The organism is Dechloromonas denitrificans, from assembly GCF_020510665.1.
GTDB lineage: Bacteria > Pseudomonadota > Gammaproteobacteria > Burkholderiales > Rhodocyclaceae > Azonexus > Azonexus denitrificans_B.
Genome location: NZ_CP075187.1, coordinates 3,189,724 through 3,245,724, shown reverse-complemented (window position 1 = coordinate 3,245,724; position 56,001 = coordinate 3,189,724). Strand labels below are relative to the sequence as shown.

Sequence of the window (56,001 nt, the reverse complement as noted above, 5' to 3'; positions counted from 1 at the left end):
TTGCCGCGACCAACCGGGATCTTGAAGAAGATGTCCGGACCGGGCGCTTCCGCGAGGATCTTTACTACCGTCTGGCAACGATTGCCCTGCATGTGCCGCCCTTGCGCGACCGACCGATGGACCTGCCGTTGCTCGCCCAGCATCTGCTCGATAGCAGCAATCGTCACCTTGGCTGTGCGGTGCAGGGTTTCATGCCCGAGGTGCTTGAACGCATGGCCGCCTATCGCTGGCCGGGTAATGTGCGCGAATTGCAGAATGAAATTCTGCGCATGGTGGCGTTGAGCGAATCGCCCAGCCTGTCTGCGGCGCTGCTTTCGCCGCGGGTCCTGCGCGAACCGGCGCTTGAGCGCGGCCGGGAGCGGCAGGAAGACCTGACTGACGGATTGAGCGGCGGGTTGAAGGAACGCATGGCGCAGCTTGAAGTACGGGTCTTGCGCCAGGCCATGTTGCGTCATCACGGCAATAAATCGCGTGCCGCGCGGGAGCTGGGCCTATCGCGCGTCGGCTTGCGCGCCAAGCTGGTGCGCTATGGGCTGGAGCAGGGCGAATGAAGCTGCTCTGGTTGCAAAGCGGCGGCTGTGGCGGTTGTACGCAGTCGCTGCTGTGCGCCGAGCCGCGACCGTTGTTCGATGAGTTGCGTGACGCCGGTATCGAGTTTGTCTGGCATCCGGCTTTGTCGCTGGAGAGCGGCGATGCGGCCTTGCAGATTCTTGAAGACTGCGCAGAAGGGCGCTTGTCCTTCGATGTCCTGTGCATTGAAGGGGCGATGTTGCGCGGCCCGAACGGGAGTGGAAAGTTTCATCTGATGGCCGGGAGCGGCCGGCCGATGACCGAGTGGGTCGAGCGCCTGGCGCGCCACGCCCGCTGGGTTTTCGCCATTGGTTCGTGCACGGCCTACGGCGGGTTTTCGGCCAGTACGCCGGGGAATCCGCTTGAGGCCTGCGGCCTGCAGTTCGATACCGATGAGCCGGGCGGCTTGCTCGGCAAGGGTTTTCAGTCAAATGGCGGCTTGCCGGTGGTCAATATTGCCGGTTGTCCGGTGCACCCCGGTTGGGTCGTCGATACGCTGGAAAAGCTGGCGTTTGAAGGGCTGGCCGCGAGCGATCTCGATGCTTACGGGCGTCCGCTGCTCTATGCCGATCAACTGGTTCATCACGGTTGTTCGCGCAATGAATTCTACGAATTCAAGGCGAGTGCCGAAAAGCAGTCCGACCTGGGCTGTTTGATGGAGAACCTGGGGTGCAAGGGGACGCAGGCGCATGCCGATTGCAATATCCGCCCCTGGAACGGCAGCGGCTCCTGTCTGCGCGGTGGTTTTGCCTGCATTGCCTGTACCGAACCGGGGTTTGAAGCGCCGGGCCATCCTTTCCAGGAAACGCCCAAGCTGGCCGGGATTCCGATCGGTTTGCCGACCGACATGCCGAAAGCCTGGTTTGTCGCGCTGGCCGCATTGTCCAAATCGGCGACACCGAAACGGGTGCGGGAGAATGCCGTGGTCGATCATCCGGTGATTCGTCCGGCCGTCAAGAAGGCAGGGAAATGAAGCGCGTTCTGGTCGGGCCGTTCAATCGCGTCGAGGGCGATCTTGAGGTCAGTCTCGATGTCGACGCCGGCCAGGTTGTTGCGGCGCGCGTCAATTCGCCGCTGTTTCGCGGTTTCGAACAATTGCTGGTCGGCCGGGTTGCCCAGGATGCATTGGCCATCGTGCCGCGTATCTGCGGAATCTGCTCGATTGCCCAGTCGGCTGCCGCAGCGGCCGCGCTAGCCAGTGCCAGTGGCGTTCAGATGCCGGCCAACGGAAAACTGGCGCAAAGCCTGATCCTGGCGACCGAGAATCTGGCCGATCATCTGACCCATTTTTATCTTTTTTTCATGCCGGATTTTGCCCGTGCGAGCTATGTCGACCGCAGTTGGTACCCCGATGTAGCCAGCCGTTTTGCCGCCATCAAGGGGAGTGCGGCGCCGGCTGCACTGGGTGCGCGCGCCGGGTTCTTCAAACTGATCGGTTTTCTTGCCGGGCGCTGGCCGCATTCGCTGGCATTGCAGCCTGGCGGCAGCACCAAGGCGATGACCGCCGCAGAGCGCATCCGCGTGCTGGCGCTATTGCGCGAGTTTCGGGGTTTTCTTGAAACGACCTTGCTGGGCGGCAGCCTTGAGCAATTCAGTGCATTGGCTTCCGAGTCGGCATTGCGCGACTGGGCTGCCGGCAGGGCGGGCGATTTTCCCGCTTTCCTGAATGCGGCTTACGATCTTCGGCTGGAAAGCGTGGGGCGGGCGAAGGACCTGTTTTTGTCCTACGGGGCCTACGACTTGTTTGCCGGCGGCGTCTGGTCACCGGAATACGGCGAGACTGCTGCGGTCGACCGCCTTGATCCGGCCAAAATTGCGGAAGATGTCAGCCATGCGTGGCTGGCTCAGGGCGAGCCCTTGCCGCCGGCCTTGGGTGAAACCGTGGTCGATGCCAACAAGGCCGCGGCATATACCTGGTGCAAGGCGCCGCGCTATGCCGGCCAGGTCGCCGAAACAGGCGCATTGGCTCGCCAGGTTGTGGCCGGGCAGCCATTGGCCCGCGATCTGGTCTGCCGGCATGGCGCCAGCGTCACCGCACGAGTCGTTGCGCGGATGATCGAGCTGGCGACGGTCGTTCCGGCAATGGAGCATTGGGTGAAAGCCATCGTGCCGGGTGATCCGTTTTGCAATCAACTTGTCTTGCCGGATTCCGGCGAGGGTGTCGGGCTGGTTGAGGCCGCCCGTGGCAGCCTCGGGCACTGGTTGTCGTTCAGGCGCGGCCGAATAGATCGCTACCAGATCATCGCGCCGACCACCTGGAATTTCTCGCCGCACGACGGCAGCGGCCAGCCCGGCCCGCTCGAACAGGCGCTGATCGGCCTGCCCGCCGGGGAAGAGGCCGCGCCTACAATCCAGCACGTTGTACGTTCGTTTGATCCGTGCATGGTGTGTACTGTGCATTAGGCACGCCAGCGGCACAGGCTTGTCCGATTGTTGCTGGACGGGTGGCAATAATCAGTGGCAAAGTGCGTTCGAATCAAATTCTGGCGGCCGTGAGGAAGGGAATGATGGATATTCAAGCAATGCTGGATGCCGCTGTGGCAGATGCCGAACGTGGCGATATGGTTTTTCCGACGCATGCCGAGGTTGCCCTGCGCGTCCAGCAGGCGCTCGACGACCCCGATTGTTCGGTTGAGCAACTCGCCAAGTTGATTTCGGCCGAACCGATGCTCGCCGCAAGGGTGGTCGGCATGGCCAATTCAGTCAGCCATAACCCGTCCGGCCGGGCTATTGGCGATGTTAATAGCGCCATTTCCCGATTGGGTTTCAAGACTCTGTACACGCTTGTAACCGCGTTGATTGTGCGCCAGATGCAGGAAATGTCACCCTTGCCCGAGCATCGCGCACTTGCCGCCCGCCTGTGGGAGCATTCAGCCCATGTCGCCGCATTGGCCCGTGTGATTGCTAAGCGGGTGACGAAACAGGACCCGGAAGCAGCTTTTTTCGCCGGTATTGTCCATGAACTGGGGGCGTTCTATCTGCTCGCCCGGGCCAGCCATTATCCCGGGCTGCTTGAAAATCATCTCGAAAACTGGTTCGAGCAAGGCGAGGCCCGATTGGGGCGCGCGGTCAGCAAGGCACTGGGCGTACCAGCCAATCTCAATCCGGCTCTTGAAACCCTGTGGGCCGGCTACCTGACCATGCCGCCCGAATCCCTGGGGGACACCTTGCTACTCGCCGATCAGCTGTCTCCCGTCGAGTCGCCTCTCGCCGAGTTGCTCGGGATGAGCCATCAAGACATCGCGGTTGATCTCGATTTGCTGATCGACGACGCAACACTCAGTAGCGTCCTGGCGGCGTCGGCAGAAGAAGTCGCCTCCCTGGCGGCAGCCTTGCGCGTCTGAGTTCATCGAATGGCGCGGTCGACGTCCCTTCCGTGCCCGAAATACTGCCGCTCGTCGCTCCGTTGTTTTCCTTGCGCCAGCTGTGGACTAAATTAAGCATCAAAATACCGCCCAGGCAATTTGTCCGTCTGTGGTTGTCATTCCGGCGTCTCGGCCGGCAAAACCAGTCTTACAGGGGTGTCATCATGGAAACAGGCTTCAGACTCAAGACCATCAGCCAGGCGTTGTGCATTGCCTTCCCGATGTTCGCCCTGCCGGCCATCGCCGCCGAACCTTACCCGGCATTACCGCCAACGCTATCGACCTCTGTAGCACCAAACGTGATGCTGTACATCGATACGTCGGGGAGCATGTTGCAGGATGAAAATAATCAGTGGATGCGCCTGGATTTGTGTAACTCAAATGCAAACTGGTCAAATTGTGTAAATAACAATACCAATTATCGCAATACGATTGATAGCGAAACCCTGTCGCCGAATACAAAAATGAATATTGCGAAGGGAATTGCCAAAGAATTGGTTGATAACCCTAATAACTATGGGTTGCGTATGGGTTTGTTTACCTTCCATGATAATAAAGCTGATGTGGGCAATGGTGAGCGGGCCGAAGGTGCAAAATTAAGGTACGAAATCAATGATATGAATGTCAGTGCTAATCGTCTCGATTTGAAAAATGCGATCAGTAATGTTTGGGGGCGCACGGCTACTCCGTTAGGTGAAGGTTTGCTGGAAATTACCCGATACTTTGAGGGGAAAAGCTCGATGTACGGCAAACTGTCGAATGGTGCTGTGTATAAGAGCCCTATTCAGTACCGTTGTCAGAAAAATTTTGTAGTTGTTTTGACCGATGGTGATGCAACGGGTGAGGATAATTTGCCAGGTAGTGGCAAAAATGCATTGACCTACACAGCCAGAGGTGAAAATGGTGGAGCGATTCCCAATCAGTCATTTTCTGTTTGCACAGCGGCTAACACGACTGCAGCCAATAATATTTCAGTAAATTGCCCTGCTCGCCTTGAAGGGGCTGCTGCTGATGCGGGATTCGGCGATGGAACAAATCGGTTTAGAGCGCTACGTGATGTTGCCAAATATGCCCGAATTGCCGATTTGAAGATTGGTGGATTGGATGGCGATCAAGAATCATATGATGATCCCAAGTTTGCACTACAGAATCTTACGACCTACACAATTGCTTTTGGTGTCGTCAATGATGTTTTGCCGGCAGCAGCGACTGTCGGCGGCGGAAAAAACTATACGACACAGACAAAACAGCAGTTAAGTGATGCCTTGGCTAATGCTTTTGCCAGTATTGCCGCATCGACATCCAATGCTGGCGGTGTGGCGGCGCTCAGTGAGTTTAGCGTTGCAGGTAACAAAATATTCCAGCCAGTTTTTAACCCGAATGGCTGGTACGGTGAATTGCGTTGCTACACGCTGAACACCGCTGCGACGAACGGGATTGGCGATGCCTGTACGCCCAATGCAAAGGCGGTTATTCCTGCTTATGGAGAGCGTAAGATTTGGTCAAATCGCGTTGGCAATTTGGCCACCCCTCCCTATGTGACGACGACAACCTCGTTCGAGTTTGATACTGCCCACATCAATGAAATGACGACATCACAAAAAGTTGCTCTGGGCTCAACGCTCACTGAGCAAAAGAATGTGATTAATTTCTTACGTGGCGATGAAACAATCGATGGTTTCAGGCGCCGTCCCAACGGATTGCTCGGCGATATCATCGATGGGCAGCCAACGGTTATCAGTGCGCCATCCGGTGAGACGCCTGATAAAGCCTACCAGACATTCAAAACCGATAATTCAACACGCAGTATTGCATTGATCGGAGCAAATGACGGGATGTTGCATGCCTTCGACATTGCGAATATGACGGAAGTGATGGCTTATATTCCTTCCGCTGTATATCCCCGCCTGAAAGCATTGAAAGAGACAAATTATGGTGAGCCAACAGGTACGCCGCATGCCTATCATGTCAATGGTGCTGCGCGCCAAGCTGACGTCAAGCTCGGGGTGGTCAACGGTGCTGGCGGGACATGGAAGACTGTATTTGCTGGGGCCTTGGGGCAGGGGGGGCAGGGCTACCATGTGATCAATGCAACGAATAAGAACTCACTGGCTGATTCGTCACCGGTCATGTGGGAATGGACGGATATCAGTGACAGCGAGATGGGCTACAGTGTCCCGACACCGCTGATATATAACGTTCGGATGTCTTCAACGACCGTCGTGCCTGCAGTCATCCTGGCCAATGGTTACGAAAATAGCTGGGATGATACGGGGGCTGGAAGCGGCGGCCAGAAAACCACGGCCAACTCATCGGCTTTGTATGTTGTGAATGCCAATACCGGTGCATTGATCAAGAAAATCAGTGTTACGGGCGGTGTTGGGTTGTCATCACCGGCCGGTGTGGATTTCGGTCAGGATGGCATTCTCGATTATGTTTATGCGGGCGACATGAACGGCAAGCTCTGGCGTTTCGATCTGACCAATGATGATCCGGCTCAGTTCTCGGTGGCGACCAATCCGATTTTCGATGCAGGGGTGAATCAACCGATCACGATTCGTCCGGCAATCAAGCCGGTAACCCGCTATGACGGTACATCGATTGGTAATCTGGTGTTGTTCGGAACAGGCAAGTTGCTGACGGATACTGATCGCTCAAGTACGACAACGCAAAGCTTCTATGCCGTGCTGGATACCATGGCACCTTCCCCGACTACCGTACTGAAAACAAAATTGAAACAACGTACGGTCGTTGATGAAAAGACAGTCATTGCCACGACCGAATATCGCGGTGGTGATTATCGAAAAATTTCGGTCACGCCAGACACCGATACTGAAATCGATCTGACTTCTTCTGCAGTGGATAACTGGAAAGGCTGGTATCTCGACTTCCCGGCCTCGTCAGAGCGTCTTGTGACCTCTCCGCTGCTGGTCGATGACAAGTTGCTGTTTGGCACGGGTATTCCGCTGGCCAGTGAAAAATGTCTGCCTGGTGGCAAGGGCTGGGTCATGGGGCTTAATCCGATGACGGGTTCCGTTACCAAAAGTTCGCGTGGGAAGGAGTTCAGCTTTGTTGATGTCAAGATGGACGGTAAATCCAATGACGCAGACAAGGTTACTTTTGCGACCGGGACAGCGTTTGTCAGTGGTTTCTCGAAGGACGGCATTCCTACCGAGCTGACCTATGTGGCGAATGGAAGTCGCATTGTCACGACGGGAACTGCCGATAGCGGCTTTGGTGATGCCGGTGCCGTTATCGCCATGAAAGAGGCCAATTCGATGGCGGTTTATACCGGGAACGCTGCTGATGGCGTCAAGACAGGTAATCCGATTGGTCGTCCCGCGCCATATGGTGGGGGCAAGATCATTAGCGGAAAGGTTGGTAGCGATGAGGTCAAGTCCGATGAGGGGCCTCCTCCATCCTCAGGGATCAAGGTTGAAACCTCGACTTGGCGGGAAATCAAGTGAGACCTGAGAAGCGTTGCACCATGTTTGGACTAAAGGCCGCAGGTTTCACGATGATAGAGTTGCTGGTCACTGTCGTGATCGTCGGTGCATTGACGATGATTGCAGTGCCCGGCATGACGGATCTGGTTCGTGATGCACGGCTTTCGACCCAGACGGATCTTCTGGTCAGTACCTTGAATACCGCCCGGCTCGAAGCCATCAAGCGTCGAACCAATATCACCGTTTGCCCGGTGGCAACGGATGCCAACACTGCGGCAGCTTGTTCTGCGAATGCGAGTGACTGGGCCAAAGGGATTGTCATTTGGGATGGTGCCGCCGTGACCCAGCGGCTTCAGTCAAAGACGGGCTTGACGGTGACTACGGCAGCCACATCGGTCGTTTTCAGCGGGACGCTGGGGAGTGCTTCTGCCGCCAGTAGTTTTACCTTGTGTACAACGGGACGTAAGCAGCAGCAGGTGGATGTTTCATTGTCAGGTCATGTCAGTAAACGAACCAATGCAACGGTGTGCGGTTGATTGCAGCTAGCTCTGCCATGAAAGGCGTTGTGATGAAACAACAACAAGGGATGTCACTGATAGAGGTCATGGTTTCGGTGGCTATTCTGGCTTCCGGCCTGCTCGGTCTGGCTGCCCTGCAGTCACGCTCTATCGTCATGAATCAAAGTGCGCATTACCGGAGTGTTGCGGCTGATCTGGCGGCTGATCTGGCCGACCGAATCAGGGCAAATCGTTCCCCGTATTTCGCCATGGACGGCAATATTTTGCAGGCTGACCTGCCTTTGCCACCCAATTTCGCCAATTGCCCCCAAAACACTTCGACGCCGGATAGCGCACCGACCTGCACTGCAGTCAATGGCCATCAAAGCTATCTGGTGGCGACTGAAATGTCCGAGTGGAATACCAGTTTGCGTGGCCAGTTGCCAAATGCCAGGTATAACCTCGCCCAGGTAGCGGCCAGTTCAGCTGCTTTTTATCGTTATACCCTGACAATTACTTGGGCCGATGATCGTGGCAATGCCAATCCCGATACTTCATATGTGACGGTCATCGAATGATGAAAGCCAATAAAGCGCAGCAGGGTTTTTCCCTGATCGAACTCATGATTGCCGTCACGCTGGCGTTGGTCGCCATGCTTGCTGCCACCCAACTCTATGCCAGCACCCGGCAGACCTATCGTTTGCAAGGCATGCAGACGCGGCTTTCGGAGGATGGGCGCTTTGCCTTGTCGATGCTGCAGCGAGTGATCGCTCAGGCGGGTTATCGTCCCAGTCCTGTGACGCCGATGATCCCGACTGCCGGATTCATGTCCGTAGCAAATGGTACGTATCTGACTCCGACCTCAAACGAGTCGGTAACTGTCCGTTTTATCGCGGATGGAACCAACATGATGGTCTGTGATGGCTCGCTGGCTGCAGCCAATTCACAGCAAACGCTGACGATTGCAAAAAGTGGCAGCAAGCTGCAGTGCGGTACGGTGGACTGGATTGCTCCTGCTTCAGCAGGAAGTGGCACAGGAACGGAACTGGTTGATTTCAAGATTTTGTACGGCACCGATACCGGTCCGGCAACTTTGAAGGAATTTGGCTGTGGTGCTGACAGCAATGCAACCCAGAAGTCGCGTGACTGTGTGGCCGATACCTATGCACAAGCCAGTGCAACTGCTGCCCCGACTGCGATTGTCTCCGTCAAGGTATGCCTTGTCCTGAGGACGGAGTCTACCGATGGCAGCATCAGTAAAAATGCGGCAGTCAGTGATTGCGGAGGAACTGCTATCGCTAACTCGCAGACGGACAAGAAGCTTTATCGCACCTTCCGCTCGACCGTCATGTTGCGGAACCAGTAAGGGAGTCGAAAATGTCTGCAAGAAATGAACGTGGTTTTGTGCTGGTCACCTCAATGTTGATCTTGCTTGTCCTGACGATCCTGGTGGTCAATGCGGTACGCAATACGACGTTGAACGAAAAGATGGCCGGCAATTACATGGATCGTACCAACGCCCTTTTGGCCGCAGAGCAAGCGCTTCGACAAGGAGAGGCCCTGTTGGTCGCCAATGGGGATTTGTGCCTTTCAGGGTGTGCCGTAACAAATGGGGCGGTTGCTGCTTCAACGACAACGCTCAATGCAGTACCGACTGCCTGGGTGGATACGAATGCGGCGACAGCAGCAACAGCCTCCGGGCAGAAAACGTCTGGCAAATACCAGGTTTCCCGGCTGGCCGATACTTTTGTTCCGTCGACTACGACGGGGTGTACCGGAACCACTTATTGTCGTGATGGTTGCAGGGCTTACAGTATCATGGGGCGCGGCCAGGGTTTCGACTCCCGTTCGGTGGTGGTTTTGCAGACCGTTGCATTCGTGTGCTCGATTTGAAGGATAGGAAAATGTGCATGTCAGTAAAAAAGCGCCGGGAGGCTGGTTTTACCTTGATCGAGGTGATGATTACCGTCGTTATCATTGCTTTGCTGGCAGGCGTAGCCCTGCCTGCGTATCAAGGGCAGATTGTCAAATCCCGGCGAACTGATACGCAGCGGGTGCTGGTTTCTCATGCCCAAAGCCTGGAGCGCTGGTTTTCGACAAATGGCACTTACCTTAATGCGGCAGGGACTGCTTGCGGGGTGGCTGATCCTGCGACAACAACGGGTTATACGGTGGGGACGCGTTGTACCGCGACTACTTTTATCGTGACGTCCACTGTCGTTTCCGGAAGCTCGCAAGCATCCGACGGCAATCAGGTTTTAACCAATGCAGGTGTGCGTACAGGCAAGTGGGCCGAGTGATTTTTCAGCATGGAACGCTTCACCATCTCCCTGGATGAGTCGCTGGCCAGCCAGTTTGACCAGTTGATTTCCGCGCGCGGCTATAAAAACCGTTCCGAGGCGGTGCGCGACCTGATTCGCGGGGCGATCGAAGGGGACAGGCAGCGCGATGTGCCAGCCGGGCATTGCGTGGCCAATCTGTCCTACGTCTACAACCACCATGAGCGTGAGCTGGCCGAGCGGTTGATGGGTTTGCAGCATGATCATCATGACCTGACAGTGGCGGCGATGCATAGTCATCTGGATCACGATCACTGCCTGGAATCGGTCATTCTCAAAGGGTTGACCGTGGAAGTGCGGCATTTTGCCGATGCCCTGATGGCCGAGCGTGGTGTGCGGCACGGCAAGCTGAACGTGATTGCGCTGGAAGCGGAGCATCACCATGCCCACGACGAGCAGGGTGATGCCCATGTCCATTACCGTCCCGTCCGCTGATCCGGCTGCCGGCGAAGGGCTGGGCGAACAGGCCTGGATCGAGGTCATCCAGAAGATGGACGAGGTCTACAACGACCTGCTCCAGTACGAAGTTGCCCTTGAAGAAAAAAATGCTGCGCTGGAGGAGTCTCACCAGTTCATCGAAAGTGTACTGACGTCGATATCCGACATTTTGATTGTCTGCGACCGTCAGGGCAGCATCATCGAGGTCAATTCCTCGTTGCTGCACTTCTCCGGGAAAAGTGCGCAGGAACTTGAAAAAACGCCGGTATTCGATCTTTTTGCCGATGAAATCGAACGTGCCAGGGCGCGCGAAGTATTTGCCCGTTTTGGGCGCGAAGGCGTGCATGACTGCGAATTCTTTTTGCGGGCCGGCGATGGGTCGACCGTGCCGGTCTCGATGAATTGCACGCCGCGCGTTTCGCAGACGGGCAAACTGATGGGGATGGTGGTGACCGGTCGGCCGGTCGGTGAATTGCGCCGGGCTTATCAGGCTTTGCGACAAGCGCATGACGACCTGAAGCGAACCCAGGGCCAGTTGTTGCACGCCGAGAAAATGGTGTCGCTGGGTCGCCTGGTGGCCGGGGTGGCGCACGAATTGAATAATCCGATCAGCTTTGTCCTGGGCAACGTGCTGTCATTGCAGCGTTACGCCAGCCGTCTTGAAAGCTACCTGGGCGCGGTGCATGCCACCAGTGTGGCAGACGATGCCGCACTGATCGAGTTGCGCCAGTCCCTGCGCATCGATCGCATTCTGGCCGACATGCCGTTGTTGATCGACGGGATGATTGAAGGCGCGGAACGGACACGCGATATTGTCGATGCCCTGAAGCGTTTTTCTGCAGTCGACAAGACGCTCCCGGAGCAGGTTTGTCTCAATGACGTGATCGAGCGCTCGGTGCGCTGGGTGGTGCAAAGTGCTTCAGCCCGTTTCGCGGTCGACGTTGATTTACCGCCTGATTTGCGCTGTTCCGGCTCCTCTGGCCAGTTGCAGCAGGTAGTGATGAATTTGATACAGAATGCCTGCGACGCAACGCTCCATGTCGGCGATGCCCGTCTGCTCATTCGCGGCTCGGTTGCTTCGGGCCAGCTCTGCTTGATATTCAGTGACAACGGACCGGGTATCCCGGCCGAGAATCTGGGGCGCCTGTTCGAACCGTTTTTTACGACCAAGCCGGTCGGCCAGGGAACCGGGCTGGGTTTGTCGATCAGCTACGGCATCGTCGAGCGGCATGGCGGCAAACTGAGTGCGGCCAACCGGCCTGAAGGCGGAGCGGAATTTATTCTTGCACTGCCGGTGGAAAGTATCTGATCACTTGACGCTTTGGTTCTGCCGGCCCGGCGTGAATAAAACAATGCGAACAACGAGTTACTGAATTGGCATGGTATTTGTATGAGGATTTTAAAATCCTTCATACCTTGTGCCATGGAAAACCTCCCCTCCGACTGGCTGTCCCTGCTGATCCTCACCTTTGTGCTGGGCATGAAGCATGGCTTCGATGCCGATCATCTGGCGACGATCGATGGCTTGACCCGCTACAACCTGCGTTGCCAGCCAGCCATGGCGCGTTACTGCGGCACTTTGTTTTCACTCGGGCACGGGGCAGTGGTCATTGCGATTGCGCTCGGTGTTTCGGCGGTTGCCGGGCAGTGGGATGTGCCGGACTGGTTCGGTACGCTGGGTTCGCTCATCTCGATCGCATTTCTTGTGGCGCTTGGCAGCCTCAACCTGGCTGCAGTGCTGCGCGCGGGGCCGGACGAAATCGTCCAGCCTGTCGGGCTTAAAGGGCGTTTGCTTGGTAATTTGCGACATGCATCGCACCCCGTTCTGGTGGCGCTGGTCGGTGCGCTCTTTGCCTTGTCGTTCGACACCTTGTCCCAGGCCGCTTTTTTTGCCTTGACGGCAACCCGCTTCGGCGGCTGGGAACATGCCTTGTTGCTCGCGGTGCTGTTCATGCTCGGCATGCTGCTCACAGACGGGATCAATGGTTTGTGGATCGCCCGCTTGATCGCCCGGGCCGATCAGGTGGCGCTGGTTGCGTCGCGCGTGATGGGATTGGTCGTTTCGGGGATCAGCTTGCTGGTGGCTGCCTTCGGGGCGGCAAAGATGCTGTCGCCGGCGATCGACGCCTGGAGCGAGGGGAAGGAACTGGTTTTCGGGTTCTCGCTGGTTGCCCTCATTGTCCTCAGCTTCATTGCTGCGTTGCGGCTGACGCGGCGTCCGGCAGCGACCTGATGGCGCTGCCGAAAGGAGGCTGGCCGGTGCGCCGGCTTTTTTAATCGATGAAAATAAGACAAAAAATAATTTATTCCTATTTTTTGGGGGCGCTGGGGGCTGCCCACGGGCATGAAGCAACGGAGCTTTCGGTGGTTGAGGTGCGCGCCAATGCCGAAAACCTGCAGGGGCTTGCCCAGGCCGGCAGTGAGGGCGTGGTTTCAAGCCAGCGCCTGACGGCGGTCCCCTTGTTGCGCCCCGGCGAAGTGCTTGAAATGGTGCCCGGCATGATCGTTACCCAGCATGCGGGTGACGGCAAGGCCAATCAGTATTTTTTGCGGGGCTTCAACCTTGATCACGGCACCGATTTTGCGACGACGGTTGCCGGCGTGCCGGTCAATATGCCCGCTCACGCGCACGGCCAAGGCTATACCGACCTCAATTTTCTGATTCCTGAACTGGTCGATCGCATCATTTTCAGGAAAGGCCCGTATTACGCCGACGAAGGGGATTTTTCATCGGCCGGCGCGGCGCATATCGACTATTTTCACCACCTCGACCGTTCTCTGGTCCAGGTCACGGTAGGGCCGAATGGATATGCCCGGACATTGCTGGCTGGATCGCCCGACTTGTGGGCTGGGCGCCTGTTGTATGGCCTCGAAGTTTTCCACAATGACGGCCCATGGCAGGTTGATGAACATTACCGGAAACTCAATGGGGTGTTGCGTTACAGCCAGGGAACGCGTCACGATGGCTGGTCGCTGACCGGCATGGCGTATCAGGGCCAGTGGACCTCGACTGACCAGGTTGCCCAGCGGGCGATTGATCGTGGTGCGGTCGACCGCTTCGGGACGCTCGATTCGACGACGGGTGGGCGGACATTCCGCTACAGCCTGTCCGGTGATTGGGCGGTACGCGGTGAAAACAGCCAGCGCAAGGCCAATCTCTGGTGGCTCAAATCGGGACTCGATTTGTGGTCCAACTTTCAGTATTGCCTGAATGACATCGCCGCCACCGGCGGCTGTGCCAGTGGCGACCAGTTCAAGCAAAGCGAGCGGCGCCAGGCGGGGGGCTTTGCTCTGACGCAGACGGTTTTTGATCGCTGGGGTGATTTTGATGTCAGCAATGCCGTCGGCTGGCAGGGGCGGATCGACCGCTTGAGTCCGGTCGGGCTATATAACACCCGGCAGCGCGAGGTCTGGAATACCGTGCGTGAGGATCGCGTAACCCAGCGCAGCCTGGCGCTCTGGGCTCAAAATGAAGTTCGCTGGACGCCATGGTTTCGTTCGGTCCAGGGATTGCGGGCCGATGCCTACGATTTTGCGGTCGACGCCAATCAGGCCGCCAATTCGGGCAAGGCCGGCGATCAGATGCTGACGCCCAAGCTGGCGCTGGTATTCGGCCCGTGGAAAAAGACCGAGCTGTACGCCAATTATGGCCATGGTTTTCATTCGAACGATGCTCGTGGAACGACGATTTCGCGTGATCCGGCGAGCGGCGATGCCGTCGATAAAGTCAAACCTCTGGTGCGTACCAAGGGTTACGAAGCAGGCGTGCGTTCCGAAATCGTCTCCGGCTGGCAGTCGACCGTGGCACTCTGGCAACTGGAGGCTGCATCTGAATTGGTTTTTGTCGGAGATGCCGGTACGACCGAAGCATCTCGTCCTTCCCGCCGACGTGGCGTGGAGTGGACCAATTTTTACCGACCCGCCGACTGGCTTGCCTTCGATGCCGACTTTTCCTGGTCGCAAGCCCGCTTCATTGACCCCGATGCGCTGGGTAACGACATTCCGGGGGCTGTCTCGCGAACGGCCAATCTGGGTGTGACGCTGGATCACCTTGGGGCCTGGTTCGGTGCGCTACGTTTGCGCTACTTCGGTTCGCGGCCGTTGGTCGAAAACAACTCGGTACGGGCTGCGCCATCCGCCCTGACCAACCTGCGGATCGGATACAAGTACGATCGCCAGACGCAGTTGACGCTCGATGTGTACAACCTCTTCGCGCGCAAGCTGAATGACATCGAGTATTGGTATGAGTCCCGACTGGCTGGTGAAGCCGGTCCGGTATTCGATCGTCACCTGCATCCGGCCGAGCCGCGCAGCTTGCGGGCGAGCATTTTGTATCGATTTTGAGGCGAAATTACGTACTTTTCACCTTTGCCCGGGATGAACCTTTGGAGTAACCTACTGGGTTTTCCCTAATTGCCGAATTCCGAGGAGAGTCCGTGGAAAAGGATTTGCGCGAAGCCGCACTTGAATATCATCGCTGGCCCACGCCGGGCAAGATTTCCGTTCGCCCGACCAAAGGGCTGACCAACCAACGGGATCTCGCCCTGGCTTATTCGCCGGGCGTTGCTGCCGCCTGTGACGCCATTGTTGAAGATCCGGCAACGGCCGCCTGGTACACCTCACGCGCCAACCTGGTCGGCGTGATCACCAACGGTACGGCCGTGCTGGGTCTGGGCGATATCGGCCCGCTCGCCGCCAAGCCGGTGATGGAAGGCAAGGGCTGTCTGTTCAAGAAATTCGCCGGGATCGACGTGTTCGACATCGAGCTGGCCGAGAACGACCCGGACAAGCTGATCGACATGATTGCCGCCATGGAGCCGACGCTCGGCGGGGTCAATCTCGAAGACATCAAGGCCCCTGAGTGCTTCTATATTGAAGAGAAGCTCAAGGAACGGATGAGCATCCCGGTTTTCCACGACGATCAGCACGGTACGGCGATCATTTCTGCCGCTGCAATGCTGAACGGCCTGAAAGTGGTCGGCAAGAAGATCGAAGAGATCAAGGTCGTTTGCTCCGGTGCCGGTGCTGCCGCCATTTCCTGTCTCAACCTGTGGTGCCAGCTTGGCGTCAAGCGCGAGAACATCATGGTTTGCGACTCCAAGGGCGTCATCTACGTTGGCCGTCCGGGTCACATGGATGAAACCAAGGCGCGCTACGCCCAGAATACCGAAGCCCGCACGCTGGCTGATGCGATGGTCGGTGCCGACGTTTTCCTCGGTCTTTCTGCTGCCGGCGTCGTCAAGCAGGACATGGTCAAAGGCATGGCCGACAAGCCGATGGTTTTTGCGCTGGCCAACCCGACCCCGGAAATCATGCCGGAGCTGGTCAAGGAAGTCCGTCCGGATGCAATCATCGCGACCGGCCGTTCCGACTACGTGAACCAGGTCAATAACGTTCTCTGCTTCCCCTTCATCTTCCGTGGCGCACTCGATGTCGGCGCAACGCGCATTACTGAAGAAATGAAGATGGCTTCCGTGCGCGCCATTGCCGAACTGGCCGAAGCTGAAGTGACTGACGAAGTGGCCATGGCCTACCCGGGGCATGAGCTGTCCTTCGGGCCGGAATACCTGATTCCGAAGCCGTTTGACCCGCGCCTGATCGTCAAGATTGCGCCGGCCGTCGCCCAGGCTGCAATCGATTCCGGCGTTGCCACCCGTCCGATCACCGATTGGGATGCCTATCGCGCCAAGTTGTCCGAATTCGTCTACCACACCGGTGTCGGCATGCGGGCCATCTTCCAGGCCGCTCGTCAGGCCCAGGGCAAGCGCATCATTTTTGCCGAAGGTGAAGATGAGCGTGTTCTGCGCGCCGCTCAGGTGGTGATCGAAGAGAAGTTTGCCCGTCCGATTCTGGTCGGTCGTCAGGCTGTCATCGAGCATCGTCTGGAAAAAGCCAAGCTGCGCATCAAGCCGGGTGTCGATTTCGATATTGTCAATCCGGAATCCGACGAGCGTTACCGCGAATGTTGGACCGCCTACCATCAACTGATGGTGCGTCACGGCGTGACCCCGGCCATCGCCAAGGAGTCGCTGCGTCGCAAGCCGACGCTGATCGGCGCCATGCTGCTCAAGCTCGGTTACGCCGATGGCCTGATTTGCGGCATGACCGGCCAGTACAGCCACCATCTCGGCGTGATCAGCCAGGTGATCGGCAAGCGCGAAGGCGTCAATACGCTGGCCGCGATGAACTACCTGATGCTGCCGAGCCGTTCGCTGTTCATCTGCGACACCCACATCAACGAAAATCCGACGGCGGAAGAAGTTGCCGAAATGACGCTGATGGCGGCCGAGCAGGTCAAACGTTTCGGCGTGCAGCCGAAAGCGGCCCTGCTGTCGCATTCGAACTTCGGTTCGGGCAATTCGGAGTCGGCCCGCAAGATGAGCCGCGCCGCTGCGCTGGTCAATCAAATGTCCGGTGGCGATCTTGAAGTTGACGGCGAAATGCATGGCGATTCGGCTCTTTCCGAAGAAATTCGTCGTGCGGCGCATCCGGATTCAACGCTCAAGGGCGAAGCCAACCTGATGGTCATGCCGAATATCGACGCTGCCAACATTACCTACAATCTGCTCAAGATGACCGGTGGTGAAGGTGTGACGATTGGCCCCGTGCTGCTTGGCGCGGCTCGTCCGGTGCATGTGCTGACCGCTACGGCAACGGTTCGTCGCCTGGTTAACATGACAGCCCTGGCGGTTGTCGAGTCGATGGAACGCTGATTCAGCGCAATTAAAAAGGGCGCAGCTGGGGAAACCCAACTGCGCCCTTTTTGTTTTTGGCTTGAGCGGTCGGTTGACCGCAGCAATCACTTTTCGAGTGCGGTGAGCAACTTGCCGTGAATGCCACCGAAGCCGCCATTGCTCATGACCAAAATTTGGTCGCCGGAGCGCGCGGCAGCAACGATTTTGGCGACAAGTTCGTCGATATTGTCTTCGACGATGGCCTTCTCGCCCATCGGGGCGAGTGCTTCGCGGGCATCCCAGCCCAGATTGGCGGCGTAGCAGAATGCTGCATCGACTTCGCCCAGGCTGGCCGGCAACTGGCTTTTCATCGTGCCCAGCTTCATCGTGTTGGAGCGAGGTTCGAGTACGGCCAGAATGCGGGCATTGCCGACCTTGCGGCGCAGACCGGCGACCGTCGTGGCAATGGCTGTGGGATGGTGGGCAAAATCGTCGTAGACCGTGACGCCGCGCACTTCGCCGCGTACTTCCATGCGTCGCTTGACGTTGACGAAGCGCGATAGCGCCTCCAACCCTTTGTCGAGCGGAACGCCGACGTGGTGAGCGGCGAGCAGTGCGGCACAGGCGTTGGCCCGGTTGTGTTCGCCGGACAATGCCCAGTGTGTCCGACCGATTTCGCCTTGCGGGCCATGTAGAACCAGTTCGCCACTGGCATCGTCACCACTGACGCGGTAGCCGGCTGGATCGTTGAAACGCTCGATGTCGCTCCAGCAACCGCGTGCCAGTACACGTTCCAGGCTGGCCTCGGCAGCATTCGAGACAATCAGTCCGGAGGCCGGCAGGGTGCGGACAAGGTGGTGGAATTGCGTTTCAATCGCTGCCAGATCAACGAATATGTCTGCGTGATCGAATTCCAGATTGTTCAGGACGACGGTGCGCGGCTTGTAATGCACGAACTTTGAACGTTTGTCGCAGAAGGCCGTGTCGTATTCGTCGGCTTCGATGACGAAGAAGGGGGTGTCGCCCAGGCGGGCCGATACGCCAAAATTGAGCGGGACGCCGCCAATCAGGAAACCTGGCGCCATGTGGGCATCTTCGAGGATCCAGGCGAGCATCGAACTGGTCGTCGTCTTGCCATGCGTGCCGGCAACGCCGAGCACCCAGCGCCCCTGAAGGACGTTCTCGGCCAGCCATTGAGGGCCGGAAACATAGGGCAGGCCTTTGTCGAGTACCGCTTCCAGCAAGGGATTGCCGCGCGAGATGGCATTGCCGACGACAAAAACATCGGGCACCAGCGCCAGTTGTTCCAATCCGAAGCCTTCGGTCAGTTCGATGCCGGCGCCACGCAATTGGTCGCTCATCGGCGGATAGACGTTGCTGTCGCAGCCCGTTACACGGTGGCCGGCAGCCACTGCAAGTTGGGCGACGCCCCCCATAAAGGTGCCACAAATACCCAGAATATGAATGTGCATGTCACATAGACCCGTTAGAATGAGGGCGATTTTACCCTGATCGAGCTCCCATGCCCCGTCATGAAAGGCCCCGCCCGAGCAGTAGCCATACACGGGCCAGTATTGCCAGTCTTGCTGCCCGTTTGATGGTCGAGGACGGCATTGCCGATTTTTACCTCGCCAAGCGCAAAGCCGCCCGTCAGCTCGGACTGCCGGACCATACGACCTTCCCCGATAATGCCGAAGTCGAGCTTGAGTTGCGCGCTTATCGCAGCCTTTATGGCGATGCGGCCGATGCCGAGTTGCTGCGTGCCCAGCGTCGGGTCGCACTTGAAATTCTCCAGTTATTTGCCGATTTCTGCCCGTATCTGACGGGTTCGGTTCTTGATGGAACGGCTGGTGAGCATTCGACCATCGATATCCTGTTGTTTGCCGACAGCGCCAAGGAGGTCGAGATTTTTCTGCTTAATCGGGGAATTGACTTCGAACATGCCGAACCACACAACGAACGTGTCGAAGCTGTGCTGGTACTCGAAACAGATGTGGCTGACGTAAATTTGATCGTTCTTCCGCCAAAGTACGAGCGAGTCACGCTGAAACACCGCGATGGGCGCTCGCGTGAACGTATCAAGGCCGATGCCTTGCGTGCCTTACTTTCGGAATAGGCTGGACAAAATGCAGCGATTTACGGCAAACTTGCAGCTATGAAGAAGCAAAAAACCGCTTCCAAGTCGGTCGAAAAGGCCCGCATCCTGGTGGTGCACGGCCCGAATCTGAACCTGCTTGGTACTCGTGAGCCCGAGCATTATGGCCGGGTGACCCTGTCTGACATCAATCTCGCCTTGTCGCGCATGGCGGAAGCCGTTGGTGTCGATCTCGAAGCCTTTCAAAGCAACCATGAGGGGGCTTTGATCGAACGCATCCATGCGGCACGTGATCAGGGTGTGCGAGCCATCATCATCAATCCGGCGGCTTACACGCATACCAGTGTGGCCCTGCGCGATGCGCTGGCAGCGGTGGCGATTCCATTTGTCGAAGTGCATCTTTCGAATGTGCATGCCCGGGAGTCTTTCCGGCATCACTCATATTTCTCCGATCTGGCTGTCGGTGTCATTTGCGGCCTGGGTCACCAGGGCTACCAGTTGGCCCTCGAGTATCTGCTTAACAAGATCAACATTGAATAGTCCGGCTTTTTGCCGGCATTTGCGTCGAATACGATGCGAACTAGAAGGGAGTCTCCATGGATCTGCGTAAACTCAAAAAACTCATCGACCTCGTTCAGGAATCCGGTATTTCGGAACTGGAAGTGACCGAAGGCGAAGAAAAAGTACGTATCGCCAAGCATTACGGCGCCGTTGCCGCCGCGCCGCAGCAGTACTACGCCGCACCGGCTCCGGTTGCACCGGGTGCGCCGGCCGCCTCGTCGGTCAACCTCGATGATGAGGATGATCTGCCGGAAGGTCACGTCGTCAAGTCGCCGATGGTCGGTACCTTCTACCGTTCGCCGTCGCCGGGTGCCGATGCATTCGTCCAGATCGGTCAGACGGTCAAGCAGGGCGAGACCCTGTGCATCATCGAAGCCATGAAATTGCTCAACGAGATCGAAGCAGATGCTTCCGGCGTGGTCAAGGCCATCCTGCTCGACAACGGCGAACCGGTTGAATTCGGCGAACCGCTGTTCGTGATTGGCTGATATGGCCATGTTCGAGAAAGTTCTGATCGCCAATCGGGGCGAAATTGCGCTACGTATTCAGCGTGCCTGTCGCGAACTCGGTATCAAGACGGTCGTCGTCTATTCCGAGGCCGACCGTGAAGCCAAGTACGTCAAGCTGGCCGATGAGTCGGTGTGTATCGGTCCGGCCTCGTCTACGCTGAGCTACCTGAATGTGCCGGCGATCATTTCGGCCGCCGAAGTGACCGATGCCCAGGCGATTCACCCGGGTTACGGCTTCCTTTCCGAAAATGCCGATTTTGCCGAGCGCGTCGAAACCTCTGGTTTTGTCTTCATCGGTCCGCGGGCTGAAACCATTCGCCTGATGGGCGACAAGGTGTCGGCCAAGAATGCGATGAAGGAAGCCGGCGTGCCCTGCGTCCCGGGTTCGGACGGCGCGTTGCCGGAAGATCCGAAGGAAATCGTCAAGATTGCCCGCGCTGTCGGTTATCCGGTGATCATCAAGGCGGCTGGCGGTGGCGGTGGTCGCGGCATGCGCGTCGTGCATACCGAAGCTGCGCTGGTCAATGCCGTGGCGATGACCCGTCAGGAAGCCGGCACGTTCTTCGGCAATCCTTCGGTTTACATGGAAAAATACCTGGAAAACCCGCGTCACGTGGAAATCCAGGTGCTGGCCGACGAATACAAGAGTGCCATTTATCTTGGCGAACGCGATTGCTCGATGCAGCGCCGTCACCAGAAGGTGATCGAAGAGGCGCCGGCGCCGCATATTCCGGCACGTCTGATCAGCCGTATCGGCGAGCGCTGTGCCGAAGCCTGCCGCAAGATCGGTTACCGTGGTGCCGGTACGTTCGAGTTCCTCTACGAAAACGGTGAGTTCTACTTCATCGAAATGAACACCCGCGTTCAGGTCGAGCATCCGGTGACCGAAATGATTACCGGTGTCGATATCGTCCAGGAGCAGATTCGGGTTGCTGCCGGCGAGAAGCTGCGTTACAAGCAGAAGGATGTCGTGTTCCGTGGCCATTCGATCGAATGTCGCATTAACGCCGAAGATCCCTTCACGTTCGTACCATCTCCCGGCAAGATCGCCTTTTATCACCCGCCTGGCGGCCCCGGTATCCGTGTCGATTCGCACATTTACCAAGGGTACACCGTGCCGTCGCATTACGACTCCATGGTGGCCAAGGTGATTTCCTATGGCGATACGCGCGAGCAGGCGATTCGTCGCATGCGCATTGCGCTGTCCGAGATGAGCATTCAGGGCATCAAGACCAATATCCCGTTGCACCAGGAGCTGATGCAGGATGCCCGTTTCGTCGAGGGCGGCACCAGTATTCATTACCTCGAACAGAAACTCGCCGACAAGGGCGAAGTGAAGAAGTAGATCATGGCCTGGCAAAGCGTCAGTTTCCTGACCGTTGCATCGCACGCCGAACCGCTGTGCGATGCGCTTCTGGAGGTCGGCGCGTTGTCGGCCTCGATCGAGGACGCGGATGCCGGTACGCCGGATGAAAAGCCGCAATTTGGCGAGCCGGGTTCGGTCAATTCTCCGGGCTGGGATCGCTCCCGCGTTGTTGCCTTGCTTGAGCCGGACACCGATGTGGCCGCCCTGCTCGCCGCAGCCGGTGCGCAAATCGGTCTGACCGAGGTGCCGGCTTTCACGGTCGAGATCATCGAGGAGCAGAACTGGGTCCAGCTGACCCAGGCGCAATTCGATCCGATCCGTGTTTCCGAGCGCTTGTGGATTGTTCCGTCGTGGCACGAGTCACCCGACCCTGCTGCGGTCAACCTCATTCTGGACCCCGGAATGGCGTTTGGCACAGGTTCCCATCCAACTACCCGGCTTTGCCTGGAGTGGCTTGAGCGCGTTGTTACCGACCAGGCTTCCGTGCTGGATTACGGTTGTGGCTCCGGCATTCTGGCGATTGCTGCAGCCCGCCTTGGGGCGGGTCGCGTTGCCGGTGTGGACATTGATCCGCATGCAGTTCTGGCGGCGCGAGCCAATGCCGAGCGTAACGGCGTAACGGCACTTTTCGCTGATTCCACCGCACCGGTTGCCGGGCAATACGATCTCGTTGTCGCCAATATCCTGTCGAATCCCCTGCGTGTTTTGGCGCCGGCAATCTGCGCCCATGTCCGTTCCGGCGGACAACTGGCCCTTTCCGGAATCCTGCGCGAACAGGCCGAGGAAATCATCGACATCTACGCTCAGTGGCTGCCCATGCAAGTGGCCGACACCCGCGAAGATTGGGTTTGCCTGAGCGGAGTCATGCCCTGATGCGGACACGCTGCCCGGTTTGCAGCACGATTTTTCGTGTTACCTCCGAGCAGTTGCGCCTTCGGGCGGGCAAGGTCCGTTGCGGCCATTGCGACTCAATTTTCAATGCCTTCGAGGCTTTGCTCGAAGATGAGCCGCCGGCTGTCGCCGTTGTGCCGGAACCGCCGGCGGTAGTTCCGCCAGCCGTCCGGCCGGACCCGGTCCCGCCGCCCGTCGTTTCAGCCTTCAGTCCGTCCGAGCCGGTCCGTCCGGCGTTCGACGAGCCTCCGGTTCAGCCTGTCGCGCCCGTTCAGCAAATCGAACTCCCGGCGGAGCCGGAAGTTCCGCTTGAGCCGGAGATTCAAGCTGGCGATATCCCGGCACCGGTCGTCGTGCCTGACGAGCCGGCAGAGGTTTTCGAGCCTGAGGCTGCTCCCGCACCACCCGAGTTGCCGTCGCGGGCCGAGCCGTTGAACGAGCCGACAGCGCAGGCGGTCGAGAAAATCGAAACAATGGAAGAGTCGACACTCGCGGCGCGCGAAGCAGGCTTGGTTGCCGCGCGTGAGTTGAGCGATACCCCGGCTTACAATCGCTGGGCTGCCGGGGCGCTGGCCGGCAACGGCATGGGCGGATTCAGTCATGAAGCCGAGCACGCGGCGACCTGGCCCTTCGTGCTTGTTTCCATCGTCCTCGGCGTCGCCTTGTCCTGCCAGTTGCTGTTCTACTTCCGGACCGATCTGGTGCGTCGCATGCCCGATCTGGCGGGCTTGTACGCCCTTGCTGCGGTCGACGTGCCTTTGCCGCAGGATTCCGATCTGGTGGCCATCGAATCCTCCGATTTGCAGTCCGACAATGCGCGCGGCCTGTTCGTCCTGCAGGCAGCACTGCGCAACCGTGCGGCACATGCCCAGGCGTGGCCGGCGCTCGAACTGACGCTGACCGATGTGCATGACATGGTCGTTGCACGTCGCGTTCTGCTGGCGCCCGACTATCTGCCGCCGGGTATCAGTCCGGTTTCTTTCCCGGCCAACGGCGAACTCGCCATTCGTCTGTGGGTCGAAGCCAAGGATATCGGTGCCGCCGGTTATCGTCTTTACGTTTTTTACCCTTGAGAATTCATTCCCCATGAGCACCCTGATCTGCGGTTCGCTGGCTTTCGACAACATCATGGTCTTCCCGGACCGTTTCAAGAATCACATCCTGCCCGAACAGATTCATATTCTGAACGTGGCGTTTCTGGTGCCCGAACTGCGTCGTGAATTTGGCGGTTGCGCCGGCAATATTGCCTACAACCTGATGCTGCTTGGCGGCGAGCCGTTGATCATGGCGACGGTCGGTGACGATGCTGCGGTCTACCTCGATCGCCTCGATAAACTCGGTCTGCCGCGTACGCATGTGCGTCAGGTGCCGGGCAGTTTTACCGCCCAGGCTTTCATCACGACCGATCTTGACGACAACCAGATCACGGCCTTCCACCCGGGCGCGATGAGCTTTTCGCACCTCAATAAAGTTGAGCAGGCCAAGACAGCCACCTTGGGGATTGTCGGGCCGGATGGCCGCGAAGGCATGATGCAGCACGCCCGTGATTTTGCGGCAGCCGGCTTGCCCTTCATCTTCGATCCGGGTCAGGGCATGCCGATGTTCAGCGGTGACGAATTGCTCGATTTCATGCGACTCGCCGAGTATGCCTGTTTCAACGATTACGAAGCCAAACTGCTTTGCGACCGCACCGGGCGTAGCCTCGAACAGCTGGCTGGCGAGGTCAAGGCGCTGATCGTGACGCGTGGTGGTGAAGGTTCCGAAATTTACGCTGCTGGCCAACGCTATGACATTCCTTGTGTCGAGGCCGATCAACTGCTCGACCCGACCGGCTGTGGCGACGCTTATCGTGCCGGTCTGCTTTACGGCATTACCAATGGCTTTGACTGGCTGACAACGGGGCGCCTGGCATCGGTCATGGGGGCCATCAAGATAGCTTCGCGCGGTGGCCAGAATCATCAACCGAGCCGCGAAGAAATTGCGGCGCGTTATCAACGTGCCTTCGGCACCCAGCCCTGGTGAAACCCATGAAAACCCTTCCCCTGCTTTTTATTTCGCTGGCCTTGCTGGCCGGTTGTGCAACCAGCAAGTCCGGCGATGTTTACAGTCGTGACCAGGCGCGCCGCGAAATGAATGTGCGCATGGGAACGGTTGAGTCGGTGCGTACCGTGGCGCTTGAAGGCACCAAGTCCGGCGTGGGTACCGTTGCCGGTGCTGCCGTTGGCGGCGTGGCCGGCAGCGGACTGGGTGGCGGTAAAGGTCAGATCGTCGGAGCCGTGCTTGGCGCGGTCGTCGGTGGTCTGGCGGGGAGCGCCGTCGAGGAAGGCGTGACACGCAAGGATGCGCTGGAGATTACCGTCAAACTGGATAATGACCGGATGATCGTCGTTGTTCAGGAAGCTGCGCCGGGAGCGTTCCGTCCGGGCGAGCGTGTGCGGGTCGTCTCCGGGACTGGCGAGACGCGCATCACCCACTGAAATATCGCTGTCATTTTCGGGCAACGCGCATGTAACACGCATCATCCAGACTGTTCTCCACAGACATACAAGGAGAACAACATGGAAAATATCCAAAAAGATGCGGGACGTGTGCGTCCCAAGCGCCATACGCTCGATGTCGGGCTGGCCCGTAGCCCGAGTGAAATTCTTGATGCCCAGCGCCTGCGCTATCGTGTTTTCGCCGGTGAGATGGGGGCCAATTTGCCCTCCCGGACCCCGGGGGTGGATCACGATATCTACGATCCGTATTGCGACCATCTGGTCGTACGCGACACGCAAAGCGGCGAAGTGGTTGGCACCTATCGCATTCTTTCGCCGGAAAATGCCCGCCAGATCGGCTATTACTCGGAAAACGAGTTCGACCTGACCCGTCTGCAGCACCTGCGCTCGCGGCTGGTAGAAATCGGTCGTTCCTGTGTTCATCCGGATTACCGTACCGGTGCAACGATCACGCTGCTCTGGTCCGGCTTGGCCCAGTACATGACCGAGCGTGGCTACGATTACCTGATGGGCTGCGCATCGATCAGCATGGCTGACGGCGGCCATGCTGCGGCCAGCTTGTATAATCGCCTCTCGGAAGAACATCTGGGGCCGCAGGAATACCGTGTTTTCCCGCGTTGTCCCTTGCCGCTGGCGGCCTTGCAGCAGGATCGTCCGGCTGAAACGCCGCCCTTGATCAAGGGCTATTTGCGGGCCGGGGCATGGATCTGCGGCGAACCGGCATGGGATCCCGATTTCAACACGGCTGACCTGCCCATCCTGATGCCGATGGCCAAGGTGTCTAGCCGCTACGCCAAGCACTATTTGGGATAAATCGTCTGAGCCAGACCAATTTTTTGATTCGCAGCTTCCGTATTTTTCGACTGGCTCTGCTGGTTGTATTCGGCTTGATTGTTACGCTGCTCGTGTTTCCCATATGTAGCGATGCTGCCCGGCTCCGACTCAAGTCGAGTTGGGCGGTTGCCCTGCTTGATGCGCTGGGGGTCGAGGTCGATGCCGACCTGACGCATGCTGCGCCGGGGGTGTTGCTCGTTGCCAACCACATTTCGTGGATCGATATCTACGTAATCAATGCCGCACTGCCCTCGGCCTTCGTTTCCAAGGAAGAGGTACGACACTGGCCGGTGATAGGTTGGCTGGCAGCAAAGAACGATACGATTTTCCTGCGCCGGGGCAGTCGCGGCCACGCCAGGATCATCAATCAGGAAATCGGTGACTTGTTGGCGCGTGGGCGCCATGTCGCGGTTTTTCCGGAGGGCACGACAACCGATGGTCGCAGTTTGCTGCATTTTCATGCCGCATTGCTGCAACCGGCCCTGGTCGGTGGCTACCCGATCTTGCCGGTGGCACTCTCCTACTGGGAAACAGACGGCCAGCGTAGTCTGGCGCCGCGTTACGATGGCGATATTTCTCTTGGCGAATGTACGCGGGCCATTCTCGGCCGCAAGCGTCTGATTGCCCGCCTGGTAACGACGCCCTTGCTTGGCCTGAATGGCGAGGACCGCAAGCAGGTTGCCGCCGAGTCACGCGAGGCGATCAGTCGAGCGGCTGGGCTTCCTCTGCCGAGCAGTTCACCTGAAATACCGAACGATCTTCAAGGCGAACCGCCGTCAGGTGGCCTCCCCACAGACAGCCGGAGTCCAGTGCCAGAAAGTGCGGTAGCACTTTAAGGCCGAGTGCCGACCAGTGGCCGGTAATCAATACCGAGTCGGTATAGCGGGGATTGGGCGCGTCAAACCAGGGAATGTGGCCGGCCGGGGTGTTGCTCAGCTTTCCTTTGGCCTTGAATTCCATGATGCCTTCCGGGGTGCAGAAGCGCATGCGGGTCATGGCGTTGACGATGACGCGCAGGCGCGGCCAGCCGCTTAGTTCATCCGACCAGCCGGCAGGGTCGCTGCCCCATAGGTTTTTGAGGAATTGGCGATAATCCGGGCCCTGCAGGGCAGCCTCGACTTCGCCTGACAGCGCTCTGGCTTGCCTGGCGGTCCATTGGGGCAACAGGCCGGCATGCACCATGCAATAGTTGTCCTCGGTGTAGCACAGCGGTTGCTGGCGAAGCCAGTCGAGTAGCTCGCTGCAGTCCGGGGCATCAAAGATGGCCTGCAAAGTATCGTCCTTGGCGCGAAATTTGGCCCCGCCTTCTGCCACCATCAGCAGGTAAAGATCGTGATTGCCGAGCACGGTCACCGCCGACGGGCCGAGCGATTTGATCAGGCGGAGCGTTTCCAGCGATTTCGGCCCGCGGTTGACCAGGTCGCCGACCAGCCAGATGCGGTCATGCGCTGCGTCGAACTTGCATAACTCGAGCAAGCGGCAAAGGGAGTCGTAGCAGCCCTGAATGTCGCCGATTGCGTAGTTCGCCATTATTCGACGGTGACCGATTTGGCCAGGTTGCGCGGCTTGTCCACGTCGGTGCCTTTGACCAGCGCGACGTGGTAAGACAGCAACTGCAGCGGAATGACGTGCAGGATCGGTGAGAGTTCGCCGTAATGTTCCGGCAGGCGCAGGATGTGCACGCCTTCCGATTCGGGAATTTCCGAGTCGGCATCGGCGAAGACATAAAGCTCGCCACCGCGTGCCTGGACTTCCTTGAGATTGGATTTCAGCTTGTCGAGCAACTGATCATTCGGAGCGACCGAGATGACCGGCATGTTGGCATCGACCAGCGCCAGCGGGCCATGTTTCAATTCGCCGGCCGGATAGGCTTCGGCATGAATGTAGGAAATTTCCTTGAGCTTCAGGGCGCCTTCAAGGGCAATCGGATAGTGCCGGCCGCGACCGAGGAAAAGGGCGTGGTGCTTGTCGGCAAAGCGTTTGGCCCAGGCTTCGATATCCGATTCGAGGCCGAGCACCTTGTTGACCGCGACAGGCAGGTGGCGCAGTTGTTCGATATAGATGGCTTCCTGTTCGGCGCTCAGTTGCTGGCGTACCTTGGCCATGACCAGTACCAGCAGGAAGAGCGCGGCGAGCTGGGTGGTGAAAGCCTTGGTCGAGGCAACGCCGATTTCCGGGCCGGCGCGAGTGATGAAGCGCAGGGCGCATTCGCGGACGATGGCCGATTCCGGCACGTTGCAGATGGCCAGCGTCTTGGTCTGGCCGAGCGACTTGGCATGGCGCAGGGCGGCCAGCGTGTCGGCTGTTTCGCCGGATTGCGAAATGGCGACGATCAGCTGACGCGGGTTTGGCACCGAGGTACGGTAGCGGTATTCGCTGGCAATTTCGACATTGCACGGCACGCCGGCAATGGCTTCGAGCCAGTAACGGGCGGTGAAGCCCGAATGGCTGCTGGTGCCGCAGGCAAGAATTAGAATCGAGTCGATATCGGCCAGCAAGTTGGCAGCTTCTGCGCCGAAAATGCCGGGTTGGATCGATTTGCTGCCGCCGACGATTTCGAGCGTGTTGGCCAACGCCTCCGGCTGCTCGAAAATTTCCTTCTGCATGTAGTGCTGGTAATTGCCCAGCTCGACGGCTGCGGCCGAGAGTTGCGAGACATGCACCGGGCGCTCGACCGGCGTACCGTCGAGGCGGGTGATGCGGACGGATGTCGCGGTCAACTCGGCAATATCGCCATTTTCCAGATAGACCATGTTGCGTGTGACCTGGAGCAGCGCCGAAGCATCGGATGCGGCGTAGTTGCCGGTTTCCGAAACGCCGAGCAGCAGAGGCGACCCTTCGCGGGTGACGACGATCTTGCCCGGTTGGCTGTGGTCGATAACGGCGATGGCGAAGGCGCCGACCAGGCGGCGGCAGGCAATCTGCACGGCCTTGAACAGGTCGGGCTCGCTTTTCAGCGTGGCTTCGATCAAGTGGGCGATGCTTTCGGTGTCGGTGTCCGATGTGAAGACATAACCTTGAGCCGTCAGTTCGCTGCGCAGGCTTTCGTAATTTTCGATGATGCCGTTATGAACGACGGCGATCGTGCCGGAAACATGCGGGTGAGCGTTGCGTTCGCATGGCACGCCGTGCGTTGCCCAGCGGGTGTGGGCAATGCCGGTTGTGGCGCGGGTTGCGGCCGACGCGGCTTCAAGCTCGGCGACCCGGCCGACCGAGCGGACACGTTCGATCTCAGTGCTGCCGATGACGGCAATCCCGGCCGAGTCATAGCCCCGGTATTCGAGTTTCTTCAGCCCTTCAACGAGGACGGGAACGATGTTGTTGCCGGCTGCTGCCGCGACGATGCCACACATGACTGATCCTTAAACCTTGTAGTAATCGCGATACCAGGCGATGAAGCGGCCGACGCCTTCCTGGATGGGCGTGCCCGGGACGAAACCGACCCAGTCGTTGAGCAGCGAAGTGTCGGCATAGGTCGCCGGGACGTCGCCGTCCTGCAGCGGCAGCAGGCGCTTCTCTGCCGTCTTGCCGAGTGCCTGTTCGATGGCGCCGATGAAGTCGAGCAACTGGACCGGATTGTTGTTGCCAATATTGAACACGCGGTAAGGCGCATTGCTCGTCGCCGGATCGGCGGAAATCGCGTCATATTCGGCGTTGACCGCAGCATTCTTGTCGAGCACGCGGATGACGCCTTCGACAATGTCGTCGACGTAGGTGAAGTCGCGCTGCATGTTGCCATGGTTGAAGACGTCGATGGCACGACCTTCAAGAATGGCCTTGGTGAACAGGAAGAGCGCCATGTCCGGGCGACCCCACGGGCCGTAGACCGTGAAGAAGCGCAGCCCGGTCGTCGGCAGGCCGAAGAGGTGGCTGTAGGTATGGGCCATCAGCTCGTTGGCCTTCTTGGACGCGGCGTAGAGGCTGACCGGATGGTCGACGCTGTCGTGTTCCGAGAACGGCATCTTGGTATTGCCGCCGTAGACGCTGGAGCTGGAGGCGTAAACCAGATGCGCCACCTTGTTGTGGCGGCAGCCTTCGAGGATGTTGGTGAAGCCGACCAGATTGCTGTCGATGTAGGCGTGCGGATTCTGCAGCGAATAACGGACACCGGCCTGGGCGGCGAGGTGAATCACCTTGTCGAATTTTTCGCTGGCGAACAGGGCTTCCATGCCGGCCCGGTTACCGACGTCGAGCTTGATGAAGCGGAAATTGGCGTGGCTGGTCAGTCGGGCCAGGCGGTTTTCTTTCAGGCTGACTTCGTAATAATCGTTCAGATTGTCCAGACCGACGACTTCGTCGCCGCGCGCAAGCAGGCGCAGCGAGGTGGTCATGCCGATAAATCCGGCTGCGCCGGTCACAAGAATTTTCATGGGCTTACCCGTGGCAATGGAAGAATGATTTTACCGCAACGTCGCATCGGATTTTTGACGTTCCAGCATTTTGGAATATTTCATGAAGCTGTTGAAACAGCCGATGGCAATGTGGATCAGGCCGGGCAACCCGTCGCGGAAACCCTGGCGGATCAGGTAGAACTTGATGAAGCGGACCAGCGGGCTGAAGGCAATGCGCCCGAAAGTTGCCCGTTTGCCCGCTGCCAGCGCCATGTCGGCGGCCAGCGTGGTGTAGCGGTTTTGCTTGGTCAGGTAGCTGGCCAGCGACTCGGCTGAATCGTGCAGCAGATCGCCCGACAATTGGCCGATGCTGGCGCGGGTTTCGACTTTCTCATGGACGGCATCGTTCGACCAGCGCGCCTGGCGACGGTCGAACAGGCGCAGGCTCCAGTCGGGGTAGCCTTCCCCGTGCTTCAGGTAGTGGCCAAGGAAGCGATTGCAGCGCGGAAAACGGAATGCCGCGGTCGACGGCTGCTGCAGGGCTGTTTCGATGCTTGCCTGCAAACTCAGGCTGACCCGTTCGTCGGCATCGAGGCAGAGTACCCAGTCGTGGCGTGCCGCATCGACGGCAAACTGCTTTTGTGGCCCGAAGCCGAGCCAGTCCTGCTGGATGACGCGGGCGCCGTAACGTTCGGCCAGCGCCACCGTGCCGTCGGTGCTGCCCGAATCGACAACGATGATCTCGTCGGCAAAGCGCGCACTTTTCAGGCAATCCTCGAGCTGGGAGGCGGCATTGAGCGTAATGATCGCAACGGAGAGCGGCTGGCGCGTAGCAGGCATTTATAATCGCGGCTTCGAAAGCACGTATTTTATCTGCCGATGCGCATTCTGCTCGTGAAAACTTCCTCGCTCGGCGACGTGATCCACAATTTGCCCGTGGTCAGCGACATCCGCCGGCATTTCCCCGATGCCGCGGTCGACTGGTGCGTCGAGGAGAATTTCGCGGCCATTCCCCGTTTGCATCCGGCGGTTGGTGAAATCATCCCGGTTGCGATCCGGCGTTGGCGTAAAAAGCTGTTTCAGGCGCAGACCTGGCGTGAATTTGGCGCTTTTGGCCGCCAGATGCAGGCTCACAACTACGATGCGGTGATCGATACGCAAGGGCTGCTGAAAAGTGCCTGGCTGGCGCGTCGTGCGCGTGGGCCACTCAGCGGCTATGCGGCAGACTCGGCGCGTGAGCCGGTCGCATCACGCTTTTACGAACGTCATTTCAGTGTCCCGACGAGTGAGCATGCGGTCGTGCGCAATCGACTGCTGGTTGCGGCGGCTCTCGGTTACGCCATCGAAGGTGGTCCGGATTACGGCATCGCGCCGCCAGCCGCCCAATTCGACTGGTTGCCGGAACAGCCTTTCGTGGTTTTCCTGACGGCCACCAGCCGCGACGACAAGCTTTGGCCTGAGAGCCACTGGGTCGAGTTGGGCCGGCAATTGGGTGCGCTTGGCTACATTGCGATTTTGCCCGCAGGCAGTGCGCCCGAGCGTGAGCGGGCGGCACATCTCGCCGCCGCCATTCCGGAGGCCATCGCGGCGCCGCCGATGAATATTCCGCAACTGGCTGCGCTGCTCGGTTCTGCCCGGGCAGCGGTTGGCGTGGATACCGGGTTGAGCCACCTCGCCGTGGCCTTGAAAACGCCCACCGTTGCCTTGTACACCGCGACAGACCCCGGTTTGACCGGTGTGCTTGGCAGTGGTTTCTTTCGCAATCTGGGCGGCAAGGCACAAATTCCGACGGTTTCGGCTGTGCTTGACGAATTGCAGGCGGCGCTTTCCTGATGGCGCGCCTGCTTTATTCGCTGTTCCTCTACCTGATCACGCCGCTGATCTGGCTGCGCCTGCTCTGGCGTGCCCGCAAGCAAGCCGATTACCTGCATCATCTCGGCGAGCGATATGGTTTTTACGCTCAGCCCGTGCCTGAGAAACTGATCTGGGTGCACGCGGTTTCGGTCGGCGAAACGCGCGCGGCACAGCCGCTGATCGAAGGTTTGCTGGCACGTTGGCCCGGTTATCGCATCCTGTTAACCTGCATGACCCCGACCGGACGGGAAACCGGGCGTGAGGTCTATGGCGAGCGGGTTATCCAGGCTTATCTGCCGTATGACTACCCTGGCGCGGTCAACCGCTTTTTCAGGCGTTTTTCGCCGCTTTTCGGTGTCCTGATGGAAACCGAGATATGGCCAAATCTGCTCGCTTCCGCACAGAAAAACCGTGTTCCGGTAATGCTGGCCAATGCCCGTCTGTCGGTTCGTTCGGCGCGCGGTTATGGCCGTCTTGGCCGGCTTGTCCGCCCGGCCTTCGGCGTCCTCGCCGGTGTCTCGGCGCAGACGGAAGGCGATGCGTCGCGCCTGGCTCAACTGGGCGCCGGGTCGGTCGAGGTTTGTGGCAATCTGAAATTCGACGTGGTGCCATCGCCCGAAAAATTGGCGCTGGGGCGTGACTGGAAAACCGGGCTCGGGTCGCGCCCGGTCTGGTTGGCCGCGAGTACGCGTGAAGGTGAGGAAGCGTTGATTCTCGATGCCTGGCGTGCAGCGCGTGTGCCGGATGCCTTGCTCGTGCTGGTGCCGCGCCATCCGCAGCGGTTCAATGAGGTTGCCGACCTGATTGCCAGCCGGGGGCTGCGTTGCCAGCGGCGCAGCGTGGCGATGCCTGTCGCGGAGACGGAGGTCTGGCTGGGCGACAGCATGGGAGAAATGGCGGCTTACTACGCCATGGCCGACCTGGCCTTCATCGGCGGTAGTTTGTTGCCGCTTGGTGGGCAGAATCTGATCGAGGCGGCGGCTTGCGGTTGTCCGGTGCTGGTTGGTCCGCATACCTTCAATTTCCTGCAGGCGACGCAGGATGCCATCGCTGCCGGTGCGGCGCGGCGCATTGACTCAGTCGAAGCGCTTGGGCTGGCGGTTGAGCAACTGCTGGGCAGTGCTGATCAACTGGCCGGCATGCGTCAGGCTGCCAGCCGGTTTGCGCTGGCCCATCAAGGCGCAGCGCAGCGTACCTTGGCTTTTATTGAACGGCAGGTCGCTCAAGCAAGGCGTTGATCTGGGCAATGTCGTCTTCGCCCAAGGCGCCGACCGCACCCTTCAGGCGCAGTTGGGCGAGTAGCGTATCGAGTGTCGCCCGAGCCAGGTCGCGGCGGGTGACGTAGACCTGGTTTTCGGCGTTGAGCACATCGATGTTGATGCGTACGCCGACCTCGTAACCCAGCTTGTTCGACTCAAGGGCCGATTGCGATGAAACCAGCGCCGCCTTGAGGGCGCGGACCTGGGCCAGCCCGTTGACCACGCCGAGGTAGTACTGGCGGGCGGAAAGGGCTGCCGTGCGGCGCGCTGCTTCAAGGTTGGACAGGGTGGCGGTGCGATTGGCGGCGGCTTCACGCTGACGCGATACGACCTGGCCGCCCTGGAAAATTGGAATGTTCAGCTGGATGCCGATGTTCTGGTATTCGGTATCGATCATGCCCAGCGCGGTCGACCCGAAGGATTTGGCATTTCCCGCGTTGGCGACCAGATCGACGGTCGGGTAGTGCCCCGCGCGTTGCTTGCCAACCTCCCGTTCGGCGATGTCGGCATTGGCTTGCTGGACCTGGACGGCGATGCTGTCCTTTTCGGCTGCGGCAACCCACTGATTCATATCGTTGGGTTGTGGTGCAGTCAGCTCGGCATCCTTGCGCGTGGTGGCCAAGTCGCCCGCTTCCTTGCCAATGATGGCTTGCAGGCTGCGTTGTTTGACTTCGTAGTCGCTTTCAGCCGCAATTTCCTGTGCCACGGCGAGGTCGAAGCGGGCCTGTGCTTCGTGCGTGTCGGTAATGGTTGCCGTGCCGACTTCGAAATTCTTTTTGGCCGACTCGAGCTGCTGGGCGATGGCGGTCTTGTTGGCCCGAACGGCTTTGAGGTTTTCGATGGCGTAATTGACATCGAAATAAGCCTGGGCAACACGCAGGATCAAATCCTGGCGAGCTTGCGCGAAATTGGCTTCGGCCTGGGCAACCTGGATTTTCGACTGGTCGTAACTGACCCAGTTCTGCCAGCGGAAAAGCGGCTGGGACAGGGTCAGCTGGTAGCCGTTGCTGTTGAAACGAGGTTTGCCAAGCGTGGCACCGTTGAAGAGCGAGACTTCATTCTCGTTCCACACCGTATTGCCGGAAAGTGTCAGGCTCGGCAGCAAGCCTGCGCGCCCCTGGGGCATTTTTTCGCGGCCGGCATCGAGCGTGGCGCGAGCTGCGGCAAAGGTCGGATCGTTGTCCTGTGCTTCGCGGTAGACCTGCATCAGGTCTGCGGCAAATACGGGTGCAGCAAGCAAGGGTGAAAGAATCAGCCAGGCGAGTTTTTTCATGCCATCCTCAGTATCGATGCATCGTGGGGTCAACTTCTCCTGCCCAGGCTTCTACACCGCCGGCCAGGTTGTGCAATCGTGCATAACCCTTGCGCTCGAGAAACATGGCAACCTGCATGCTGCGTCCGCCGTGGTGGCAAATGACGACAAGCTCACGCTCCGGGTCGAGCTCATCGCAGCGCAGGGGGACCGTGTGCATCGGGATGAGCAGCGAATCAGGCAAATGGCAGAGTTCGAACTCCCACGGTTCGCGCACGTCGAGCAGAATCGGCTTGGGCTGGCTGTCATCAGCCAGCCATTCGGCCAGTTGGCGTGCGCGAATCTGCTGCATCAGAACGAGAAACCTGATTCGGGCGTGGTGCCGTCGATTGCAGGAATGACCGTTTCGAACAGGTTGACCGTGTTGTAGATGCCATCGGCGGTACAGGTGATCAACTGGGCTTGCATGACCGGGGCCAGGCCAACCGTGACGGCAAGACGGCCACCGACGCGCAATTGCTTGAGCAACGCGGCGGGCAGGGTGGGCAGAGAGCCGGAAACAACAATCGCGTCGTACGGACCGGACTGGCTCCAGCCTTGGGCGCCATCGGCAACTTCGATCGTGACGTTGGCGACACCAGCACGCTCCAGATTCTGGCGAGCGGATTCAGCCAGTTCCGGACGGGATTCGACCGTCACAACGTGTTCGGCGCGCGCCGCCAGCAAGGCCGCCATGTAGCCGCTGCCGGTGCCGATTTCGAGAACCTTGTCGGTTTTCTTGATGCCGAGTTCCTGCAGCAATTTGGCTTCGACGCGCGGTGCCAGCATGACCTGGCCATCGCCGAGCGGGATTTCCATGTCGGCAAATGCCAGGTTGCGGTAGGCGGTCGGTACGAAATCTTCGCGCTTGACCACGAAAAGCAGGTCAAGCACCTGCGGATCCAGAACCTCCCAGGGGCGGATCTGTTGTTCAATCATGTTGAAACGTGCTTGCTCGATATTCATGTGGGTCTCCGCAGGCTTAATATTAGCACAAGCTAATATATTGATTCCGAGAAAGCAAAATTATACCTGACTCCCGCGCAAGCCTTGGCGCAGGAGATCCATGTGAATTTGCAGGTAAAGACCTGAATCGCCTTCGCTGTTTTGGCAGCAGGCCATCGAAAAGCGCCAGATCAACAGCATCAGGATGGGGGCGATGATCACGTCGATGGTCGTTTCAACATCCATGTGCCGGAATTCGCCGGAAGCCATGCCGCGCTCAAGGGCTGCGCCGACCAGGGCTCGCCCGCGCTTGATGACGTTTTCGTAATAAAAAAGTGCGACGTCCGGAAAGTTTCTGGCTTCGGCAACCATCAGCTTCGGGATGCCGGCCAGTCGAGTCTGTCCGATCTTGCTCCACCAGTTGCCGAGCAATTTTTCCAGCAGGTCGAAGCTGCTGCCGCAATGTTGGGCGGCGATGGCTTCGTTTTCGGCAACAACCGGGACGATGCCTTCCTGAATGACCGCCTTGAACAGCGCTTCCTTGCTGTCAAAGTAGAGGTAGAGCGTACCTTTAGATACGCCGGCGCTGAGGGCGACATCTTCCAGTCGTGTCGCGGCGAAGCCTTTCTCGACAAACAGGCTGAGCGCAGCTGTGGTCAGCTCCGAAGGACGGGCTTCCTTGCGACGTTTACGGGCGGGTGGTGAGACTGACATGGGTAACTTAATGACTCGTTGGTCATTAAGTTACCACTTCGTCTTGTCTACGGTCAACGACCTTCCTTGATCATCCGGCTGCTGGCAGGCTGGATGGGGCGTGCGTTGTTGCGGTACAGCCGGCTGAAGATGTTGATCTGTTCCGGCGAAACCTGCACCGGCTGTTTCATGACCAGCCAGAGCACGCCTTCGGTACAGGGCGGGGTCGTGAGCGAGCCCATGTAGGTGTAGTAATTCTGGTCGGAAGGCAGCAGGTTGGCCGGGTTGATTACCGGGCCGGGCGGCGAGACCTCGACGTTTTTCTCCAGGGGCATGTTGTTCCAGAGCGTCTGGATGAACGGGTTCTCGCTGCCTCGCTCAAGTAGCACGGCGACCACGGCCAACTGGCCTTCGTCCGATTTATGCACCAGATGCACCACCATGTCGAAGCGCTGGCCGTTCACCTTTTCTTCGGATGGACGATGGAAATGGAACTGGACCAGTTCGTAGGTTTTTCCGGTCAGGCTAATCGAGCTGTCGCCGACGGCAACCTGCACGGTGTGTCCGTTGTCAATGATGCGGAAGGTTGATGGACGGTAGCTGAACTTGATCTGTTCGAGATCGACCTTGATGCCTTCCTTGATGTCGATCGGTGACTGACGCTGGCCGATGGCACAAGTCTTGTTTTTCGGATCGATCTTGGCCCAGTTATCGGGGCCGCCTTCGCCGTCATAAGACCAGTGAATGTGGGCGTGCTGGAGAGCCGGCTCGCTCTGTGCCAGTTCCAGCATGTAACCGCCGGTCTTTGCCGGTTTGGCAGGTTTGGCCGGTGATGAGCTGTGCACCACGACGTGGCTTGCCTTGGGCGGTGCCGCTTTCGGTGGTGCCGGTTCGTGCGCGGCTTCTGCCGCAGGTTTCAGATTCGGCTTGATTGAAATCGGCGCAGCTTGCTCGGCCTTGGCGGCGGGTGCGTGGCTGGTGTCGGATGCCTTCATTGCGCCGGACTTGGCGAGATCTTTCTTGATCATCGCTTCGTTGGCTTCCTTCAGCTGGCTGGTGGCTTCGTTGGCTTTTTGGGCAACCTCGGTCACGCTTTCCTTGGCTGGGCGGCAAACTTCGCGCAAGACCTTGTCGTCGAGCGTGCCGGTACGGACCGGCAATTCGGCACCCTTGATCTCTTCCTCGCGGACGACTTCCGACTCGTTCTTCTTGTAAATGCGCTTGATCGTGCTGGCATTGCGCGAGCCGCAGTCGTAGCGCGTGATTGCTTCAATGACCCGGTAGCCGGCGCCGGACTTGGCATCGACGATTTCCTTTTCGAGGATGACCCGTCCCTGGGCTTGAACCTTGCCGCCATCTTCACGTTTGATGCTGGTCCGGTCGAGTTCGATCCGTTTTCCCGGTTCGGACGAGATGGTTTGCCAGGTCGGTGCGGCGGCCGCGCACCACGGCAGCGTCGCCAGCAGGGCGGCAATAGTCAATAAGCGCATGTTTAACCCCTTTGATTTTGTTTCTTTTTGGCTTGCCATGGATATTTCGGTCAAAATTGAGAAATCTTGAGCAAGGAATGTCATTCCTTGCATTTTGCCTGTGTTTCCAGTAACTTGCAGCCCACTCGTTAGGGGTGTCTGCCGCCATGTATTTGCTGCGGTCGACTGAGAAAAACCCTTCGAACCTGACCGGGTCATGCCGTCGTAGGGAAACGAACTCTCCGTTGGAACCAGATCGCTCCTTGCCCGTCTTACCCGCTGTGTCCCCGCATGGAGCTCCAATGAACGCCAAAGAACAATTCCTCGCCGCCAACGCCCACGTCGACGAGGCCGCAGTCCAGCCGCTGCCCAATTCCCGCAAGATTTACATCGAAGGTTCGCGCCCGGACATTCGAGTACCGATGCGCGAGATCATGCAGGATGACACGCCGACCGCCTTCGGTGGGGAAAAGAATCCGCCGATCTACGTTTATGACTGCTCCGGCCCGTATTCCGATCCGGATGCCAAAATCGACATCCGCTCTGGCCTGCCGGCTTTGCGTGCCCAATGGATCGCCGAGCGTGGCGACGTTGAAGAGCTGCCCGGCCTGAGTTCCGAATTTGGCCAGAAACGCGCCGACGACAAATCGCTCGACGAACTGCGCTTCCCCGGCCTGCACCGCAAGCCGCTGCGCGCCAAGGCCGGCCAGAACGTCAGCCAGATGCACTACGCCCGCCAAGGCATCATCACGCCGGAAATGGAATACGTCGCCATCCGCGAAAACAACAATCGCCGCGCTTATATCGAATCGCTGCGGTCGACTGGTCCGCAGGGCGAAAAAATGGCCAAGCTGCTCGGTCGCCAACACCCCGGCCAGAACTTTGGCGCCAGCATTCCCGAAGAAATCACCCCGGAATTCGTGCGCAGCGAAATCGCCCGCGGTCGCGCCATCATCCCGAACAACATCAACCACCCGGAAAGCGAGCCGATGATTATCGGCCGCAACTTCCTGACCAAGATCAACGCCAACATCGGCAACTCGGCGCTCGGCTCTTCCATTCAGGAAGAAGTCGAGAAAATGACCTGGTCGATCCGCTGGGGCGGCGACACCGTGATGGACCTGTCCACCGGCAAGAACATCCACGAAACGCGCGAATGGATCATCCGCAACAGCCCGGTCGCCATCGGCACCGTGCCGATCTATCAGGCGCTGGAAAAGGTCAACGGCAAGGCCGAAGACCTGACCTGGGAAATCTTCCGCGACACGCTGATCGAACAGGCCGAGCAGGGCGTCGACTACTTCACCATCCACGCCGGCGTGCTGTTGCGCTACGTGCCGCTCACCGCCAACCGGATGACCGGCATCGTCTCCCGTGGCGGCTCGATCATGGCCAAGTGGTGCCTGGCGCACCACAAGGAAAGCTTCCTCTACACGCACTTTGAGGAAATCTGCGAAATCATGAAGGCCTACGACGTTGCCTTCAGCCTCGGCGACGGCCTGCGTCCCGGCTCGATCTACGACGCCAACGACGAAGCCCAGCTTGGCGAACTGAAGACCCTCGGCGAACTGACCCAGATCGCCTGGAAGCACGACGTGCAGGTCATGATCGAAGGCCCCGGCCATGTGCCCATGCACATGATCAAGGAGAACATGGACCTGCAGCTTCAATACTGCGACGAAGCCCCGTTCTACACCCTCGGCCCCTTGACCACCGACATCGCGCCGGGTTACGACCACATCACCAGCGGCATCGGCGCCGCGATGATCGGCTGGTACGGCACGGCCATGCTCTGCTACGTCACGCCCAAGGAACACCTCGGCCTGCCCGACAAGGACGACGTCAAGACTGGCATCATCACCTACAAGCTCGCCGCCCATGCCGCCGACCTGGCCAAGGGCCACCCCGGCGCGCAGATCCGCGACAACGCGCTGTCCAAGGCGCGCTTCGAATTCCGCTGGGACGATCAGTTCAACCTCGGTCTCGACCCGGACAAGGCGCGTGAATTCCATGACGAAACGCTTCCGAAGGAATCCGCCAAGGTCGCCCACTTCTGCTCCATGTGCGGTCCGCACTTCTGCTCGATGAAGATCACGCAGGAAGTTCGGGAGTTTGCGGCGCAGCAAGGTTTGGATGAAGCGGCTGCGCTGGAGAAGGGGATGGAAGTGAAGTCGGTAGAGTTCGTGAAGGCCGGGGCTGAGGTTTATAGCAAGGTCTGAGTGCAACATCCCGAATGAAAAAGGCGGCCATTTGGCCTAATGCAGTTCAGTTAAGGCTCTTTTAGGTGACGAACGGCGTAACGAGCCGGTCTGGCTTTGACGACACGGGGGCATTTTCGCCCCCGTCGTTTTTCCACGATAGCCATCTGCAACTGCAAACGCAGGCGCGCCAGATGGGACGGCAGTTTCCCCGGACTCATTCCCGCCGCCCAGATCAGTTCGTGCTGGATGATGTGCAGTGCGCGCAGGAAGCTCAGATCGGTCGGAGCGACGCGCGCTTCAGTGGCCGCCTTGGCGATTTCAAGTCTGATCAGGTTGTAGGCAATTAAGGCCCCCCAGATTTCCTGATTGACCCCTTCGGGCAAACGCGAGCGCAAGGTCAGCGCTTCGCCCAGCATCGATTGCTTGAGCTCGCGGTAGCTGGTTTCAATTTCCCAGCGCCGGCGATAGCAGTCCGCCAGATCCTGCGCTTTGATGCGGCGGCGATCGAACAATGAGGTCAGCAGTACCCGGCTTTGACCATTGGCCGACTCGACTCGAATGGCACGGGCCTCCCAGGCCTCGGGCAGATCAGGGACCTTGACGCGCGCTTGAGGAGATATACGCAAACGAACCCGACAATCCTCGGGCGTTCCCGACAGGACTTCGTATTGCGTGTTGGACTTGGCGGGGATCAGGTAATGCCGCTCGGTGCCCGCAGCACTCAAGCCCAACAATATTTCCGCAGAAACAAAGCCCTTGTCGAAGACGGTCAGGGAATGGTCCTCGATCCGACCGATCAGCGCCTTGGCGTAAAGCATTTCGTTCTGGCCGTATTGGCCAAACTCGATGGCCGAGACCAGATGGGTGGGCAGTGCCGTCAGGCTGACGGCACGCACCTGAGGATAGGAGGCCACTTTGCCGCTGGCGTAGCGTTGGGCACCAAAGAATTCGCGGTTCTCGGGGCTGTCCGGCACCCGAAAGGTGGTGCCATCGACCGCCCATAGCGAAAGTCCCTTCCACTGATTCGCGACCTTCTCCTGTGCGCACCAGGCTTGGGCCGTTTGCTCGAACAACCATTGCAGCGGGGCTTGGCCAAGGCGAGCCCGCGCCTGCGTGATCGCACTCTTGCAGACCGCCTCGATTCGGGTGTCGGGCAAGGCCAGATCCAGGGTGCTGAGTACTTCTTCCATCGACTGGCGACGAAACAACGCCAGGGCGATCACCAGCCAGACCACTTGCTCCGCCGGCAAACGACGGCGGCGAACACTCGCCACCCCATGCGCGCTGAGCGCCTGCTCAATCCACTCATACGGCAAATGAGCCGCCAGACGATCGAATCCGATCGTCGGCATGACATCTGTCGTAATGGAGAGCTGGCTGGACAACATCGTTCGCCACGTTAACCATTCGGCGAACTGTCCACAAGCCCCAAAATGAAAAATGCCGCTCACCTAAGTGAACGGCATTGGGCCATTTGGCCGCCTTTTTATTTGTTCCGGATTTTTGCCAACTACATCCCGAGCGATTTCAGCAAATCGTCGTGCTCGCTGGATTCAGTGGCTTGTGCTGTGGCTTGGGCCGGCATGGCGGCTTGGGCAATCAATTCGTCGGGATCAGGCGCATCGCTGGCTTCGAAGTCGAACAGCTTGATGAATTCGGTGCCATCGATTGCCATTTCGAGATAGAAAATATTGTTGCGCCCGGTGTGGAAAGTGACGCGACGGGCTTCCGGCTTGTCGAGGTTGGTGTCGACGCTGAGCATGACCTGCTTGTTGAGGACCAGCATCTTGGGCTGGTTTTGCGTGATCTGGGTTTGCAGTTCGCGGGCAACCTTGCCGGTGAAATCGCCGACGATCTGGTTCATCAGTTCGCCCATCACATTGCTCACTTCGTCCGCGGTGTGCGAGCTGGCCAGTTCATCCTTGGCCATGCCCATGTTGAGCATGTAGCTTTCGTACAGTTCCATCGCCGCCTGCGATGAAAAGTTGATGACGACCAGCCCCGAGAAGCCGCCGTCGAACAGTACGAAGCAGCCGATGTCCGGCTTGAGGCAGGTCTTGGTGATGCGCTGGACCATGCCGGAGAAATGGATGGGGCTTTGCGTGGCGACGGTAAGAACCCGTGACACTGAATTGCACAGGCTCAGCAGGATGTCTTCGGTGCCGAATACGACTTTTTTTTCTGGGGTGCTCATGGGCTAATCGTCCTGCTGGATAGGTATTGCGAATATATAGCACAGCTAACCAGCATCGACAGTGGCTGCACTGAATGAATTTCAAGTATTCGTCGAAAATGCCATTTCTGGATGGTTGACCGTGGTATTGGCATTTTGCTGTTTATTTACCGTTGAAGGTCTCCCGCCAGATGCTCGGTGAAACGCCGAAGGCTTTGCGAAAGTGGTGGCGCAGGGTGACGGGCGAGGCGAAGCCGGCGAGATCAGCAATTTGTTCGATATCGTGCTCTGTGCCTTCGAGCAGGCGCTGGCTCAATGCCAAACGTTGTCCGAGCAACCACGCGCTGACGGTGCTGCCGGTGAGTTGCCGGAAATGGCGGGTAAAGGTGCGACGGCTCATCAGCGCGCGCTGGGCCAGGCTGTCGAGTGTGTGCGCTTGCGCCGGGTTGGTGCGCACCCAGTCGAGCAATTCGGCCAGTCGTGAGTCGTTGGCGCTGGCCGGGACGGGTTGTTCGATGAACTGTGCCTGTCCGCCTTGCCGGTGGGGTGGAACAACCAGGCGGCGAGCAACGCTATTGGCCGTTTCGGCCCCGTATTCCTGGCGCAGCATGTACAGGCAACAATCAATCCCGGCGGCGGTTCCGGCCGAGGTCAGTATCCGGTCGTCGGCAATATATAGAACATTGGCGTCGACTTGGGTCAGCGGATAGCGTCGGGCGAAATCTGCGGCATAGGCCCAGTGGGTTGTTGCCCGACGTCCGTCGAGCAGGCCGGCAGCAGCCAACACGTAAGCGCCGAGGCATAGGCCGACGATTGTCGCGCCACGCTGGGCCGCTGAAGTCAGTGCGCTGAGTAATGCGGTTGGCGGCGTCTCGGTCGGGTCGCGCCAGCTTGGGATGATGACGATGTCGGCACGGGTCAGGGCTTCCAGTCCGTGATTGACGTGAATGGCGAAGCCGGCGGTGGTGTTCAGGCTACCCGGTTCGACGGCGCAGACGGTGAGTTCGAATGACGGGGCGCCCGGATGGGAGTCGCCGAAAACGACGCAGGGAACAGAGAGGTGGAAGGGGCTGATCCGTTCGAAGGCGACAACGGCGATGCGCAGCTTGGGCATTGGGTTCAATCTCGATGCGACAGAATTGGCCCGATATTATCGCTAATTGTCTATCGGGCCACTTACCGGCGGCTGAGGTTCTGCGAATAATGGCACCATCCCAACGCCAACAAGGAAACGATCATGTCTCAAATCAAGCGCGCACTCATCGTCATCGACGTGCAAAATGAATATTTCACCGGAAATTTGCGGATCGAGTATCCCGATGTCCGGATTTCACTGCCGAATATTGGCCGGGCGATGGATGTGGCGCAGGCCGCCGGGATTCCGGTGGTGGTGGTGCAGCATCTGGCGGCAGAGGGGGCGCCGGTTTTTGCCAGGGGAAGTGTGGGGGCGGAAATTCACCCTGAAATCGCCGGTCGACCGCACGATCACCAGATTGAAAAATCCTTGGCCAGCTGTTTCGTCGGTACCGATCTGGAGGCGTGGTTGCGCGAGCGTCAGATCAATACCTTGAGCATCGTCGGCTACATGACGCACAACTGTGACGATTCGACGGTTCGCCAAGCGGCGCATGCCGGCTGGAAAGTTGAATTGCTGCATGATGCCGCCGGTTCGCTGCCTTATGCCAACGCAATCGGTTCGGCAACGGCCGAGGAAATCCATCGTGTTTTCACGGTCGTGATGCATACCGGTTTTGCTGCCGTGGTCAGTACCGATCAATGGCTGGCGGCCGTCGCCGAACACAAGGCTTTGTCGGCCGACAATATTTATCTGTCGAATCAGCGCGCCATTGCGCAGCGTTGAACCGAATTGATCTGCTTGAGGGTGAAAATCGGTGAAAATCGCCGTCTTTCACTCTCGGTGCTCACGCATGGAATGTCGTCCCGGCTGTGGCGCCTGTTGCATCGCACCCTCCATCTCTTCGCTGAACAAGCCCGCCGGACAGCCCTGTCCGAATCTGGATGACGATTTGCGCTGCACGATTTTCGGCCGGCCCGAGCGGCCTTCCTGCTGTGGCGGCTTGCAGCCTTCGCTGGAAATGTGCGGCGAGTCGCGCCAGCAAGCCATGATCTGGCTGGCAAATCTGGAGGCGGCTACCCGACCGGGATAGTAGAATGCCGGCTTCTTGTATTGGCTGCATTCCATGGACCCGATTCTGCTGCTTAAAGCCCTCATCCTCGGTATCGTCGAGGGCCTGACTGAATTTCTGCCGATCTCGTCGACCGGTCATTTGATTCTGGCGGGCGATTTGCTCAATTTCAACGACGATCGCGGCAAATTATTCGAAATTGTCATACAGTTCGGTGCGATTCTCGCGGTCGTCTGGGAGTATCGTCAGCGTTTGCTGGTCGTGGCGCGCGGCGCGTTGAGCGATAAAGCCGCTCAGAAATTCATTCTCAATCTCTTCGTTGCCTTCTTGCCGCTGGCGATTCTCGGCTTGCTGTTCGGCAAGGCGATCAAGGCCAATTTGTTCAACCCGATTGCCGTCGCCAGCACCTTCATTCTTGGGGCATTCGTCATCCTCTGGGCGGAAAAACGCGAACACACGATTCGCGTTCAGACGGTTGAAGAAATGAGTCTGCTCGATGCGCTGAAGATGGGCATCGCGCAGGCGTTTGCGCTGATTCCCGGTACCTCGCGCTCAGGGGCGACGATCATTGGTGGCCTGCTGTTCGGCTTGTCGCGCAAGGCGGCGACCGAGTTTTCCTTCTTCCTGGCCATTCCGACCATCGGTGCGGCAACGGCTTACCAGTTGTACAAGGAGCGGGCGCTGCTCAATTTCGACGATGTCGGCATGTGGGCGGTCGGATTCATCTCGGCTTTTGTCTCGGCGTTCCTGTGTGTGCGCTGGTTGTTGCGCTTCATCTCCAGCCATGATTTCACGCCATTCGCCTGGTATCGCATCGTTTTCGGCATTGTCGTGCTGTCGACCGCGCATTTCGGCTGGGTGCAGTGGGCGGCGCATTAAGTCGTCCGCAGGTTATTTACCTGCACGGCTTTTGTTCGTCGCCGGCCTCGTGGAAATCGCGTTTGCTGGCTGAGGCGATGGCTGCGCGCGGTCTGGCCGGGCGCTTTGCCTGTCCGCAGTTGTCGCCCTTTCCGGCGCAGGCCATGGCGGACGTGTCGCGCCTGATCGAAGCGGCTGATGGCCCGGTAACCCTGGTTGGCAGTTCGCTCGGCGGGCATTACGCCCATTTTCTGGCCGAGCGGTACAGGCTGAATGCCGTGCTGATCAACCCTGCTGCGGTCGACCGGCTGGAATTGGGCAAATTTGTCGGTGAGCACCACAATTTCCATAGCGGCGAGCGTTTTGTCTTTGGTCAGGCGCATGTCGAGGAATTGCGTGCGCAAGTCAGGCCGCCGACAGTGGATCGCTACTGGCTGCTGGTTGAAACCGGCGACGAGGTGCTGGACTACCGGCAGGCCGTGAAATTTTACGCCGGCTGTCGCCAAAGCATCCTGCCCGGGGGTGATCACAGCTTCACCCGCTTTCCCGAGTTCATTCCGCAAATCCTTGAATACGCTGGGTTATAATCCGCCGATGAATGTATTGTTTGAAGAAGACGGCGGCTTTAAGACCGGTGTCATCATGGCTGACAACGACACCTCGTTGCAGATCGAGATGCCCTCCGGCAAGCGCAGCAAAATCAAGTCCGCAACCGTGTTGTTGCGTTTCGAAAAGCCATCGGCGGCAGTCATGCTTGAGCAGGCAACGCCGCTGGCTGAAGAAATTGAAGCGGACTTTCTCTGGGAGTGTGTCAACGATGGCGAATTTTCGTTTCTTGATTTTGCCCGTGATTACCACGGCCACGAACCCAGCCCGGTCGAAGCGGCGGCGGTGTTGCTTGCCCTGCACGCAGCGCCCATCTATTTCCATCGCAAAGGTAAGGGCCGCTTCCGCAAGGCGCCTGCCGACATTCTCGCAGCTGCTCTGGCCGGTCTTGAAAAAAAGCGTCAGCAAGCGCTCGCCATGGAAGGCTGGATTGCCTCGCTGAAGGAATTCCGTCTGCCGCCGGAAATAGCGGCAATGACCGACGCTTTGCTTTATGCGCCGGACCGCAACAAATCCGAAACCAAGGCATTTGAGACTGCCTGTGCCGAAACCGGCCTGACTGCCCCGCAACTGCTGTTCAAATGCGGCGCCATCAAGTCGGCCTATTTTCTGCACTATCGTCGCTTCCTGCATGAGCAGTTCCCCAAGGGCACGGCTTTCCCGCCGCTTGATGCGCCGAAGTTGCCGCGCGATCTGCCGCGTGCCGATGTCCGTGCCTTCTCGATCGACGATGCCAACACCACCGAGATCGACGATGCGCTGTCGGTCGTCAAACTGCCCGGCATCGGTTCGCGCATCGGCATCCACATTGCCGCACCGGGGCTGGCCATCGAACACGGTTCGCCGCTGGACGGCATCGCTCGCGCCCGTTTGTCCACGGTGTACATGCCAGGCAACAAGATCACCATGCTGCCGGATGCCGTGGTCCAGAACTACACGCTGGCCGGTGGCGCCGATTGCCCGGCCGTGTCGCTTTACCTGACGGTCAATGACTCGCTGGAAATCCTCAGCCACGAATCGCGGCTGGAAATGGTGCACATCGCCGCCAACTTGCGTCACCACGAGATCGAGCCCTGGTTCAACGCCGAAACCATCAACGGCCCTTTGCCCGACCAGCCGTTCAAGGATGAACTGGTCCATCTCTGGCATTTCGCCAATGCCTGCGAAGGTCGGCGCGGCAAGCCTTCCGCGATGCAGGGCAACAATGATTACAACTTCGGGATCGAAGGCGATCTGGCCGACCCCGATGCGTGCATCGTTGAAATCAGCGAACGCAAGCGCGGCAGCCCGCTCGACAAGCTGGTCGCCGAGTTGATGATCGTCGCCAACTCGACCTGGGGTGGCCTGCTTGCCGAGAAGAATGTTGCCTGCCTGTACCGTGCCCAGACGCAGGGCAAGGTGCGCATGACGACCTCGCCCTTGCCGCACGAAGGCCTCGGCGTACCGCAATATGCCTGGATGACCTCGCCGCTGCGGCGTTATTGCGATCTGGTCAATCAATGGCAACTTATCGCCTGTTTAAGGGGTGAATCGCCGGCGTTCGCGCAGAAATCGGCGGAGTTGTTTGGTGCGATGCGCGATTTCGAAATCACCTATGCGGCTTACGCCGACTTCCAGCGTCTGATGGAGCGTTATTGGTGTCTGCGCTGGTTGCAACAGCATGGCATTTCGGAAATTGATGCCACGGTGCGGCGTGAGCAACTGGTCAAGCTCGACCATCTGCCCTTGATGCTGCGTGTCCCGTCGCTGCCGGTCGATCTGGCACCGGGGCGTCGGGTGCGTCTGGCGATTGAGAGCCTAGATTTGCTGGCGCCGGAAGTGGCCGGGCGTTTTGTCGCACTGCTCGATGCGCCGGAAGCCGACATGGCCGCTGCCGATGAGGAGGATAGCGCGCAGTGAAGGCGGTCGCATTGCACTGGCAGTTGATGCAAACCGACAGTCGCCGGCTCTGGCTGGCGATCGGCATATCGATGCTGGTGCATGTGCTTGTCCTGACGCTGCACTTCAAGTTTCCCGAGGCGTCGAACTCGATGCGCGAAAAGGCGCTCGATATCATCCTGGTCAATTCGAAATCGGCCCGCAAGCCGACCGACGCGCAGGCGCTGGCCCAGTCGAATCTGGATGGCGGCGGCAATACCGACGAAAACCGGCGGGCCAAGACGCCGCTGCCGCCAACGCACCAGCAAGTGACGGGCAGCGATGTGCAGCAAATGCAGCGGCGGGTCCGCGAGCTTGAAGCGCTGCAGCAAAAGATACTGACCCAGACGCGTAGTTCGCGGAGCATCTCGGCCGGTGAAAACACCAATGTCCAACCTACGCCGGTGACCACGGTCAGCGGTCTCGACCTGGCTGAATCGGCCCGGGCGATGGCCCGTCTTGAAGGCGAAATCAGCAAGAGTACCGACGAATACAGCAAACGGCCGCGCAAGAAATTCATCGGGGCGCGTACCGAGGAATACCGTTTTGCCCAGTACATCGAGGACTGGCGGCAGAAAATCGAACGCATCGGCACGCTCAACTACCCGGCTGCGGCGCGCGGCAAATTGTATGGTTCGCTGGTGTTGACCGTGTCAATCAATGCCGATGGCCAGATTGGCCGCATCGACATCAATCGCTCGTCCGGCCACAAGATGCTCGACGATGCGGCGCGGCGGATTGTCCAGATGGCCGGACCCTATTCGCCGTTTCCGCCCGATATCCGGCGCGATACTGATGTTCTCGAAATCACCCGCACCTGGTACTTCACCCAGGGCGATCAACTCTCTGCCAAATGACCGATCTCTACGCCGTATTCGGCAATCCGATTGCCCATTCCCGGTCGCCTGACATCCACACGCGTTTCGCCCGGGCGTGTGCCCAGGATTTGCGTTACGAGGCGCGTCTTGCTGCGGTCGACGGCTTTGCCGAGGCAATTTCCGCATTTGTCGCCAGTGGCGGCAAGGGCGCCAATGTTACGGTGCCCTTCAAGGAAGAGGCTTTCCGTTTGAGCACCCGGTTGAGCGATCGGGCGCAGCGCGCCGGGGCCGTTAATACGCTGATTTTCAAGGGCGCTGAAATCCATGGCGACAACACCGATGGCGCCGGTCTGGTGCGTGACATCGAATGCAATGCCGGCCTGCCACTGGTCGGCAAGCGTGTCCTGCTGCTGGGGGCCGGTGGCGCTTCGCGTGGCGTGATTGCCCCGAGTCTGGCGCGCGGGCCGGCCAGCCTGTTCATCGCCAATCGCAGCGCCGACAAGGCGGTGGCCCTGGCCAGCAGTTTCTCTGCGCTTGCCGCGGTCGACGGCGGTAGTTTTGCCGAAATCGCCGGACGGCAATTCGATGTGGTGATCAATGCGACATCGGCCAGTTTGTCCGGCGAAAGCCTGCCCCTGCCCGTCGGTGTTTTTGCGGCTGGTGCACTGGCTTACGACATGATGTATGGCAAAGGCGAAACGCCGTTCCTGAAACTGGCGCGCGAGCAGGGCGTGGCCTGCTGTGTGGACGGTCTGGGCATGCTGGTCGAACAGGCGGCCGAGGCTTTCTTCATCTGGCGCGGCGTGCGCCCTGAAACCGGTGTTGTGCTGGCCGATCTGCGGGCGAAACTCGGCGCATGAGAGCCCTGGGCCGCTGGCTCAAATGGGCGCTGCTCGGCCTGCTCGGCTTGTTTCTCGTCTGGCAGCTATGGTTGTTGGGTTGGGTGCTGTTCTGGGGCTGGGCCAATCCCGGTACAACTCGCTTCATGGACATCCGTCTGGCCGAGTTGCGCGTCAACAAACCCGATGCCGTTCTGAAGAAGGAATGGGTGCCTTATGAACGGATTTCAATTCACCTGAAACGGGCGATCATCGCAGCCGAAGACGCCAAATTCGTCGATCATGAAGGCTTTGACTGGGAAGGTATCCAGAAAGCCATGGAAAAGAACCAGAAGAAAGGCCGTTTTGTGGCCGGTGGCTCGACCATCAGCCAGCAACTGGCCAAGAATCTTTTCCTGACGCCGAGCAAATCGTATTTTCGCAAGGCCGAAGAGGCGATCATCACCTTGATGCTGGAGAATCTGTGGAGCAAGCGGCGGATTTTCGAGGTCTATCTCAACGTGATCGAGTGGGGCAACGGGGTTTTTGGTGCCGAGGCCGCTGCCCGGCATTATTTCAATGTTGGCGCCGCGCAACTCGGCCCGGAGCAGGCCGCCCGGCTGGCCGGGATGGTGCCCAATCCGCGGTATTACGATAAAAATCGCGGGGCATCCGGTCTGGGACGCAAGACTGGCATCATTCTGGCGCGCATGCCGAGCGCCGAAGTGCCCTGAACGCTGCAAATTAAGGGTTTTCCGCAGTTATTTTGTCAAAACCCTGACATCCGCCCGGTGCTAAAATGGCGCACCTTTTGCCGCAGCGCACCATGAGCGAAGAAGCCCAACTGACCGATACCGAAGACTTGCAGGAGCGCCTCGCCGAGGTGCAGACCCTGCTTGCCCGGCACAAGCTGGTCGAAGAGTTGGTGCATCGCCAGGAAGGGCCACGCCACGACCTGGTTGAAGACATGGTGCACAAGCAGCATCTGAACGAGCTGCAGCACAAGCTTGAGCCGATGCACCCGGCCGACATCGCCTACATCCTGGAAGCCTTGCCGCTCGATGAGCGCTTGATTGCCTGGGATCTGGTCAAGGCCGAGCGCGAAGGCGAAATCCTGCTCGAAGTTTCGGATGCCGTTCGCGAAACGCTGATCGACTCGATGGAGCGGACCGAGCTGGTCGCGGCGGCTGAAACGCTGGACGCCGACGAGCTTGCCGACCTGGCACCCGACCTGCCGCAAGGGGTTATCGACGACGTTTTCCGCGGCTTGTCGGTCGAAGAGCGCGAGCAGTTGCGTGCGGCCATGTCGTACCCGGAGGAGTCGGTCGGCTCGATCATGGATTTCGACATGGTCACGGTGCGCGAAGATGTTTCGCTTGAAGTGGTTTTGCGCTATCTGCGCCGTTTCGACGAACTTCCCGACCATACCGACCAACTTTTCGTGGTCGACCGCGACGAACGCCTGAAAGGCGTGTTGCCGTTGAATATCCTGCTGGTCAATGAAGTCGAGGTCGAAGTCGGGGCCTTGATGCAGACCGACTTTGTCGAACTTGAACCGGACGATCTGGCCGACGAAGCCGCCAAGGCGTTCGAACGCTACGATCTGGTCTCGGCCCCGGTCGTCGATCCGGAAGGTCGGCTGGTTGGCCGCGTCACGGTCAATGCGGTGGTGGACTTCATCCGCGAAGAGGCCGAGAGCGAGCAACTGGCCCAGGCCGGTCTGCGCGAAGAAGAAGATATCTTTGCCTCGGTGTGGGACTCGGTGAAAAATCGCTGGGCCTGGCTGGCGATCAATCTGGTCACCGCCTTTATCGCCTCGCGCGTTATTGGCGCTTTTGAAGATTCGATCGAAAAGCTCGTGGCACTGGCTGCACTGATGCCGATTGTTGCCGGGATCGGCGGCAACTCGGGCAACCAGACGATCACGATGATCGTCCGGGCGATTGCCATGGGCCAGGTTCAGCCGGATGCGATGCGTCGCCTGCTGCGCAAGGAGCTCGGCGTGGCGACGATCAATGGCCTGATCTGGGGCGGCTTGCTGGGGATTTCAGCCTGGTGGCTGTACGGCAGCTTCAAGCTGGGTCTGGTGATGACCGCAGCGATGACGCTGAATCTGCTGCTGGCTGCGTCCGCCGGGGTGGGTATCCCCTTGCTGCGTCAGAAATTCGGTGCCGACCCGGCCATTGGCGGGTCGGTGATGATTACCGCCCTGACCGACTCGGGCGGTTTCTTCATCTTTCTCGGTCTGGCGACGCTGTTCCTAATGTGAGTCCGGCGTCAGCAGCTTGAGCCCGACAATGCCGGCCACAATCAGGCCGATACTGGCCAGCCGCGCCGCTTCCCGTGACTCGCCGAACAGATAGATACCCAGAATCGCCGTGCCGACCGCGCCGATGCCGGTCCAGATCGCATAGGCCGTACCAAGCGGCAAAACCTTTAACGACCAGCTGAGCAGCACGACACTGGCGACCATCGCCAGCACGGTCGCCGCCGAAGGCCAGAGCCGGCTGAATCCCTCGGTATATTTCAAACCGACCGCCCAGCCGACTTCGCACAGGCCGGCGATGAAAAGAATGAGCCAGGCTTGGGTCGGGCTCATTTTTGCGTGGCGAACCAGGCGTCGGCGGCTGCAATCGTGGCGGCAATGTCGGCTTCGCTGTGCGCGGCCGAGACGAAACCGGCTTCGAAGGCCGACGGCGCAAAGTAATGGCCGGCATCGAGCATGGCGTGGAAGAAGCGGTTGAAGGCTTCCTTGTCGCAAGCCAGGACTTCGTCGTAGGTGCCCGGGCACTGCTCGGCAAAATAGAGGCCGAACATGCCGCCGACATTCTGGGCGGCAAAGGCGATGCCATGCTTTTTCGCTGCGCCGACCAGGCCGTCGCACAGGGCCTTGGTTTTCGCGGTCAACGCTTCGTAAAAGCCGTTTTCCTGAATCAGTTTGAGCGTTGCCAGGCCGGCTGCAGTGGCGATCGGGTTGCCGGACAGCGTGCCGGCCTGATAGACCGGGCCGAGCGGGGCGATTTTCTCCATGATTTCGCGCTTGCCGCCGAAAGCGCCCAGTGGCATGCCGCCACCGACCACCTTGCCGAAAGTGGACAGATCGGGCGTGATGCCGAACAGGCCTTGGGCGCTTTTCAGGCCGACACGGAAGCCGGTCATCACCTCATCGAAAATCAGTACCGAGCCATTCTTCGTGCACAGTTCGCGCATGGCCTTGAGGAATTCGGCCGTTGGTGCAATGAGGTTCATGTTGCCGACGACCGGCTCGACGATAACGGCGGCGATCTTGTCGCCATGCTTGGCGAAGGCGTCGGCCAGTTCCTGCGGATCGTTGTAGGTCAGCACCATGGTCGTCTCGGCGGTGCCGGCAGGCACGCCGCTCGACGATGGGTTGCCGAAGGTCAGCAGACCGGAGCCGGCCTTGACCAGCAGGCCGTCGGAATGGCCGTGGTAGCAGCCTTCGAACTTGATCAGGATGTCACGCCCAGTAAAGCCGCGAGCCAGCCGGATGGCGCTCATCGTTGCTTCGGTGCCGGAGGAAACGAGGCGCACCATGTCCATCGACGGCACCAGTTCGCAGAGCAGGTCGGCGATGTCGACTTCCTTCTCGGTCGGTGCGCCGAAGGACAGGCCATCGACCACGGCGGCCTGGACGGCGGCAATCACCTCGGGGTGGGCGTGGCCGAGGATCATCGGACCCCACGAGCCGACGTAGTCGGTGTACCACTTGCCGTCCGCATCCTGCACCTTGGAGCCGACGCCCTTCTGGAAGAAACAGGGGGTGCCGCCGACCGAGCGGAAGGCGCGAACCGGTGAATTGACGCCGCCGGGGATGTGACGCTGGGCGCGTTCGAAAAGTTGTTGGTTACGAGAGGTCATGCCTTGGATTCCTCGAAAAGACGTTGATAGGCGGCGGCGCGGGCAGTGATATCCGGCGCGGAAAAAAGATCGGTAATGACGGCCAGCAGATCGGCGCCCGCCGCCAGCAAAGGGGCGGCGTTGTCGGTCGTGATGCCGCCGATGCCGCAGCTGGCGACTGTCAGCGTGGATTTTGCCTGCTGAAAGAGGTCGACCGTGGCAAGTGGGGCGTTTGGCTTGGTCGGCGAAGGATAAACGGCGCCGAAAGCGACGTAGTCGGCGCCGGCTTGCGCCGCTTTGTGGGCCAGCGCAAGACTGGCGTAACAGGATGCGCCCAGGATTTTGTCCGGTCCGAGTATGGCGCGGGCAGCAACCAGATTACCGTCGTCGGCGCCCAGATGAACGCCATCGGCCTTGATCAGCACGGCCAGTGCCAGATCGTCGTTGATCAGCAGTTTGGCTTGATGGTCTGCCGTCAATTCACGCAGTTGCCGGGCGCGCGCCACGCGTTCTGCCGGCGAGCTGGTTTTGTCGCGGTATTGGATGATGCGGCAAGCACCGCGCAGGGCTGCTTCGACATCGGCCAGCAAGCGTTCGCCATCGCTCTGGTCGGGCGTGATGGCGTACAGACCGCGCAATTTAAACGGCATCGTCGGCTTTCGGGGCATCTTCGGGTTCTTCTTCGCTTCTGGCCCAGAAAAAGCGGTCGGGGATGAATTGCCCCATGCCCGGGCGCAACGGATTGGCCAGCGTTTGCCAGGTGTAGTCCTGGGCGTCGCGCACGGCATCCTCGACACTGGCGCCGCCAGCGATGCAGCCGGCAATGGCCGACGCCAGCGTGCAGCCCGAGCCGTGGTAGCTGCCGGGCAGGCGTTCCCAGTCGTCGCGGCGGATGATGCCTTCGGCGCCGTAGAGCGTGTTGACGACCTGTGGCGTGTTTTCATGCGTGCCGGTAATCAGGACATATTGCGCGCCCATTTCGATCAGGCGCTGGGCGCAAACCTCGATCGATGGCTCATTTTCGTCGTCCGGATTTTCGGCCAGACGGCGCGCCTCAGGCGCGTTGGGCGTGAGGAGCGTGGTTTGCGGCAACAGCATTTCGCGCATGGCGGTGATGATTTCCTCGTCGGAAAATTCATCGCCTCGCCCGGATGCCAGGACTGGATCGAAAATCAGCGGGATTTCCGGGTAGTCGCCGACAATTTCGGCCACCGCCAGAACGTTTTCCAGGCTGGCCAGAACGCCGATCTTGAAAGCCGCAACCGGCATGTCTTCGAGCACTGTGCGGGCCTGCTGTTCAAGCAATTCGGCCCCGAGCGGATGGACGCTTTGCACGCCGACCGTGTCCTGAACCGTAATGGCGGTCAAGGCGGTCAAGGGATGGCAGCCGAGGCTGGCCAGCGTCATGATGTCCGCCTGTATGCCGGCGCCCGACGAAGGGTCGCTTGCTGCAAAGACCAGAACGGAGGGAAGAAGAGAGGCTTTTGGCGTGTTTGTGGTCATGAAGATCGCGTCGTTGGCAGACACGAAGGGGATTCGGTAAGATGGCCGCGATTTTATCCGAATCTGACGGTGAGGACGCCGCTGTGACAATGTGGCAACAGTGAATTGACGACTACGTTTACCTACGACTTCCGTAGTAAGATGCCGAGAACGTATGAACGTTCCATAACAGGCCAGAGGGCGGGGAATTGGCTGATCTAACAACACTGCGCGGCGTCAGGGTCATGGTCATTGACGACAGCAACACGATACGGCGAAGCGCCGAGATTTTTCTCGTCCAGGCCGGCTGTCAGGTTGTCCTCGCCGAAGATGGTTTCGATGCCCTGGCCAAGGTCGCCGATCACCAGCCTAGCGTTATTTTCTGCGACATCATGATGCCGCGCCTCGATGGCTATCAGACCTGCGCGCTGATCAAGAAAAATCCCCGTTACAAATCCACCCCGGTCATCATGCTTTCTTCAAAGGATGGCCTGTTCGATCGGGTTCGCGGCCGCATGGTCGGCTCTTCCGAATATCTGACCAAGCCCTTTACCAAGGACAGCCTGCTGCAGACGGTTGCCAGATTTGCCTTTCCGTCAGCGACAGAATCCAATTCGTAAGCCCAGAGAACCAGAATGCCAGTCAAGAATATCCTCGTTGTCGATGACTCTCCCACCGAACGCTTTTTCACGGTCGACGTGCTGGTCAAGGCCGGCTATTCGGTGATTACTGCCGAAAATGGCGAAGAAGGTATTGCCAAGGCCAAGTCGGAAAAGCCGGATCTGATCCTGATGGATGTCGTGATGCCCGGCTTGAACGGTTACCAGGCGACGCGAACGCTGACTCGCGACGATGAAACCAAGGACATTCCGATCATCGTCTGTACCTCCAAGGGCCAGGAAACCGACAAGATCTGGGGCTTGCGCCAGGGGGCGGTGGATTACCTGGTCAAGCCGCTCAATGCAGACGAGCTGCTGCAGCGCGTTTCTGCCCTGCCCTGAGCGGTATGGCCCGGAAAGTCAGCCTCAGGGATTTTCAGGAATACCTGTCTGGTCGTCTCAAAACGGCCGCGCAGGGCAAGGGAACGGCTGCCTGGCTGGGGGTCGAGGCGGGCAACGAGCCATGGCTGGTCGACCTTGCCGATAGCGGCGAAGTCGTCCAGGCACCGGTGATGATGAGTGTGCCGCTGACGCAGCCG

General features: G+C 59.2%; 56 protein-coding genes, 1 pseudogene and 1 riboswitch (2 of these 58 cut by a window edge). Of the genes and pseudogenes, 40 read left to right on the top strand and 17 right to left on the bottom strand.

The genetic code is table 11. The features are described from left to right. The 15 genes from KI614_RS15300 to KI614_RS15230 form a co-directional block, all read left to right on the top strand. On the top strand, positions 1–551 hold the final stretch of the coding sequence (locus KI614_RS15300) for a sigma-54-dependent transcriptional regulator (RefSeq protein WP_226406739.1). Its footprint begins 928 nt before the window's first position; the window shows 551 of its 1,479 coding nt (coding positions 929–1,479); the start codon falls outside the window, past its left edge; it ends in the stop codon at positions 549–551. Beyond that, positions 548–1,543: a HupU protein gene (locus KI614_RS15295; RefSeq protein WP_226406737.1), complete on the top strand. Its 996-nt coding sequence runs from the start codon at positions 548–550 to the stop codon at positions 1,541–1,543. The genes KI614_RS15300 and KI614_RS15295 overlap by 4 nt, the downstream gene beginning before the upstream one ends. Next, positions 1,540–2,973, top strand: a complete 1,434-nt coding sequence (locus tag KI614_RS15290; protein ID WP_226406735.1) for a nickel-dependent hydrogenase large subunit — start codon at positions 1,540–1,542, stop codon at positions 2,971–2,973. Before KI614_RS15295 ends, KI614_RS15290 begins: the two co-directional genes overlap by 4 nt. A gap of 101 nt (positions 2,974–3,074) precedes the next feature. Continuing rightward, positions 3,075–3,914, top strand: coding sequence for an HDOD domain-containing protein (locus KI614_RS15285; RefSeq protein WP_226406733.1), 840 nt, complete (start codon positions 3,075–3,077; stop codon positions 3,912–3,914). Between the two features lie 185 nt (positions 3,915–4,099). After that, on the top strand, positions 4,100–7,402 hold the full coding sequence (locus tag KI614_RS15280) for a pilus assembly protein (protein ID WP_226406731.1): 3,303 nt from the start codon (positions 4,100–4,102) through the stop codon (positions 7,400–7,402). Continuing rightward, complete coding sequence (locus KI614_RS15275) at positions 7,399–7,917, top strand: GspH/FimT family pseudopilin (protein ID WP_226406729.1); 519 nt, start codon at positions 7,399–7,401, stop codon at positions 7,915–7,917. Before KI614_RS15280 ends, KI614_RS15275 begins: the two co-directional genes overlap by 4 nt. 32 nt (positions 7,918–7,949) lie before the next feature. Beyond that, entirely contained in the window at positions 7,950–8,456 is a 507-nt protein-coding gene (gene pilV, locus KI614_RS15270) for a type IV pilus modification protein PilV (protein WP_226406727.1), read from the top strand. Beyond that, positions 8,453–9,244 (top strand): PilW family protein, encoded by a 792-nt coding sequence (locus KI614_RS15265; RefSeq protein WP_226406725.1) that lies wholly within the window; start codon positions 8,453–8,455, stop codon positions 9,242–9,244. The genes pilV and KI614_RS15265 overlap by 4 nt, the downstream gene beginning before the upstream one ends. A gap of 11 nt (positions 9,245–9,255) precedes the next feature. Next, a complete protein-coding gene (locus tag KI614_RS15260; RefSeq protein WP_226406723.1) occupies positions 9,256–9,771 on the top strand; it encodes a PilX N-terminal domain-containing pilus assembly protein in 516 nt (171 codons plus the stop codon). A 17-nt stretch (positions 9,772–9,788) separates the two neighbouring features. Further along, positions 9,789–10,178 (top strand): type IV pilin protein, encoded by a 390-nt coding sequence (locus tag KI614_RS15255; RefSeq protein WP_226406721.1) that lies wholly within the window; start codon positions 9,789–9,791, stop codon positions 10,176–10,178. 9 nt (positions 10,179–10,187) lie between these two features. Further along, positions 10,188–10,652 carry a nickel-responsive transcriptional regulator NikR gene (gene nikR / locus KI614_RS15250; protein WP_226406719.1) on the top strand — a complete coding sequence of 155 codons (465 nt, stop codon included), beginning with the start codon at positions 10,188–10,190 and terminating at the stop codon, positions 10,650–10,652. Beyond that, positions 10,627–11,964, top strand: coding sequence for an ATP-binding protein (locus tag KI614_RS15245; protein WP_226406717.1), 1,338 nt, complete (start codon positions 10,627–10,629; stop codon positions 11,962–11,964). The genes nikR and KI614_RS15245 overlap by 26 nt, the downstream gene beginning before the upstream one ends. A 114-nt stretch (positions 11,965–12,078) precedes the next feature. Next, a complete protein-coding gene (locus KI614_RS15240; protein WP_226406715.1) occupies positions 12,079–12,888 on the top strand; it encodes a nickel transporter in 810 nt (269 codons plus the stop codon). Positions 12,889–13,019: 131 nt separating this feature from the next. Then, the gene (locus tag KI614_RS15235; protein WP_226406713.1) at positions 13,020–14,999 is read left to right on the top strand and encodes a TonB-dependent receptor; all 1,980 of its coding nucleotides are present in this window, start codon (positions 13,020–13,022) and stop codon (positions 14,997–14,999) included. 92 nt (positions 15,000–15,091) lie between these two features. After that, the gene (locus KI614_RS15230) at positions 15,092–17,368 is read left to right on the top strand and encodes an NADP-dependent malic enzyme (RefSeq protein ID WP_226406711.1); all 2,277 of its coding nucleotides are present in this window, start codon (positions 15,092–15,094) and stop codon (positions 17,366–17,368) included. Positions 17,369–17,454: 86 nt separating this feature from the next. Here the strand turns inward: KI614_RS15230 and mpl are convergent, their stop codons facing one another. Next, a complete protein-coding gene (gene mpl, locus KI614_RS15225) occupies positions 17,455–18,801 on the bottom strand; it encodes a UDP-N-acetylmuramate:L-alanyl-gamma-D-glutamyl-meso-diaminopimelate ligase (RefSeq protein WP_226406709.1) in 1,347 nt (448 codons plus the stop codon). A 50-nt stretch (positions 18,802–18,851) separates the two neighbouring features. On the opposite strand from mpl, the gene KI614_RS15220 reads away from it, so the two are divergent. The 10 genes and pseudogenes from KI614_RS15220 to KI614_RS15175 form a co-directional block, all read left to right on the top strand. Further along, on the top strand, positions 18,852–19,445 hold the full coding sequence (locus tag KI614_RS15220; RefSeq protein WP_226406707.1) for a nucleotidyltransferase domain-containing protein: 594 nt from the start codon (positions 18,852–18,854) through the stop codon (positions 19,443–19,445). A gap of 39 nt (positions 19,446–19,484) precedes the next feature. Further along, positions 19,485–19,964: a type II 3-dehydroquinate dehydratase gene (gene aroQ / locus KI614_RS15215; RefSeq protein ID WP_203467873.1), complete on the top strand. Its 480-nt coding sequence runs from the start codon at positions 19,485–19,487 to the stop codon at positions 19,962–19,964. 56 nt (positions 19,965–20,020) lie between these two features. Next, a complete protein-coding gene (accB, locus tag KI614_RS15210) occupies positions 20,021–20,473 on the top strand; it encodes an acetyl-CoA carboxylase biotin carboxyl carrier protein (protein ID WP_226406705.1) in 453 nt (150 codons plus the stop codon). 7 nt (positions 20,474–20,480) lie between these two features. Further along, positions 20,481–21,839, top strand: a complete 1,359-nt coding sequence (gene accC / locus KI614_RS15205; RefSeq protein ID WP_226406703.1) for an acetyl-CoA carboxylase biotin carboxylase subunit — start codon at positions 20,481–20,483, stop codon at positions 21,837–21,839. 3 nt (positions 21,840–21,842) lie between these two features. Then, a complete protein-coding gene (prmA, locus tag KI614_RS15200; protein WP_226406701.1) occupies positions 21,843–22,733 on the top strand; it encodes a 50S ribosomal protein L11 methyltransferase in 891 nt (296 codons plus the stop codon). Next, the gene (locus KI614_RS15195; protein WP_226406699.1) at positions 22,733–23,824 is read left to right on the top strand and encodes a DUF3426 domain-containing protein; all 1,092 of its coding nucleotides are present in this window, start codon (positions 22,733–22,735) and stop codon (positions 23,822–23,824) included. Before prmA ends, KI614_RS15195 begins: the two co-directional genes overlap by 1 nt. A gap of 13 nt (positions 23,825–23,837) precedes the next feature. Next, positions 23,838–24,773, top strand: a complete 936-nt coding sequence (locus KI614_RS15190; RefSeq protein ID WP_203467868.1) for a carbohydrate kinase family protein — start codon at positions 23,838–23,840, stop codon at positions 24,771–24,773. A 5-nt stretch (positions 24,774–24,778) separates the two neighbouring features. Continuing rightward, positions 24,779–25,228 (top strand): glycine zipper 2TM domain-containing protein, encoded by a 450-nt coding sequence (locus tag KI614_RS15185; protein WP_226406696.1) that lies wholly within the window; start codon positions 24,779–24,781, stop codon positions 25,226–25,228. A gap of 81 nt (positions 25,229–25,309) precedes the next feature. After that, a complete protein-coding gene (locus KI614_RS15180) occupies positions 25,310–26,062 on the top strand; it encodes a GNAT family N-acetyltransferase (RefSeq protein ID WP_203467866.1) in 753 nt (250 codons plus the stop codon). A 92-nt stretch (positions 26,063–26,154) separates the two neighbouring features. After that, a pseudogene (locus KI614_RS15175) lies at positions 26,155–26,544 on the top strand (lysophospholipid acyltransferase family protein); the annotation flags it as partial. Positions 26,545–26,785: 241 nt separating this feature from the next. Here KI614_RS15175 and KI614_RS15170 read toward each other — a convergent pair. The 4 genes from KI614_RS15170 to KI614_RS15155 are packed head-to-tail and all read right to left on the bottom strand — an operon-like array spanning position 26,786 to position 31,254. Then, a complete protein-coding gene (locus KI614_RS15170; RefSeq protein WP_226406694.1) occupies positions 26,786–27,613 on the bottom strand; it encodes a symmetrical bis(5'-nucleosyl)-tetraphosphatase in 828 nt (275 codons plus the stop codon). Then, complete coding sequence (gene glmS / locus KI614_RS15165; RefSeq protein WP_226406692.1) at positions 27,613–29,436, bottom strand: glutamine--fructose-6-phosphate transaminase (isomerizing); 1,824 nt, start codon at positions 29,434–29,436, stop codon at positions 27,613–27,615. The genes KI614_RS15170 and glmS overlap by 1 nt, the downstream gene beginning before the upstream one ends. Before the next feature lie 9 nt (positions 29,437–29,445). Further along, positions 29,446–30,453 carry an NAD-dependent epimerase gene (locus KI614_RS15160; protein WP_226406690.1) on the bottom strand — a complete coding sequence of 336 codons (1,008 nt, stop codon included), beginning with the start codon at positions 30,451–30,453 and terminating at the stop codon, positions 29,446–29,448. Between the two features lie 30 nt (positions 30,454–30,483). Continuing rightward, a complete protein-coding gene (locus KI614_RS15155; RefSeq protein WP_226406688.1) occupies positions 30,484–31,254 on the bottom strand; it encodes a glycosyltransferase family 2 protein in 771 nt (256 codons plus the stop codon). Positions 31,255–31,308: 54 nt separating this feature from the next. Between KI614_RS15155 and waaC the strand changes: the two genes are divergently transcribed. After that, complete coding sequence (gene waaC / locus KI614_RS15150) at positions 31,309–32,247, top strand: lipopolysaccharide heptosyltransferase I (RefSeq protein ID WP_264178075.1); 939 nt, start codon at positions 31,309–31,311, stop codon at positions 32,245–32,247. Continuing rightward, positions 32,247–33,506 carry a lipid IV(A) 3-deoxy-D-manno-octulosonic acid transferase gene (gene waaA, locus KI614_RS15145; protein ID WP_319002667.1) on the top strand — a complete coding sequence of 420 codons (1,260 nt, stop codon included), beginning with the start codon at positions 32,247–32,249 and terminating at the stop codon, positions 33,504–33,506. The genes waaC and waaA overlap by 1 nt, the downstream gene beginning before the upstream one ends. Here waaA and KI614_RS15140 read toward each other — a convergent pair. The 5 genes from KI614_RS15140 to KI614_RS15120 are packed head-to-tail and all read right to left on the bottom strand — an operon-like array spanning position 33,472 to position 37,946. After that, on the bottom strand, positions 33,472–34,800 hold the full coding sequence (locus tag KI614_RS15140) for a TolC family outer membrane protein (protein WP_226406684.1): 1,329 nt from the start codon (positions 34,798–34,800) through the stop codon (positions 33,472–33,474). The genes waaA and KI614_RS15140 overlap by 35 nt on opposite strands. Positions 34,801–34,807: 7 nt before the next feature. Continuing rightward, positions 34,808–35,131 carry a rhodanese-like domain-containing protein gene (locus tag KI614_RS15135; RefSeq protein WP_203467858.1) on the bottom strand — a complete coding sequence of 108 codons (324 nt, stop codon included), beginning with the start codon at positions 35,129–35,131 and terminating at the stop codon, positions 34,808–34,810. Continuing rightward, complete coding sequence (locus KI614_RS15130) at positions 35,131–35,784, bottom strand: protein-L-isoaspartate O-methyltransferase family protein (RefSeq protein ID WP_226406682.1); 654 nt, start codon at positions 35,782–35,784, stop codon at positions 35,131–35,133. The genes KI614_RS15135 and KI614_RS15130 overlap by 1 nt, the downstream gene beginning before the upstream one ends. Before the next feature lie 60 nt (positions 35,785–35,844). Next, entirely contained in the window at positions 35,845–36,477 is a 633-nt protein-coding gene (locus KI614_RS15125) for a TetR/AcrR family transcriptional regulator (RefSeq protein WP_226406680.1), read from the bottom strand. Between the two features lie 53 nt (positions 36,478–36,530). Then, positions 36,531–37,946: a carbonic anhydrase gene (locus tag KI614_RS15120; RefSeq protein ID WP_226406678.1), complete on the bottom strand. Its 1,416-nt coding sequence runs from the start codon at positions 37,944–37,946 to the stop codon at positions 36,531–36,533. Positions 37,947–38,066: 120 nt separating this feature from the next. Then, positions 38,067–38,174: riboswitch (TPP riboswitch) on the top strand. 53 nt (positions 38,175–38,227) lie between these two features. Between KI614_RS15120 and thiC the strand changes: the two genes are divergently transcribed. After that, a complete protein-coding gene (gene thiC / locus KI614_RS15115; RefSeq protein ID WP_226406677.1) occupies positions 38,228–40,144 on the top strand; it encodes a phosphomethylpyrimidine synthase ThiC in 1,917 nt (638 codons plus the stop codon). Between the two features lie 50 nt (positions 40,145–40,194). On the opposite strand, the gene KI614_RS15110 is transcribed toward thiC, so the two are convergent. The 3 genes from KI614_RS15110 to KI614_RS15100 form a co-directional block, all read right to left on the bottom strand. After that, positions 40,195–41,514: an IS4 family transposase gene (locus KI614_RS15110; RefSeq protein WP_226405073.1), complete on the bottom strand. Its 1,320-nt coding sequence runs from the start codon at positions 41,512–41,514 to the stop codon at positions 40,195–40,197. Between the two features lie 122 nt (positions 41,515–41,636). Beyond that, a complete protein-coding gene (locus KI614_RS15105; RefSeq protein WP_226406676.1) occupies positions 41,637–42,320 on the bottom strand; it encodes a DUF3334 family protein in 684 nt (227 codons plus the stop codon). Positions 42,321–42,462: 142 nt separating this feature from the next. Further along, a complete protein-coding gene (locus KI614_RS15100) occupies positions 42,463–43,413 on the bottom strand; it encodes a GlxA family transcriptional regulator (protein ID WP_226406675.1) in 951 nt (316 codons plus the stop codon). Positions 43,414–43,536: 123 nt separating this feature from the next. Here KI614_RS15100 and KI614_RS15095 point away from each other — a divergent pair, with 123 nt between their 5' ends. The 9 genes from KI614_RS15095 (at position 43,537) to mgtE (ending at position 51,732) form a co-directional block, all read left to right on the top strand. Further along, positions 43,537–44,160 carry a cysteine hydrolase family protein gene (locus KI614_RS15095; protein WP_226406674.1) on the top strand — a complete coding sequence of 208 codons (624 nt, stop codon included), beginning with the start codon at positions 43,537–43,539 and terminating at the stop codon, positions 44,158–44,160. Between the two features lie 67 nt (positions 44,161–44,227). Further along, a complete protein-coding gene (locus tag KI614_RS15090; RefSeq protein WP_226406673.1) occupies positions 44,228–44,467 on the top strand; it encodes a YkgJ family cysteine cluster protein in 240 nt (79 codons plus the stop codon). A gap of 33 nt (positions 44,468–44,500) precedes the next feature. Next, complete coding sequence (locus KI614_RS15085; RefSeq protein WP_226406672.1) at positions 44,501–45,325, top strand: undecaprenyl-diphosphate phosphatase; 825 nt, start codon at positions 44,501–44,503, stop codon at positions 45,323–45,325. Then, on the top strand, positions 45,310–45,891 hold the full coding sequence (locus KI614_RS15080) for a YqiA/YcfP family alpha/beta fold hydrolase (RefSeq protein WP_226406671.1): 582 nt from the start codon (positions 45,310–45,312) through the stop codon (positions 45,889–45,891). Before KI614_RS15085 ends, KI614_RS15080 begins: the two co-directional genes overlap by 16 nt. 7 nt (positions 45,892–45,898) lie before the next feature. After that, positions 45,899–47,809: a ribonuclease catalytic domain-containing protein gene (locus KI614_RS15075; protein WP_226406670.1), complete on the top strand. Its 1,911-nt coding sequence runs from the start codon at positions 45,899–45,901 to the stop codon at positions 47,807–47,809. Beyond that, the gene (locus KI614_RS15070; protein WP_226406669.1) at positions 47,806–48,684 is read left to right on the top strand and encodes an energy transducer TonB; all 879 of its coding nucleotides are present in this window, start codon (positions 47,806–47,808) and stop codon (positions 48,682–48,684) included. The genes KI614_RS15075 and KI614_RS15070 overlap by 4 nt, the downstream gene beginning before the upstream one ends. Continuing rightward, complete coding sequence (gene aroE / locus KI614_RS15065; RefSeq protein ID WP_226406667.1) at positions 48,681–49,505, top strand: shikimate dehydrogenase; 825 nt, start codon at positions 48,681–48,683, stop codon at positions 49,503–49,505. Before KI614_RS15070 ends, aroE begins: the two co-directional genes overlap by 4 nt. Further along, on the top strand, positions 49,502–50,197 hold the full coding sequence (gene mtgA, locus KI614_RS15060) for a monofunctional biosynthetic peptidoglycan transglycosylase (protein ID WP_226406665.1): 696 nt from the start codon (positions 49,502–49,504) through the stop codon (positions 50,195–50,197). Before aroE ends, mtgA begins: the two co-directional genes overlap by 4 nt. Before the next feature lie 92 nt (positions 50,198–50,289). Then, positions 50,290–51,732, top strand: a complete 1,443-nt coding sequence (mgtE, locus tag KI614_RS15055; protein WP_203469254.1) for a magnesium transporter — start codon at positions 50,290–50,292, stop codon at positions 51,730–51,732. Here the strand turns inward: mgtE and sugE are convergent. Genes sugE through thiD form a run of 4 tightly spaced genes read right to left on the bottom strand, consistent with a single transcriptional unit; the run spans position 51,724 to position 54,824 of the window. Further along, positions 51,724–52,062 (bottom strand): quaternary ammonium compound efflux SMR transporter SugE, encoded by a 339-nt coding sequence (sugE, locus tag KI614_RS15050; protein WP_226406664.1) that lies wholly within the window; start codon positions 52,060–52,062, stop codon positions 51,724–51,726. The two genes, mgtE and sugE, sit on opposite strands and share 9 nt — an antisense overlap. Continuing rightward, the gene (gene hemL / locus KI614_RS15045; RefSeq protein WP_226406663.1) at positions 52,059–53,342 is read right to left on the bottom strand and encodes a glutamate-1-semialdehyde 2,1-aminomutase; all 1,284 of its coding nucleotides are present in this window, start codon (positions 53,340–53,342) and stop codon (positions 52,059–52,061) included. Before hemL ends, sugE begins: the two co-directional genes overlap by 4 nt. Next, positions 53,339–53,971 carry a thiamine phosphate synthase gene (gene thiE, locus KI614_RS15040; protein ID WP_226406662.1) on the bottom strand — a complete coding sequence of 211 codons (633 nt, stop codon included), beginning with the start codon at positions 53,969–53,971 and terminating at the stop codon, positions 53,339–53,341. Before thiE ends, hemL begins: the two co-directional genes overlap by 4 nt. Next, positions 53,961–54,824 (bottom strand): bifunctional hydroxymethylpyrimidine kinase/phosphomethylpyrimidine kinase, encoded by an 864-nt coding sequence (gene thiD / locus KI614_RS15035; RefSeq protein WP_226406661.1) that lies wholly within the window; start codon positions 54,822–54,824, stop codon positions 53,961–53,963. The genes thiE and thiD overlap by 11 nt, the downstream gene beginning before the upstream one ends. A 224-nt stretch (positions 54,825–55,048) precedes the next feature. Here thiD and KI614_RS15030 point away from each other — a divergent pair, with 224 nt between their 5' ends. The 3 genes in view from KI614_RS15030 to KI614_RS15020 are tightly spaced (at most 15 nt apart) and all read left to right on the top strand, a layout consistent with a single transcriptional unit that may run on beyond the window. Further along, complete coding sequence (locus KI614_RS15030; protein WP_226409378.1) at positions 55,049–55,423, top strand: response regulator; 375 nt, start codon at positions 55,049–55,051, stop codon at positions 55,421–55,423. A 15-nt stretch (positions 55,424–55,438) separates the two neighbouring features. After that, positions 55,439–55,804 (top strand): response regulator transcription factor, encoded by a 366-nt coding sequence (locus tag KI614_RS15025; RefSeq protein WP_203467842.1) that lies wholly within the window; start codon positions 55,439–55,441, stop codon positions 55,802–55,804. Positions 55,805–55,809: 5 nt separating this feature from the next. Beyond that, positions 55,810–56,001, top strand: partial view of a chemotaxis protein CheW gene (locus KI614_RS15020; protein ID WP_226406660.1) — the beginning only. The gene runs 321 nt beyond the window's last position; the window shows 192 of its 513 coding nt (coding positions 1–192); it begins with the start codon at positions 55,810–55,812; its stop codon lies off the right edge, out of view.

What these genes read in the sequence shown, in the direction of transcription:
- KI614_RS15125 (WP_226406680.1), bottom strand. Translation starts at nt 36,477, where the DNA reads ATGTCAGTCTCACCACCCGCCCGTAAACGTCGCAAGGAAGCCCGTCCT.
- KI614_RS15240 (WP_226406715.1), top strand. Translation starts at nt 12,079, where the DNA reads ATGGAAAACCTCCCCTCCGACTGGCTGTCCCTGCTGATCCTCACCTTT.
- KI614_RS15185 (WP_226406696.1), top strand. Translation starts at nt 24,779, where the DNA reads ATGAAAACCCTTCCCCTGCTTTTTATTTCGCTGGCCTTGCTGGCCGGT.
- KI614_RS15100 (WP_226406675.1), bottom strand. Translation starts at nt 43,413, where the DNA reads ATGCCCAAGCTGCGCATCGCCGTTGTCGCCTTCGAACGGATCAGCCCC.
- KI614_RS15265 (WP_226406725.1), top strand. Translation starts at nt 8,453, where the DNA reads ATGATGAAAGCCAATAAAGCGCAGCAGGGTTTTTCCCTGATCGAACTC.
- prmA (WP_226406701.1), top strand. Translation starts at nt 21,843, where the DNA reads ATGGCCTGGCAAAGCGTCAGTTTCCTGACCGTTGCATCGCACGCCGAA.
- pilV (WP_226406727.1), top strand. Translation starts at nt 7,950, where the DNA reads ATGAAACAACAACAAGGGATGTCACTGATAGAGGTCATGGTTTCGGTG.
- KI614_RS15290 (WP_226406735.1), top strand. Translation starts at nt 1,540, where the DNA reads ATGAAGCGCGTTCTGGTCGGGCCGTTCAATCGCGTCGAGGGCGATCTT.
- KI614_RS15160 (WP_226406690.1), bottom strand. Translation starts at nt 30,453, where the DNA reads ATGAAAATTCTTGTGACCGGCGCAGCCGGATTTATCGGCATGACCACC.
- aroQ (WP_203467873.1), top strand. Translation starts at nt 19,485, where the DNA reads ATGAAGAAGCAAAAAACCGCTTCCAAGTCGGTCGAAAAGGCCCGCATC.
- KI614_RS15135 (WP_203467858.1), bottom strand. Translation starts at nt 35,131, where the DNA reads ATGCAGCAGATTCGCGCACGCCAACTGGCCGAATGGCTGGCTGATGAC.
- aroE (WP_226406667.1), top strand. Translation starts at nt 48,681, where the DNA reads ATGACCGATCTCTACGCCGTATTCGGCAATCCGATTGCCCATTCCCGG.
- sugE (WP_226406664.1), bottom strand. Translation starts at nt 52,062, where the DNA reads ATGAGCCCGACCCAAGCCTGGCTCATTCTTTTCATCGCCGGCCTGTGC.
- waaA (WP_319002667.1), top strand. Translation starts at nt 32,247, where the DNA reads ATGGCGCGCCTGCTTTATTCGCTGTTCCTCTACCTGATCACGCCGCTG.
- nikR (WP_226406719.1), top strand. Translation starts at nt 10,188, where the DNA reads ATGGAACGCTTCACCATCTCCCTGGATGAGTCGCTGGCCAGCCAGTTT.
- KI614_RS15025 (WP_203467842.1), top strand. Translation starts at nt 55,439, where the DNA reads ATGCCAGTCAAGAATATCCTCGTTGTCGATGACTCTCCCACCGAACGC.
- KI614_RS15120 (WP_226406678.1), bottom strand. Translation starts at nt 37,946, where the DNA reads ATGCGCTTATTGACTATTGCCGCCCTGCTGGCGACGCTGCCGTGGTGC.
- accC (WP_226406703.1), top strand. Translation starts at nt 20,481, where the DNA reads ATGTTCGAGAAAGTTCTGATCGCCAATCGGGGCGAAATTGCGCTACGT.
- KI614_RS15255 (WP_226406721.1), top strand. Translation starts at nt 9,789, where the DNA reads ATGTCAGTAAAAAAGCGCCGGGAGGCTGGTTTTACCTTGATCGAGGTG.
- KI614_RS15105 (WP_226406676.1), bottom strand. Translation starts at nt 42,320, where the DNA reads ATGAGCACCCCAGAAAAAAAAGTCGTATTCGGCACCGAAGACATCCTG.
- KI614_RS15140 (WP_226406684.1), bottom strand. Translation starts at nt 34,800, where the DNA reads ATGAAAAAACTCGCCTGGCTGATTCTTTCACCCTTGCTTGCTGCACCC.
- KI614_RS15095 (WP_226406674.1), top strand. Translation starts at nt 43,537, where the DNA reads ATGTCTCAAATCAAGCGCGCACTCATCGTCATCGACGTGCAAAATGAA.
- KI614_RS15085 (WP_226406672.1), top strand. Translation starts at nt 44,501, where the DNA reads ATGGACCCGATTCTGCTGCTTAAAGCCCTCATCCTCGGTATCGTCGAG.
- mgtE (WP_203469254.1), top strand. Translation starts at nt 50,290, where the DNA reads ATGAGCGAAGAAGCCCAACTGACCGATACCGAAGACTTGCAGGAGCGC.
- KI614_RS15155 (WP_226406688.1), bottom strand. Translation starts at nt 31,254, where the DNA reads ATGCCTGCTACGCGCCAGCCGCTCTCCGTTGCGATCATTACGCTCAAT.
- KI614_RS15280 (WP_226406731.1), top strand. Translation starts at nt 4,100, where the DNA reads ATGGAAACAGGCTTCAGACTCAAGACCATCAGCCAGGCGTTGTGCATT.
- KI614_RS15110 (WP_226405073.1), bottom strand. Translation starts at nt 41,514, where the DNA reads ATGTTGTCCAGCCAGCTCTCCATTACGACAGATGTCATGCCGACGATC.
- accB (WP_226406705.1), top strand. Translation starts at nt 20,021, where the DNA reads ATGGATCTGCGTAAACTCAAAAAACTCATCGACCTCGTTCAGGAATCC.
- thiC (WP_226406677.1), top strand. Translation starts at nt 38,228, where the DNA reads ATGAACGCCAAAGAACAATTCCTCGCCGCCAACGCCCACGTCGACGAG.
- glmS (WP_226406692.1), bottom strand. Translation starts at nt 29,436, where the DNA reads ATGTGTGGCATCGTCGCGGCAGCAGCCGGCAACAACATCGTTCCCGTC.
- KI614_RS15260 (WP_226406723.1), top strand. Translation starts at nt 9,256, where the DNA reads ATGTCTGCAAGAAATGAACGTGGTTTTGTGCTGGTCACCTCAATGTTG.
- thiD (WP_226406661.1), bottom strand. Translation starts at nt 54,824, where the DNA reads ATGACCACAAACACGCCAAAAGCCTCTCTTCTTCCCTCCGTTCTGGTC.
- mpl (WP_226406709.1), bottom strand. Translation starts at nt 18,801, where the DNA reads ATGCACATTCATATTCTGGGTATTTGTGGCACCTTTATGGGGGGCGTC.
- KI614_RS15030 (WP_226409378.1), top strand. Translation starts at nt 55,049, where the DNA reads ATGGTCATTGACGACAGCAACACGATACGGCGAAGCGCCGAGATTTTT.
- KI614_RS15090 (WP_226406673.1), top strand. Translation starts at nt 44,228, where the DNA reads ATGGAATGTCGTCCCGGCTGTGGCGCCTGTTGCATCGCACCCTCCATC.
- KI614_RS15075 (WP_226406670.1), top strand. Translation starts at nt 45,899, where the DNA reads ATGAATGTATTGTTTGAAGAAGACGGCGGCTTTAAGACCGGTGTCATC.
- KI614_RS15170 (WP_226406694.1), bottom strand. Translation starts at nt 27,613, where the DNA reads ATGGCGAACTACGCAATCGGCGACATTCAGGGCTGCTACGACTCCCTT.
- KI614_RS15180 (WP_203467866.1), top strand. Translation starts at nt 25,310, where the DNA reads ATGGAAAATATCCAAAAAGATGCGGGACGTGTGCGTCCCAAGCGCCAT.
- KI614_RS15190 (WP_203467868.1), top strand. Translation starts at nt 23,838, where the DNA reads ATGAGCACCCTGATCTGCGGTTCGCTGGCTTTCGACAACATCATGGTC.
- KI614_RS15285 (WP_226406733.1), top strand. Translation starts at nt 3,075, where the DNA reads ATGATGGATATTCAAGCAATGCTGGATGCCGCTGTGGCAGATGCCGAA.
- KI614_RS15130 (WP_226406682.1), bottom strand. Translation starts at nt 35,784, where the DNA reads ATGAATATCGAGCAAGCACGTTTCAACATGATTGAACAACAGATCCGC.
- KI614_RS15295 (WP_226406737.1), top strand. Translation starts at nt 548, where the DNA reads ATGAAGCTGCTCTGGTTGCAAAGCGGCGGCTGTGGCGGTTGTACGCAG.
- KI614_RS15245 (WP_226406717.1), top strand. Translation starts at nt 10,627, where the DNA reads ATGTCCATTACCGTCCCGTCCGCTGATCCGGCTGCCGGCGAAGGGCTG.
- KI614_RS15220 (WP_226406707.1), top strand. Translation starts at nt 18,852, where the DNA reads ATGCCCCGTCATGAAAGGCCCCGCCCGAGCAGTAGCCATACACGGGCC.
- thiE (WP_226406662.1), bottom strand. Translation starts at nt 53,971, where the DNA reads ATGCCGTTTAAATTGCGCGGTCTGTACGCCATCACGCCCGACCAGAGC.
- hemL (WP_226406663.1), bottom strand. Translation starts at nt 53,342, where the DNA reads ATGACCTCTCGTAACCAACAACTTTTCGAACGCGCCCAGCGTCACATC.
- mtgA (WP_226406665.1), top strand. Translation starts at nt 49,502, where the DNA reads ATGAGAGCCCTGGGCCGCTGGCTCAAATGGGCGCTGCTCGGCCTGCTC.
- KI614_RS15195 (WP_226406699.1), top strand. Translation starts at nt 22,733, where the DNA reads ATGCGGACACGCTGCCCGGTTTGCAGCACGATTTTTCGTGTTACCTCC.